Genomic DNA, 41,296 nt, shown 5'->3' on the forward strand with positions numbered 1-41,296 from the left:
CGAGGGGCCCTTCGTTCGGGGGAGGGGGACCGGCGTGGCCACCCACTGGGCCAACGAGCCATCTCGGAGCCGGTTATGGCCACAAAAGTCGCGAACGCCCCAAAGTTGTTCAGGGTTTGGCAAAGAGGGCACGCGTCCCCCTGACAAATGAGTTGTCATGGGGCGCATGGTGCGGGGCGTTGCCATGCGGCCTGCGCCCATTGCAGGGGGCGCCTGGTTCGCTGGTTACACCGCCGGTCAGGCAGCGTGCGTCGGTCATGTCGCCGAACATGATCTCGGCGCCGCAGCGTACGCGATTCGCGCGGTGCAGGAAGCGAGCAGCGGGAACCTTCAGCTCACCCGTCGTGAGCGGGACTGGCAGCGGAATCAGCTGCCACAACCGGTGAAATGCCTGTGCTCGAAGATCAGGCGAGGCGCATCAACATCTGTTGGAACGTCTTCAGCATCTGACAAGAGCGACAGGCGTCAGCGAGTCCTGAGCCCGGCCTTGAGTGTGGTCGCCGCCTGCATCGAAGAATCGACAATCGGCCCTCGGCTGCGGGCGCGTCCGGCTACAAGACGCTCTGCCGCATGCGAGCGGACTGCGGTATCGGGTGTCACCGCCCCGGCCGGCGTGCGCTTCACCAGGCGCAGTACGAACCGGGCAAACCAGCGACGCGACGCGCTTTGGCGATGCCTCCACTGCGACGCGCAATGGGTCTAGCCCGCTGACGTCGCGGTCGTGACTTCCCACGGCGCGACCGCCCATCGTGGTCGCGAAGCACCCCGACGCGACTCCACCCATGATGCTAACTCCGGCCAAGCCCATCCCTGAGGGGGTGTACTTGCACCCCAGCGTCCGCGATCGGGGCGTGGGCCGGGTCGGTTCGCAAGGCGCTCTGGAGGTGGTGGGCGTTGACAGTCGATCGCTAGGGGGGTACCGGCAGCCGGCGGATAGACGCTTCCGGATCTGGCCACCTCGGTCTGTCCACGCGGCGCCCACTGTCAGTGGACGTCGGTGCCCTGGCTGCCGATGACCGCCGCAGAGGTGCGCGCCACAAGGCGAAATCTTGTGGCGCACACCCCTCGGCCTGCCTGTTTGGTCTGACCGGAATCGCTGGAACTCAGCAGCCGGTCGCCGGCTGGCGGAATCCTGGGAAGGGGTTGAGGTCGCCCATGAGGGTGTAGCGGCCACCGGTGCCGCTCTGGTTCGCCTCGGAGCCCGTCGCGTTGGACGGAGACCGCATGAACCAGGGCAGGAGCGCCTCGTCCTCGGGGTGGTAGAAGCCGTCGGCGCTCTGTGTGCCGTTGGGGTTTGGTCCCTGGAAGTACGGGTTGGTTCCCTTGGCAAAGCCGATGCCGACCACTGGGTCACCCGTCTCGAGCACGCTCGTGCAGCCGTACTGCGGGGCCGTGGGGGTGAGCCAGGGCTCCACGTAGTTGTTGACGAACGGGTCGTCAGCCCACTCGGCGATCTCGTGAGTGATCGCGTGGATGTCCTGGAGCGCCCAGACGGTTCCGCCATCGGGCCGGGCATAGACGCCAGGCTGGAGGTACGAGGCCCACGCGAAGGTCTGCACCACGCCGTTGCCCTGTGTCTTGCCATAGCCCTTCTTCAGGCCGGCGGCCCCGGTGCCGTGGTACCCGATGACGCCGGTGGTACTGAGATCGTTGCCGGTGTAGAGCAGGACGTCATTGGTCAGGTAGAGCGGCAGGTGGGTCGGGTCAGCGCTGTTCTCGAGGTGGTTGATCTGCCCTGACCACCAGCCGTAGTCGATTGCCGGGAAGACCACGCCGCGGCCGCTTCGCAACAGCGTGCCTTGCTGCTGGGGGACGGTGATGGTCACAGCGGGCAGGACGTTCGCGTGCAGGCGCAGGTGGTACGGGCTGGCACCGGTACGGTTGAACTGCGCCCGCATCGTGGCATCCTGGAGCTGCAGGGGCACGCCGGCGTCCTGCTGTGACAGGGCTCCGCCTGGACCCCGGATCTGCTGCGGCAGGCCCGGGAAGTTGCCTGCTGCGGTCGCGGCCGGAGTCGAGCCGTAGTCGTTGTTCTGGAACAACGGCGAAGCAAGAGTCGGCTGGACCACGTCGTTGCCGTCGAAGGTGCGGCCGGCGATGTTGACGACGATGGGGGTGATGTCGACCTGGACGGTCGTGTCGCAGCCGGCCCCTGAGCAGGTGTTCGGGTCTGCACCGACCATGTTGTAGTGGTAGTTGACGCCATTGTTCGGGTCGATCGTTTGGCCGTACCAGTGCGCGACCGTCCGCGTGGTCGGGAGCACCTTCGCGCCGCCGTCGACCACCGTCGTTCGGGCCGAGAGCGAGTCGTCGCTGATGACCTGCGGCTCGCCAGGAGCGGGCGAGGCCGCAGCCGACACCGCTGGTAGGAAGGCCACGGCCAAGGCGGCCCCTGCAGCCCGGAACATGAATGACTTGCCGGTCGAACTCTTCATCTTTCCCCCGATCTGGCCCGCCGCGGCACCATTGCCACAGCGATTTCCCAAGATTTGACCACGGGAATGCGTCGAGCGCCACATATGTCGGGAGGGTCAGATCGTGCGTCCATCTGGGCGGTAGGACGCATCCCATTGAGTGGCTGGACGTCCCCGGGAGCAGTCCAGCCGTGGTCGGGGAGAATCGGCCCCACCGAGCGGGCGTGCCCCTGGTGCTTCCACGCGCAGGTGGCGAACCTCGCGCCACATTGCGGGTGAATTTCGCGAACACCACTCGGTCGCGGGCGGAGCCGGTGACGAGAATCGAACTCGCGTGTCCAGCTTGGGAAGCTGGCGCTCTACCATTGAGCTACACCGGCAGGCACCGCCCGCAGGCGGTGCGGCAGGCAGTCTAACCGAACGCGCAGGCGAGACTCACCGCCCCCGGCATACCCCTCGCGTTAGTCTCTCCCCGTGCTGCTGAGCGACCGTGACATCAAGGCCGAGATCGACGCCGGACGGGTCATCCTCGACCCCTGGGACCCCGACATGGTCCAGCCGTCGAGCGTCGACGTGCGCCTCGACCGCTACTTCCGGCTCTTCGACAACCACAAGTACCCCTACATCGACCCTGCCGAGGACCAGCCCGACCTCACGAGGCTCGTCGAGGTCGAGCAGGGTGAGCCGTTCGTGCTGCACCCGGGTGAGTTCGTGCTCGGCTCCATCTACGAGACGGTCACCCTGCCCGATGACGTCGCCGCGCGAGTCGAGGGCAAGTCCAGCCTGGGCCGTCTCGGCCTGCTCACCCATGCGACGGCCGGGTTCGTGGACCCCGGGTTCACCGGTCACGTCACCCTCGAGCTGAGCAACGTCGCCACCCTGCCGATCAAGCTCTGGCCGGGGATGAAGATCGGCCAGCTCTGCTTCTTCCGTCTCTCGTCCCCTGTCGAGAACCCTTACGGCAGCAGCAAGTACGGCTCCCACTACCAGGGGCAGCGCGGCCCGACCGCGAGCCGTTCGTTCAAGAACTTCCACACGACCCCTCTCTGAGCCGGCAGCCGTCCGGCCGCGAACCAATCCGGAAGCCACCTGGCGCCGAACGAGCCACGACGAACCGTCCGACCCCGACCCCAACCCCAAACCCCAGGAGTGCTGTGGGAGCCGCCCGCCTGCTCTGGCCCGCCGAGCTGGAGCATCCGCGTGCTGTCGCGCTCGTCCTGCACGGCGGCAAGGCCCGCAGCCAGCAGGCGGTCCGCCCATGGCAGTCGGCCGTGTGGCGCATGGCGCCGTTCGCCCGCTCGGTGGCTCGCGCGGGCGACGGTGACGTGGCCGTGGCGTCCTTGAGGTATGCCGTGCGCGGCTGGAACGCCTCAGCCGCCAGTCCGGTGGCCGATGCGCGGCTCGCGCTGGAGCAGATAGGCGCGAGGTACCCCGGCGTGCCGATCGGCCTGCTCGGCCACTCCATGGGCGGCCGCGTCGCCCTGCACCTCGGCGACGACGAGCGCATCCGGGCCATCGCCGCCCTGGCACCCTGGGTCGAGGGACAGGACACTCCTAGGTGGCACCCGGGTCTGCACGTGCTGGTCATGCACGGCACGCGCGACCGAATGACCTCGCCTCGACAGTCGCGGGCGATGGCCGACACCCTGACTCGCGAGGGGGCCGACGTCACCTACGTCGCCGTCCAGGGTGACGGGCACGCGATGCTGCGGCAGGCGGAGCGCTGGCACGAGGAGTCGGCGCGTTACCTCGTCACCCACCTGCTCGGCGAGACCGGCTAGCGCCTCTAACGCTCCTCGGGCGTCGACACGGCATACCCCTCGACGATGCGCTCGGCCGCCGCGAGCTCCGGTGACAGGTCGCGGTCCTCGACACCTGCCGGAAGCGTCGCGCACCGCGCGAGCGCATCACCCAGCTCACCCACAGGAGTCACCCCGCGCATCCGCAGCGCCCGCACCGTGCACACCAGCTCGACCGCCAGCATCCGCCGGTAGGCGACCGTCGCCTCACCGAGCCGCAGCGCAGCCTGTCCGGCGAAGCTCGCGTCGTCCTCGATACCCGCCGACACCCCAGCAGTCTGCACACTGGATGGCGCCGAGGCAGCGCTGCGGATCGTCGAAAGGGCTGATGCTGCAACGTATTCCGCGATCAGCACCCCGGACGACCCTGGTGTCGAGTCGGACAGGAACCGTGGTAGCCCGCTGTCGGCGTCAGTGAGGGTGTGGCTGATGCGCGACTGCACGGCCTGCGCTGACCGCGTGAGTGCGAGCAGCGCCGTGTCCACCGCCAACACGAGGTATGCCGCGTGGAACCCGCCATGATGCGTCGCGACCGGTCCGGACTCGCCGCTGCCGAACAGCGGGTTCTCCGAGGCGGTGTTCGCCGTGGCCTCGACCACCGCCTTGAGCTCGGTCACGGTGTCGAGGACCGGCCCGTGCACCTGAGGCCAGGTGCGGAGACCGAAGAAGTCCTGGATGTGGGCCGGCTCGCCGTCCTGGTCGGCCAGCAGCTCACGCAGGACCCGGGCGACCTCCTGGGCCCCTCGGAACGGCGTGGCAGCGGCGGCTCGACCGGTGAGCGCCTCCGGATTTCCCTGCAGTGCAACAAAACTCAACGCGCAGACGGTGTCTGCCGCGCGGGCCAGGGCATGGAGCGAGGCAGCGTGCAGACCCGTCTCGGCGATGGCGAAGGCGTTGGACGACATCAGCGGCAGCGCGTCGGCAGAGGTCAGCGACAGCGACGCGTGCTGCCGCCCGCCAGCACGCGGTCGCTCGCCGATCAGCGTCAGCCCGACCTCGGCCAAGGCCGTGAGGTCGCCCGTGCCCAAGGACCCGTACCGATGGACCACGGGCAGCTCGTCCGCTGGTGCGCAGGCCAGCTCGGCCAGTGTCAGGGCCACCTCTGGGCTCGCACCCGACCCGCCGGCCAGCAGCTGGTTCGCCCGCACCGCGAGCGCCGCACGCACGACCCGTTCGGGGATGGCCTCCCCCCACCCCGCGGCGTGCGAGCGCAGCAGGCGCAGCCCGTGGTCGACGGTCGAGGTCGTCGTCTCGTCGCGGGCAGCCCCGACGCCAGTGGTCCGGCCGTAGACAGGCCGGATGGCGCTCACTGCGGCGGCGTTGCGATGCGACTGGGCAGCCGTGGCGAGGGCGTCGGGATCGACCTCGACGCTGTCGCCGCGGGCAGCCCGGTCGAGGCCGTCGAGGTCGAGATGGGCTCCGTCGAGGATCAGGGGAGGACGCACGCGGCCCAGTATCGGGGCTGTTCCGTGACTTTCGGGCGCAGACGCACGTCATGTGTCTGGGTTAGGTTGTGGCGCATGATCGCTTTCGACGGAGTGACCAAGCGATATCCCGATGGCACTGTCGCCGTCGACAACCTGAGCTTCGAGGCACCCAGCGGCAAGATCACCGTGCTCGTCGGGCCGTCCGGCTGCGGCAAGACCACGAGCCTGCGGATGATCAACCGCATGATCAAGCCGACCTCCGGAGCGATCATGCTCGACGGTCGCGACACCGCCCGGATGAAGGAGACCGAGCTGCGCCGGGGCATCGGCTACGTCATCCAGCACGCGGGCCTGTTCCCCCACCGCACGGTCCTCGACAACGTCGGCACAGTGCCTCGGCTGCTCGGCTGGGACAAGCAGAAGACGCAGTCCCGCTCGATGGAGCTCCTCGAACGCGTCGGCCTCAACCCGGCCTTCGCCAAGCGCTACCCCGCTCAGCTGTCCGGCGGCCAGCAGCAGCGCGTGGGCGTGGCACGTGCACTGGCGGCCGACCCGCCGGTGATGCTGATGGACGAGCCGTTCAGCGCTGTCGACCCGGTGGTCCGCGAGCAGCTCCAGGATGAGTTCCTACGGCTCCAGGAGGACCTCGGCAAGACCATCGTGTTCGTCACCCACGACATCGACGAGGCCATCAAGCTCGGCGACAAGGTCGCCGTCCTGCGCGTGGGCGGCCACCTCGCCCAGCTGGCCGACCCGGCATACCTGCTGGCCCACCCCGTCGACGACTTCGTGGCCGACTTCGTCGGGCGCGACCGCGGCTACCGCGCGTTGTCGTTCCAGCCCACCCCACGCCTGCCCCTCGCGTCCGAGCGCACCCTGTCGCTCGGCGAGAGCGTCGACGGTCGAGCCGGCGCCCTCGATCCTTGGGTCCTGGTCGTCGACGGCGACAACCATCCCCTCGGCTGGGTCGAGCCGCACCGGTTGAGCGGACCCGTGGCCTCCGAGATGCTGCACCGCGGCGGCACGGTGGCCCTCGCCAACGGTCCCCTGCGTTCCGCGCTCGACGCCGCCCTGTCCAGCCCGAGCCGCCGAGGTGTCATCGTCGATGACTCGGGCGCCCTCGTCGGCACCGTGCGAGCCCACGAGGTGCTCACCGCCATCGAGCAGGCTCAGCGACCAGAGCTCGAGGACCCGGCGACCCCCGGGGCGGCGTCAGCCCCATGACCTGGTTCCTCGACCACCTCGACGACGTGATGTCTCGCACCGAGCAGCACGTCTACCTCGCGGGTCTGCCGCTGGTCCTCGGGCTGATCATCGCGCTGCCGCTCGGGTGGCTCGCCCGTCGCTACCGCCCGCTCTACGCGCCCCTGACCGCCGGGTTCGGCCTGCTCTACACGATCCCGAGCCTCGCGCTGTTCGTCCTACTGCCCTCGGTCATCCACCGGCAGATCCTCGACCCGGTCAACGTGCTGGTCGCCATGACCCTCTACACCGTGGCCCTGCTGGTGCGCACGGTCGCCGACGGCCTCGGGGCCGTCCCCGAGCACGTCCAGCAGTCGGCCAGCGCGATGGGATTCGGGCGCGTCAAGCGGTTCTTCGCCGTCGAGCTGCCCCTGGCCGTGCCGGTCATCTCCGCCGGTATGCGGGTGGCGGCCGTCAGCAACGTCAGCATCGTCAGCGTGGCTGCCATCATCGGCATCCCCCAGCTGGGCCTGTTCTTCACCGACGGCTTCGACCGCAGCTTCTACGACCCGATCGTCGTCGGCATCCTCGCCTGCGTCATCCTGGCCCTCCTTTTCGACGTCGTGATCATCCTGCTCACACGCCTGCTCACGCCGTGGCTTCGAGTGACGGGGGCCCGGGCATGATCGCCACCATCCTCGCCTGGCTGAGCGACCCGGCCCACTGGACCGGGGGCGACGGCATACCGAACCGCCTGTGGGAGCACCTCTGGTACTCCGCCATCGCCCTGGTCATCGCCGCGGTCATCGCCATCCCGATCGGCCTGGCGATCGGCCACACCGGCCGCGGGCGCTTCTTCGTCGTGAACCTCGCGGGCGCCGCCCGGGCCATCCCCAGCCTGGGCCTCCTCTACGTCATGGTGCTCTGGCTCTTCCCCAAGCTCTCGGGCGACACGGCCTTCCTCGTCCCGAGCCTCATCGTGCTCATCGTGCTGGCCATCCCCCCGATGATGAGCGGCGCCTATGCCGGCGTCGACGAGGTCGACCCCGGCGCCCGTGACGCCGCCAAGGGCATGGGCATGACCGGCCTCGAGGTCCTGCGCAAGGTCGAGGTCCCCTGCGCGCTGCCGCTCGTCTTCTCGGGGGTCCGCTCGGCCGCCCTGCAGGTCGTGGCCACGACGACGATCGCCGCGGTGGCCGGCCTCGGCGGCCTCGGGCGCCTGCTCATCGACGGCCAGAAGGTGCGTGACTTCCCCCAGATGGCCAGCGGTGCGGTGCTAGTGGCCGTGCTGGCGCTCGCCGTCGACCTCGTCCTCGCCCTCGTGCAGAGGTATGCCGTGTCGCCCGGTCTGACCGGTCGGGTCCCGCGTCGAGGGAATACCCACAACGATGTAGAGATTGACACCAAGACCCGTACGTTAGAGACCACCCGCGGCTGACCTGAGCCGACGGACCAGTATTGGAGAAGCACGTGAAGATGCCCAAGATCGCGCTCGCCGTCTCCGTGTCGGCGGCCTTGTTGTCGATGGCAGCCTGTGGCAGCTCGGGGGGCAACCCCCTGTCCACCGGCAGCAGCAGCTCCGGCGGTGGCGCCGGCTCCGGCGGGATCACTGTCGGATCGGCCGACTTCCCCGAGAGCGCTCTCCTGGCCGAGATCTACGCCGGCGCGCTCGAGGCCAAGGGGATCAAGGTGAGCAAGAAGCTCAACATCGGTGCCCGCGAGGCCTACATCCCCGCGCTCCAGGACGGCTCCATCGACCTGATCCCCGAGTACACCGGCGTGCTGACGCAGTACTTCAACAAGAACGCCTCCGCGAAGGACGCGGACGGGGTCTACACCGAGCTGAAGGCAGCGCTCCCCGCGACCCTCATGGTGCTGGACAAGTCGGCGGCCGAGGACAAGGACGCCCTGGTCATGAAGAAGGCGCGGGCCGACCAGCTGGGCGTCAAGTCCATCGCCGACCTCGCGGGCAAGTCCCAGCAGCTGACCGTGGGTGGGCCGCCCGAGTGGAAGACGCGCCCGACCGGCCTCCCGGGCTTCAAGGCGATCTACGGGCTGACGTTCAAGGAGTTCCGCCCGCTCGACGCCGGTGGCCCGCTGACGCTCAACGCGCTCAAGAGCGGCCAGATCGACGCCGGTGACCTGTTCACGACCGACCCGAACATCGCCGCAAACAACCTGGTCGCCCTGGACGACCCCAAGCACATGTATGCCGCGCAGAACGTCGTGCCGCTCATCACCAAGTCCAAGAGCACCCCGACTATCGACAGCGCTCTCAACGCCGTGTCGGCCAAGCTCGACACGACCACCCTCGCAGCCCTCCTGACCGAGGTCGTCACGGACAAGAAGGACCCCTCCGCGGTGGCCAAGGAGTTCCTCACCAAGAACAACCTCGGCTGAGCAGCTGACCAGCTGACCAGCACGACGAGGGCCGGGTGCAGTCTCCCCCAAGGACTGGACCCGGCCCTTGTCATGGCGACCGGTGCCGCCGACCGGACCATCGCCCTGGGTGGCGCCCCTCCACGTCACCCAACACGCTGTGTCACGTGGTGATGGCCTCCACCATGACGGACGGCGGCCGTGCTCGCATCCGTGAAAACCCTGAGGTACTGGGTCCCCCTCGATAGCCTGAGCAGATGCTCACCCCGTGCGTCGGCCGCGAGGAGACCCTCGCGCGGCTGCGTCAGCTGCTCGGGGGGAACCGGTGGGTGACCCTGACCGGACCCCCCGGCTGTGGCAAGACGCTGGTGGCACGCCATCTGGCGGCGGGGGCCGATCGGCACGTGTGGGTCCCGGGCTCGACGCACGTCACCGTCGACCGGCTGGTCAGCGCCTGCCTCGACGCGCTGCAGGTCAGGCTGGTGCCGGGGGACAGTCCGACCCAGGCGCTGAGCCGCACCCTCGACGGCAGTGACCTTCTGCTGGTCTTCGACGGCGTCGACCGGATCGACGGACTGGGAGCGCTGGTCAACGAGCTGGTGGAGGAGGCCTCCACCTTCCGGCTGCTGTGCACCGCGACCACGGTGGCGGCGATGCCGCAGGAGACGGTCCTGCGACTGTCGCCCCTGCCCGTCCCCCGCGACGACGAGCCCCTCGAGGGTCCGCTGATCGAGCTGCTGCTCGCGAGGGTGAGTGCGGCGGGCGGTCGCAGCGTGAACCTGTCCGAGCACGAGACCACCCTGCGCCGCCTGCTGGCCGCCAGCGGTGGTCTGCCCCTGGTCGTCGAGCAGCTGGCCGTCCAGATCGCGCTGATCGGGGTGCGTGACGTCGTGGCGACCGGCTCCCTGGCCGACGTCGCACGCGGCTCCTACGACCTGCTCGACCCCGACCAGCAGCGCTGTTTCCGGCGGCTCGCGGTCATCGGGCGGCCCGTGAGCCTCGACGTGCTGCTGGACCTGTGGGAGGTGTCCCGGCCCGAGGCGGTCCAGCTCGCTGCGGCGCTGGCGCGACGCAGTCTGGTCGAGGTGCTTTCGGACGGGCGGTTCGACATCCTTGCTCCGCTGCGGGAGTGCGGGCAGCTGCTCGCCGCCGAATGTGGTGACGACGAGGCTGCTCACGCCGGCCTGCTGCGCTGGGCGGACCGCGTCCTCCCACCCGACGTCAACGCCGGGGCATCGGACGAGCCGTGGCTGTGCGAGCTCGAGCTCTTACAGGCCGCCATCGCTCATGCCTGCGAGCGGCGCGACTCCCGCGCGGTCGGCTACGCCCTGGCGAACCGGGCCTTCTCCTCGCTCTACACGGCCATGCGAGCGCGCGAGGCGGTCGACCTGCTGGAGGCGGTCCTCGACAGTGGCGACGGGCCGCCAGGAGTCGGGTCACAGCTGGCTCGCCGGGCAGGCATCTGTGCCTCCGAGGTGCGGGGGACCTATGAGGGTCTGCGACTGCTGGAGCGCGCCGAGCAGCACGCCGCGGCGCTGGCCAGTGGGCCGCGAGAGCTCGAGCTCGCCCGGACCCTGGCCATCCGCGCCGAGATGCACCTCGACGCCGGTCACCTCGGAGCCGCCCGGTCGGCCGCCCAGCGGGCGCTGACCCTGGGTGACGGCGACGCCTACCTCGTCCGGCAGGTGCGCCGAACCCTCATGGACGTCTACGTCTCTCGAGGTGACCTCGTCCAGGCGGAGAGGCTCGCCCCGAGCATCCTCGAGGCTCCTCCGCCTGAGGAGATGTGGATCGCGCTGTCGGCCCGCACGCTGCAGGCCAAGGTGGCCTGGGAGCAGGGCCGGATGGTCGAGGCTGCCTCGCTCGCGGCCTACGCCCGCGACCAGGCCGACCTGCTCCACGAGGACCGCATCGCTCTCCTCGCCGAGGTGGTGCATCGGATGGTCACCGGGGCCAGTGGCACGGACGGCGGTATGAAGCATGCCGAGGCCGAGACCGACGCCCTCCCCTGGGCGGTGCGGCTCGTCGTCCAGCTCCAGGAGGCGCGTGAGCTACTGGCAGCCGGGGAGGTCCAGTGCGCCGCCGGGCGCGCCGCCGACCTCGTGGTCCTGGCCGACAGCAGTGCCCTGGGACGCGACGCACTGGAGGCTCTGCTGCTCGGGGGTGACGCGCTGTTGACCTCAGGTGAGCCTGAGCAGGCCATGGCGGCATACCTCTCGGCACTCCGCCGCGCGGCGGACGTGCCCATGCCCCTGCGCGCGGCTGACGCCCTCGACGGGCTGGCCGCGATCCTGCGCAGCTCCGGTTCGGCGGGGTACCGTCATCCAGCTGCAGCCGCAGCGGCCCTGCGCTCGCGACGCCATGCCGTCGCCCATGACCGACCCGGCGTCGAGCCCGTGAAGGACCCCGGGGACGACTTCCCTGCGGGCTGGGTGGTGGGCGGCCAGCTCTCGCTCACCGGCGTGGCTGCCGTGGCCGCCCTGTGCGGCGGCCCGGACCCGACCGATGTCGTCGCCAACCCCTTGGGCGACCTGACCAGGGCCGAGCTTCGGGTGGCCAAGCTCGTGGCCCGGGGCCTGACGAACCGGGAGATCGCCGAGCTGCTGTTCCTGTCCTCGCGCACGGTGGAGGCTCACCTGAGCCATGTCTTCCGCAAGCTCGACATCAGCTCGCGGGCCAAGCTCGCGGCTCTCATGGCCGAGGTGGGCTGAGCTCCGGCCCATCTGCCCAACCGGTCGGCGAGGTCGCTCCGAACAACCAGAGTGAGCGACCTGACCTATCGTCTGGTGATCCGTGGCTGCCGGGCCGTGATGCGCGCCCTTGGGCTGCGGATCGAGGTGCGCGGCGCCGACCTCCTGCCCGAACACGGGCCGGTCGTGCTCGTCGCGAACCACCACGGCTACCTCGACTTCATGCTGGTCGGTCTGGTCGGGACGGCGCGCGGTCGGTATGTGCGGTTCCTCGCCAAGCAGGCGGTGTTCCAGGTGCCCGTGGTGGCGCGGGCGATGCGGTCCATGGGTCATGTCTCCGTCGACCGTGACCACGGCGCGGCGTCGGCGCGAGGAGCCCTGCGCTGCCTGCAGGAGGGTGAGGTTGTCGGCATCTTCCCCGAGGCCACCATCGGGCGCTCGTTCACCGTTCGCGAGCGGGGCTGCTGGCGGCGCGGCGCGGCCTACCTGGCGATGGCCACCGGCGCGCCCCTGGTCCCTGTGGCGCACTGGGGAGGGCATCGGGTGGCGACCATCGGCGGACGCTTCAGCCTGCGGCGAGGCGCCGCCGTGCGGGTCTGGGTGGGAGAGCCGCTGGTACCGGGCAACGCGGAGACGGCCGAGGAGCTCACCACCCGCCTTCGCGAGCGGATCGCCGCGATGGTGGCTGAGCTCGCCGCGGCATACCCACAACCGCCTCGGTATCCGGCGACGGCGTGGTGGTGGCCCGCTCACCTGGGCGGCGCGGCCCCGACCGAGGCAGAGATGCCCGTCGGTATGCCGGCCAGCCGAGTGGGCGCCGCCCAGCTCCGGTAGCCGTCAGCCGACCGGAGCGGGCTCCGGGTCGGGAGTGGGGTCGGCCGCCTCGGGCTCGACCGGGTGACCGCCGTCGCCGCGCTTGACCGCCGCGAGGAGCATCTGGGCGACGTCGACGACCTCGACGTCCTCGCCGACGCCCTCGGACTGCTTGGCGGTCAGGCCGTCGGAGATCATGACCCGGCAGAACGGGCAGCCGATGGCGATCCGCTCTGCGCCCGTGCCGAGGGCCTCCTCGGTGCGGTTGGTGTTGATCCGGGTGCCGAGCTTCTCCTCCATCCACATGCGGGCGCCCCCGGCGCCGCAGCAGAAGGACTTCTCCTTGGTGCGCTCCATCTCTTTGAGCTCGACACCGGGCAGGGCACCGATGAGCTCACGGGGCGGGGCGTAGACGTCGTTATGACGGCCGAGGTAGCAAGGGTCGTGGTAGGTGACCGTCTCGGCCGTGGAGGCGACGTTCTTGGCGGTGGACTTGCCGGGGGCGTCGGCGGGGCGGGCCACCGGGACCAGCTTCTTCTCGCGCACGAGGCGGTTGAGCAGCTGGGTGTGGTGGACCACCTCGTACTTGCCGCCGAGCTGGGGGTACTCGTTCTTGATGGTGTTGAAGCAGTGTGCGCAGGTGACGACGATCTTGGTCGCGCCCGCCTCGTTGAGGGTCTCGACGTTCTGCTGGGCGAGCATCTGGAAGAGGAACTCGTTGCCGGCGCGACGGGCCGAGTCGCCGGTGCAGGTCTCGCCGTCGCCGAGGATCGCGAAGGTCACGCCGGCCTGGTCGAGCAGCTCGGCCACCGCGCGGGTGGTCTTCTTCGCGCGGTCCTCGTAGGCACCGGCGCAACCCACCCAGAACAGGTAGTCGACGTCCTCGGCGGACTCGACGTCCTGCCCGAGGATCTTGACGTCGAACGGGAGGTCCTTGGCCCAGTCGAGGCGCGCGCGGGCGGCCATTCCCCAGGGGTTGCCCTTGTTCTCGAGGTTCTTGAACAGGCCACCGAGCTCGTTGGGGAACGCCGACTCGATGAGGTTCTGGTAGCGGCGCATGTCGACGATCGCGTCGACGTGCTCGATGTCGACAGGGCACTGCTCGACGCAGGCGCCGCACGTGGTGCACGACCACAGGACATCCTGGTCGATGACCGCGTCGGGACCGTGCGGGTTGTAGGCCGACAGGGGGTGGTCGGCGTCGTAGCCCGTGCTCCCGATGAGGGGCAGCTCGCCCAGGGCGCTGACAGCCTCGGGCAGCTCACCGCGGGCGTCCTCGGCGGCCAGCAGCCAGGGGGCCTTGGCGTGCGCGTGGTCCCGAAGGGTCATCACCAGCAGCTTGGGCGACAGCGGCTTGTCGGTGTTCCAGGCCGGGCACTGGGACTGGCAGCGGCCGCACTCCGTGCAGGTGGTGAAGTCCAGCAGGCCCTTCCAGGTGAAGTCCTCGACCTTGCCGACCCCGAGCGCGGCGTCCTCGTCGAGCTCCTCGATGTTCTCGAAGTCCAGCGGTTCCCCGCCCACGAGCATCGGCTGGAGGGCGCCGAGCGAGGTTCGGCCGTCGGCGTGCCGCTTGAGGAAGATGTTGAAGAACGCCAGGAACCGGTGCCAGGCGACGCCCATCGTCGGCTGCAGGGAGATGGTGATCATCCACGCGAACGAGATAAGGATCTTGACCGCGGCCACGGCCACGATGGCGTTCTCGAGGGCCCCGGACCCTGCGCCACCGAACAGCCCACCGAGCCAGCCGGTGAGCGGGAAGTGCAGCGCGGTGGCGTGACCGCCGCCGGACATCTTCTCCAGGTCGTACTCGAGCGCGCGCAGCGTGAGGATGCAGATCGTCACGCCGAGGATGGTCAGCTCGACGTAGTAGGCCTGCCAGAACGTCGAGCCGAAGAAGCGGCTGCGGCGCCCTTCCTCACCGGCGGCGCTGCGCGGGTGGTTCTTCTGGCGGATGGCCATCAGCAGCACGATGCCGACCAGACCGGTCCACGCGAAGAACTCGGTCACCCACTCGTACGGCGGGAAGTGACCGATCAGCGGCAGCGTCCACGACGGCGAGACGAGCTGGCCGAAGGCGTTGACGAGGGTGAAGAACAGCACCCCGAAGCTGATCATCGTGAACCAGTGCGCCGCCGCCACGACGGGCAGCCTCGACATCCGGGTGTGGCCCAGGAACTCGCGCAGCAAGGTCACGGTGCGGGTGCCCTTGTCGCCGGTGCGGGTGGTGTCGGGCTGGCCGAGCCGGAAGACACTGAGGAAATGGTTGACGACGCGGGCGAACAGGGCGATGGCCACGACGGTGACCACCCCACAGACCACGAGCGCGACGACCTGGAGCGCAGACATGCGCGTCACTCTAGTGGCGGGTAAGCGCTTGCTCACCAGTCTGTGACCCGTGCCGCACTGCGCATTCTGCGGACATGCGTTGCCAATCCGCATAACGGTCTGTTGGAATATTTATAACGTCAGGTTCGCTGACGTCTGCGACTGCAGCCCGCGGCGGAGCAGGCCCCGCGGCATACCGATCCAAGGAAGCGCGCATGCCCATCTATGACGACGTCACCAAGCTCATCGGCAACACGCCCCTGGTGCGGATCAACCGCCTCATCGACAGCGATGCGACGGTGGTGGCCAAGCTCGAGTTCTACAACCCAGCGTCGTCGGTGAAGGACCGCATCGGCGTCTCGATCATCGACGCGGCCGAGGCCTCGGGGCGGCTCAAGCCCGGCGGCACGATCGTGGAGGCGACCTCCGGCAACACCGGTATCGCGCTGGCGATGGTCGGCGCTGCCCGCGGCTACAACGTCGTCCTCACCATGCCCGAGACGATGTCCAAGGAGCGCCGCGCCCTCCTGCGCGCCTACGGCGCCGAGCTCATCCTCACCGAGGGCGCCCTGGGCATGAAGGGCGCGGTCGCCAAGTCGGAGGAGATCGCAGCAGAGCGCGGGGGTGTGCTGGCGCGACAGTTCGCGAACGAGGCGAACCCCGAGATCCACCGCAAGACCACGGCCGAGGAGATCTGGAAGGACACCGACGGCCAGGTCGACATCGTCGTGGCCGGCATCGGCACGGGCGGCACCATCACGGGTGTGGGTCAGGTGCTCAAGGCGCGCAAGCCCGGGGTGCAGATGATCGCCGTGGAGCCCGCCGAGTCGCCGATCCTCAATGGCGGCCAGCCCGGACCCCACAAGATCCAGGGCCTCGGCGCGAACTTCATCCCCGACATCCTCGACCGTGACATCTACGACGAGGTCATCGACATCAACGCCGAGACCTCGGTCGAGTGGGCCCGTCGGGCAGCCAAGGAGGAGGGCCTGCTGGTCGGCATCTCCTCCGGCGCGGCGCTCGCGGCGGCCAACGAGGTGGCCCGGCGCCCCGAGAACGCCGGCAAGACGATCGTCGTCGTCATCCCCAGCTTCGGCGAGCGCTACCTGTCCACCATCCTCTTCTCCGACCTGCTCGACTGACGGCGGCGCTTCCCCAGTGTCCCCAGCCCTCTACGCCCGGCACGCGCGCAGCCGCATCGTCGACGACCTCGACGCGGCGATCGAGCGTGACCCGGCAGCGTCGTCTCGAGCCGACGTCCTGCTGAACTCTCCCGGTCTGCATGCCATCTGGGCCTATCGCCTCGCGCACCGGCTCTGGGTTCGCGGCGGTCTTGGCAAGCCGGCCGCACGCCTGCTGATGACGTTCGTCCGCTCGGTCACCGGTGTGGAGATCCACCCGGGTGCCGTCATCGGGCGCCGCTTCTTCATCGACCACGGCATGGGTGTGGTGATCGGCGAGACCGCGGAGGTCGGCGACGACGTGATGCTCTATCACGGTGTGACGCTCGGCGGCCGCTCGTTGCAGCGGGTCAAGCGCCATCCCACGGTCGGCAGCCGTGTGACCGTCGGGGCGGGAGCGCGCATCCTCGGCCCTGTCTACATCGGGGACGACGTGCAGATCGGCGCGAACTCCGTGGTCGTCAAGGACGTGCCGACGGGGGCCATCGCGACCGGCATACCGGCGGTGATCCGGTTCCCGCACGGGCGCGAGGACCCCTACGAGGCGATGTTCAAGGACCCGGCTCTCTGGATCTGAGCGCAGGGCCCTGACGCACGACCGCCCGGCGCGGCATACCAACGGGCATGTCGCGCCGGGCGGCGTGCGCCCAGGGTCAGGGGAGCCTCTCGCCGCCCGGACCGTAGCCGGTGGTGTCGGCGTGGAGGTGACCGTCGGTGCCGCGATGCAGGCTCGGCGGGAGGTCCTCGCCCGTGACGCGGTCCATCGCGGACGCCCCGGCAGACTTCGCCGCGTCACCGAGCTTGGCGGCGACGACCGGAGCCTGCTCCTTGACCGTCTGCTTCACCGTGTCGACGCGCGACTGCACGGGCCCGCTGGACCACACCCGGTCGGCCTGGGTGCGGATCTGGTTGTAGCGCTTCTGGCCGGCCTTGGCGCCGAGCACGTAGCCGACACCGAGCCCAGCGAGGAATGACAGCTTGGACATGGTTCGTATCCTTTGGTCGGGGGTTCGACCCTAACAAAACCCCTGCTCAGCGCCCATGTGAGCGCAGCGGCGGTACTGAACATGTCCTTGGACACGGCCCTGGCGTAGCCGAGCCCGTTGGCGGTCACCACGCCAGCCGAAACATCCGGCCGGGTTCTATAGGGTGCTCGCCATGAGCCATGCGTGGATCGCTTCCGGCCGACGTGCCTTCAGCCGGGTCCTGCCACGGGCGGACCGCCCCACCCGTAAGGAGCCCCTCGCCGCGGGTCAGGGGGGCGCAGTGGCCCGGCGCATGCGGGGCGGCTTCACGTCCGACAGCGCGGTGGCCGTCGCCACCTGGGTGGTGGGGACGGCGTTGGCTGTGGTGCTCGTTCGCTGGTTCGACCTCGATCCCTACACCGTCGGCGGCGTGGTCATGCCGATGGGCGTGGGTGCGGTGGCCGGCGCGGTCGTCCTCGCCCTGTTCCTCCTGCGGCGCTCTGACCAGCTCATCGGCGTCGGGATCGGTGTCTACTCCGCCTGGATGGCGCTCGTCCTGGCCACCACACTGCACGGTTCCCCTTATGGCTTCGGGCTCCTGAGCGGCGACGCCGGCCGCTTCGTGGCGATGGCCATGAAGTTCATGGACACCTCGGCGTCCGCGGACCCGTTCATCAAGGGTATGCCGAGCGAGTACCCGCCGCTGTACCCGTGGATCGTCGGTCACGTGGCCCGCGTGGTCGACCGGCCGGCATGGCAGCTGTTCGGCGACATGCAGATCGTCGTGATGACGGGCGCCGTGGTGCTCAGCTACGTGCTGTGGAGGCGACTGGTCAGCCCAGGCGTGGCTTTCGCGATCGCCGGGCTGTCGCCGGCCGTCTTCGCAGGGCCCAGCAAGGACTACGAGTTCATCGCGCTCCTGGTGTTCACCCCATGGATCCTCGCCACCTGCCTGCGCCTGCCGCGCGAGCGTGGCGGCCTGCACTGGCTGTCCTCCGGCATCATCGGTGGCCTGCTGGTGCTGACCTACGAGGCGTGGATCTTCTACGCCGCTGCGGGCATCGTGGCGCTGCTGATCCTGAACTTCCGCGCCGCGGCGGCGCGCGGTCGCTACCTCCTGCACCTGCTGGGCGTCGCCGTCACTGCCCTGGTCGTCGCATCCTGGTACCTGGTGCCGTTCGGGTGGGACGTGCTGACCCAGCCCAGCGAGCGCGTGAGCGACCTCTGGATGTCGGCTGCGATCTCCGACCACCCCTTGTACCTGCCGTTCCTGCAGGTCACTCCCCTCGCCGCGATCCAGCTCGTCGGGCTGCTCGGGATGCTGTGGTACCGGCGCACCACCTGGTGGGCGCAGCCGCTGCTGCTGCTCGTGCTGGGCAGCTATGCGTACCGCGTGGCGTTCCTGCTGCGGACCGCGTACGACAACCACACGGGGTACCTGCAGTACACCGAGACCCTCATCAGCATGCTGTTCATGGTCGGCGGCGTGCTCACCGTCGCCGAGGCCGTCCCCCAGCTCTGGCGGCGCCTGTCCATCGCGTCGGTCGGCAGGGTTCCACGTGAGCGAGTCGTGGCCGTGACCGTCGTCGTCGTCCTCGTCGTGTGGGCGTTCGTGCAGGGCTGGCCGCAGTGGGTCGCCGGGCCGCGCGGCCTGCGCGACTCCGTCACGGCGGTCGGCGACGTGAACCGCGGCAGCGACGCGCATGCCGAGCCGCTGCCCGACGGCTCACTGGTGCGGTTCGCGCCCCCGGCCGGCTACATCTACCCGCGCTTCCCCACGAGCGACATCGAGCGGGTGGTGACCTCCCAGCTCGGCGCCAAGGCGCGGCCGGTGGTCCTGGTGTATGACCAGCGGCTGTTCGCCTTCACCACGTACTACGGCTACACGGCGGTCGACCGCCTTTCCGCCAACACGCTCACGCTGTGGGACGCCCGGACGGCCGAGATCAAGAAGCTGGCCAAGATCACCGATCCGGCGCAGTTCGCGGCTGCTGCCGACAAGACGCCGTACGGTCCCATCGACGTGTTCGTGCTGCACGTGGCCAACGAGACCAAGTGGCAGTGGCTGAACGTGCCGTTCTCGCCACAGTCGTTCGACGCTGCGCACTTCCACATCGAGCGTCTGCCGGACAACGCGGTGATCGCGGTCCGGAAGCACTGAGCCCTCGCGCTGACCTGTATCTTGTCGGTGCGGCGGTCTCATCTGGAACCGGACATCAGCCCGTCGCTGGCTGGGGTCCGTCAACGGGGCGCTCAGCCTTGGAGGGCTCGCATAGTGGCCTAGTGCGGCGGTCTTGAAAACCGCTATGGCGGCAACGTCATCGTGGGTTCGAATCCCACGCCCTCCGCCGAGTGTGACCGTGACGCCCGACGGCGGGCTGCTGAGGCCCCGACGACCGTCCGCGTGGGCGCCGTAGCCGCGCTGGGGCCGCCTCACCAGTGTGATCTGACGTAGGCGAGGCTCATCGATCCGGACGATCTTCCCCCTGCCAGAGGTCGACTACGTTGCCTGATGCGGGTGAACGACCAGGCTGGGGAGTGTGGGCTGAGCGCGGGGCATCGGAGACTTTCATCCGGCGAACAACGGGGGGAATCACTAGCAATCCTGGGTGAACTGAACGACACTCGTGAGGGATGACGCCCTGACGATGTGGCGTCGGACCTCAGGACACAAGGACGTCTGCTTTCGGGCAGCGGGCCGGAGGCCGGGCAACCCTGCAGCCCGGCCTTCGCGCCGTCCAGTTCGCTCACCGGGCCCGGGCGCTGCGGCTGGTCGTCCGTGCGGCCGCGGCCACCGCGTCGGCCAGCTCGTCGAAGCCGTCGCGCGCCAGCCCCACCGTCAGTCGGATATGCCCTCCGCCCCCAGGGGCATGGCCCACCCGGAACGGCGCGCCGTGGGCCACGCCGATCCCCTGGCTGGCCAGGCGCACCACCGCCGCTGTCTCGTCGTGCACGGGGACCCAGACGTTGAGCCCCTCGGTACCGCCGACCTCCACGCCGCGGGCCGCCAGCGCGGTGACGAGGACACTTCTGCGAGCGGCATACGTCTCCCTCGCGGCGTCGATGCTCGCCCGCGTCCCCGCATCGGTGAGCAGGCTGAGCAGCACCTGCTGCAGCAGCCGGCTCGACCACCCCTGCCCCAGCTGGCGGCGAGCCGAGACGGACCGCATCAGCTCAGGGGGTGCCGACAGTGCGGCCAGGCGCAGGTCGGGGCCGTGGGACTTCGAGAACGACCGCACGTATGCCGTGTGCTCCGGGCGCCAGCGGCCCAGGCTCACGGCTGGTGCGGGGGACAGGCCCGCGGCCGAGTCGTCCTCGACCACGAGGGTCGCAGTGCCGTGGAGCAACCCGGTGATGGCCCGCGCCCGGCGGGCCGTCATCGTCACCCCCGTCGGGTTCTGGGCGCGCGGCTGGAGGAAGACCGCAGCCACGGGCTCGCTCAGGGCGGCGGCGAGCGGCTCCAGTGCCAGCCCCTCGGCGTCGAGGGGGACGCCCACGAGCTGCGCCCCCATGGACTCCAGCAGGTCCACGAGCGGTGGGAAGCAGGGGTCCTCCACGACGACACGGTCCCCGAAGCGCAGGGCGGTCCGGACGACCAGGTCGAGGGCATCCATGGCGCCGTCGACCACCGCGAGCTCGGCCACGGCATACGGCCAGTCGTCCAGGAGCACGTCGGCGAGCCCCGGCAGGACCGGATCGTCGAGATAGGAGCCCGTCGTCGCCGTTGCTGTGGCGGTCAGGGAGGCGAGGGCAGGGGCAAGGCTGGGCAGCAGGTCGGGGTCGGGCACCCCCGTCGACAGGTCGAGGGCGAAACCGTCCTGATGCTCGAGGGCCTGCTGGTAGCGACCGGCAGGCGCGAGCGGGCCCAGCACGGTCGTCCCGCGGCGCCCGTCGGTGCTGACCGTGCCCGCTCGGGACAACAGGCCCCACGCCGAGCTGACGGTCGTCGGTGAGAGGGCGAGCTGGGTGGCGACCGTGCGGATGGGCGGCAGCCGGTCGCCGGCAGAGAGTGCGCCGTCGCGGATGGCCGCCGAGACGGCGTGGGCCAGGCCCTTGGCGGTGGACTGGTCGAGGTGTCCCTCGATGGCGGTCAGAACCCGGTCCGTCATCTTTGTACCATAGCAATGACTCTATTGTGTGACCAGAGCCAGGCCGTTAGCGTGGGCGGCATGAGCAGCACCATCACGCACTGGATCGACGGCCGCGCCCGGGCGGGTGTCTCGGGACGCGAGGCGCCCGTCTACAACCCCGCCACCGGCCAGGTGAGCGCCCACGTCGACCTGGCGTCGGCGGAGGAGATCGACGCTGCTGTGGCCAGTGCCGCCGCTGCCGCGCGCGAGTGGCGCAACGCGTCGCTGAGCCGTCGCTCGGCGGTGCTCTTCGCCTTTAGGGAGCTGCTGCACCAGCGGACGCCGGACCTCGCCGCCATCATCACGGCCGAGCACGGCAAGGTGCTCTCCGACGCCGAAGGCGAGATCGCCCGTGGCCTCGAGAACGTCGAGTTCGCCGCAGGCGTCCCGAACCTGCTCAAGGGTGGCTTCACCGAGCAGGCGGCCTCGGGGGTGGACGTCTACAGCATCCGTCAGCCACTGGGTGTCGTCGCCGGCGTCACGCCCTTCAACTTCCCCGCGATGGTGCCGCTGTGGATGTGCGCCAACGCCATCGCCTGCGGCAACGCGTTCATCCTCAAGCCCAGCGAGAAGGACCCGTCGGCGGCGCTGTTCATCGCGCAGCTGTGGCAGGAGGCCGGTCTGCCCGACGGCGTCTTCACCGTCGTGCAGGGCGACAAGGTCGCCGTCGACGCCATCCTCGACCACCCGGGCATCAGCGCGGTGAGCTTCGTCGGGTCGACGCCCATCGCCAGGTCCATCTACGAGCGTGGCACCGCCGCCGGAAAGCGGGTCCAGGCCCTGGGCGGCGCCAAGAACCACGCTCTGGTCCTGCCCGACGCCGACCTCGACCTGGCCGCCGACGCCGTCGTCTCCGCGGCATACGGCGCGGCAGGTGAACGGTGCATGGCCCTCTCGGTCGCGGTCGCGGTCGGGGACATCGCCCAGCCGCTCGTCGACGCGATCGCCGTGCGCCTGCCCAAGCTCACCATCGGCGACGGAGCCGAGCCGGGCACGGACATGGGTCCGCTCATCACGGCCGAGCATCGAGACAAGGTCGCGGGCTACGTCGACGCGGGGGAGGCGGCCGGGGCGGAGGTGGTCGTGGACGGCCGGTCCGGTGAGCTCCCGTCCGAAGGCTTCTTCCTCGGCACGACGCTGCTCGACCACGTCACGCCCCAGATGACGGTCTACACCGACGAGATCTTCGGGCCCGTGCTCTCGGTCGTCCGGGTGGACACCTACGAGGAGGGCCTGGCACTCATCAACGCCAACCCCTACGCCAACGGGACCGCCATCTTCACGCGCGACGGCGGCGCGGCGCGCCAGTTCCAGTACGACGTGCAGGTCGGCATGGTCGGCATCAACGTGCCCATCCCCGTGCCGGTCGCCTACTACTCCTTCGGGGGGTGGAAGGACTCGCTGTTCGGAGACACGCACATGTACGGGCCCGAGGGCATCAGCTTCTACACCCGCGGCAAGGTCGTCACACAGCGCTGGCCCGACCCGGCCACGTCGTCGGTCGACCTCGGCTTCCCGAGGACCCGCTGATGAGCGCTCACGAGTCGACCCTCCAGAACGCGCCGGCCCTCGCGACCGAGGAGCAGGTCCGGCGCGACGACCGGGCGCACGTCTTCCACTCCTGGTCCGCCCAGGGCCTCATCGACCCACTGCCCATCGCCTCGGCCCAGGGGTCTCATTTCACCGACTACGAGGGGCGGCGCTACCTCGACTTCTCCAGCCAGCTCGTCAACGTCAACATCGGCTACCAGCACCCCAGGCTGGTGGCGGCGATCCAGGAGCAGGCGGCCCGGCTGACCACCATCAGCCCGGCCTTCGCCAACGACGCCCGCTCAGAGGCGGCGCGGCTCATCGCCGAGCTGGCCCCCGGCGACCTCGACCGCGTCTTCTTCACCAACGGGGGCGCCGAGGCGACCGAGAACGCCCTGCGCATGGCCCGCCTGCACACGGGACGCCACAAGGTGATGGCCGCGTACCGCAGCTACCACGGTGCCACCGCGGGTGCCATCGCGATGACCGGCGACCCTCGGCGTTGGCCCTCGGAGCCGGGTATGCCGGGCATCGTGCGGTACTGGGGTCCGTACCTCTACCGCTCGGCGTTCCACGCCGAGACCGAGCAGGAGGAGTCCGAGCGGGCCCTGCAGCACCTGCGCGACCTGGTCATGGTCGAGGGCCCGCAGACGATCGCGGCCATCATCCTGGAGACGGTCGTCGGCACCAACGGCATCCTCGTGCCACCACCGGGCTACCTCCAAGGTGTCCGCGACCTCTGCGACGAGCACGGGATCGTCATGATCGCGGACGAGGTGATGGCGGGGTTCGGTCGCTGTGGCGAGTGGTTCGCTGTCGACCACTGGGGCGTCGCCCCGGACCTCATCACCTTCGCCAAGGGGGTCAACAGCGGCTACGTGCCGCTGGGCGGGGTCGTGATCTCCGAGCGGATCGCGCAGAGCTTCGACCAGCGGCCCTACCCAGGTGGCCTGACCTACTCGGGCCATCCGCTGGCCTGCGCCTCGGCGGTCGCCTCGATCACGATCTTCAAGGAGGAGGGCATCATCGAGCACGCCCGCTCCCTGGGAGCGGACGTGATCGGCCCCGGCCTGCGAGCGATCGCCGACAGACACCCCAGCGTCGGTGAGGTGCGCGGGCTGGGGGTGTTCTGGGCCGTGGAGCTGGTGCGCGACCGGCATACCCGTGAGCCCCTCGTGCCGTTCAACGCCTCAGGTGCCGACGCCAAACCCATGAACGACTTCGCCGCGGCCTGCAAGGAGCGCGGGCTGTGGCCGTTCACCCACTTCAACCGCACTCACGTGGTGCCGCCGTGCACCACGACGGCAGAGGAGGTGCGCGAGGGCCTGGCCATCCTCGACGAGGCGCTCACCGTCGCCGACGGCTTCACCACGGGCAGCTAGCGAGCCGGGCGGGCTGCGGGAGCCGCGCCTGTCGCGGTCAGCGCGAACGGACCACCACGTCGACGTCGCCGGTCGATGTCTCGATGTCGTGGGCTGCCCGGGCCAGCAGGTCGTCGGCGAGGTGGCGCAGGGCGCGGGCGACCGCGACCTCGTCACCGATCCTCGGGTCGCCTCGGTCGCCGGCACTGCGGTGGGTGCTGCCGCGCCCGGTGAGGTGGTCGGGTGAGTTGGCGATGAGGGCGACCGTCGCCGTGGTGTCGTCACCTGCCTCGAAGATCGACACCTGCACGTCCCAGTGACGGATCACTCCGCTGGCCGGCGGTCCGGTGTACGCGTGGACATCGCTACCGCTGTCGGCGACCCGCAGGACCGACCCTGGTCCCGGGTAGAGCAGCCCGGTGTGCCCGTCGCGCCACTTCACCAGATAGGGCGGGGCGCCGTCATCGCCGCGGACCTCGAGCACCTCACCGTCGCGAGTCGGCCGGTCCACCTGCTCACCAGCGAGAACGATGTGGTCGCCCTTCTTCGCCTTCATGTCGGTGCACCTCCGAAGACGTCGGTCCGAGGTCTCCACTCTGCTCCTCCCCGCGTCGAGAGGGAAGGGGCTGGTGCGAGGATGACGGCGTGCCGCTGCCCGATCCGACGCCCCTGGGACTTCCGCGCGCCCCCGCTCTGCGCCTGCGAGGCCGCACCTTCGACGCGAGCCGGCCCGCCGTCATGGGCATCATCAACCGGACGCCGGACTCGTTCTTCGCCGGGAACAGGCACGCCGACATGGACTCGGCTCGCAGGGCGCTCGACGCGGCCGTGGACGCGGGTGCCGACATCGTCGACATCGGGGGTGTGCGGGCCGGCCAGGAGGGCTCCGCGGTGTCGGGGCAGGAGGAGCTGGAGCGCGTGATGCCGTTCCTCGAGCACGCGCGCGCGGCCTATCCCGACCTGGTGCTCAGCCTCGACACCTGGCGCTCGGAGGTGGCCGCCGAAGCGGGCGCGCACGGCCTCGACCTCGTCAACGACACCTGGGCGGGTCACGACCCCGAGCTCGTCACTGTCGCCGCGCGCATCGGTGCCGGGGTGGTGTGCTCGCACACCGGTGGACTGCCGCCGCGCACCGACCCCGTCAAGGTGACGTACGGACCGGACCCGCTCGATGTCGTGCGCGACGTGCTGCGCACGCTGGCCGAGGGCGCGCGGCTGGCCGAGGCGGCCGGCATACCGGCGGAGCGGATCCTCGTGGACCCCACACTGGACTTCGGCAAGACGACGCGGCACTCCCTGGAGGTGCTCCGGCACACGGCCGACGTGACGTCCTTGGGGTATCCGGTGCTGCAGGCGTTGTCGCGCAAGGACTTCGTGGGTGAGGCCCTGGGTCTGGACCCCGACGAGCGCCTGGAGGGCACCCTCGCGGCGACCGCCGTGGCCGCCTGGCTCGGCGCGACGGTGTTCCGCGCACACGACGTGAGAGCGACCCGTCGCGTCGTCGACATGGTCGCCGTGATCCGCGGCGACCGTGGGCCGGTGCGCGAGGTACGCGGGGTCTAGCGCGGGCGTACGAACAAGGGCCGCCCGCTCGACTGACCGCGGCGGAGAAATCCCGTCGTCAGGCAGCACGACCTGCGCCCTGCGTGCTAGCGTCTGTCGCGGTTGCAACAAGCAGTTCCTCGCAGGTCGACGAAGTGCCCGCCCTAGCACCATCAGAGCGGGCATTTGCCTTCTTAGGAGGGCAGGTCATCCGAGGCCGGGCATGGTCCCGTCCGTTGGGGTTGTGTGGGGCAGCCGGGGGCTTCGCAAGGTGCGTCGCTCCCAATGGCTACAAAAGAAAGAGTTACCCCATGGCACAGGGAACCGTTAAGTGGTTCAACGCTGAAAAGGGCTTCGGCTTCATCGCCCAGGACGGCGGCGGCCCGGACGTGTTCGTCCACTACTCGGCGATCGAGTCCTCGGGCTACCGCTCGCTGGACGAGGCACAGCGCGTGGAGTTCGAGGTCACCCAGGGGCCCAAGGGCCCCCAGGCTGACGCCGTTCGCCCGATCTGATCCGAGGACTGCTTAACCACCAGTCTTCAGACAAGGCCCCCACCATTGCGGTGGGGGCCTTGCTGTTTCCCGTATGCCGCGTCAGCGCGGACCGCTCGTGATGGTCACCCCTGCGCCAGGCGAGTGAGGAACGCCCGAGCCACGGGCGCCGCCACGGTCCCTCCGCTCTTGCCGACCTCGACGAGCACCGCGAAGGCGATGTCGCCCTGGAACCCGATGAACCAGGCATGGGTCTGCGGCGGGTTGCCGCTGCCGAACTCGGCGGTCCCGGTCTTGCCCCGCACGATGCCTCCGGGAGTGCCGACGAGCGCCTGGCCCGTGCCCTGCGCGACCACCGCCCCCATGAGTCCCTGCAGCTGGCTGACGACCGTCGCGTTCAGCGGTTTGGGCGTCCGGTCGGCCCCGGCGGGTGCCGGCGAGGTGACGAGGGCTGGTGGCACCACTGCCCCTCGCGCGACGTTGCCGGCGAGGACCGCGAGCGCGAGCGGGGAGACGACGTCGCGGCCCTGGCCGATGGCCCCTGCGGCCTTGTCGGTCTTGCCGTTGTTGACGGGGGCCTTGGCGTCGAAGGCGTGGGCGACGCCGAGGGTGTTGGCCCAGCCGGTCAGACCTAGTGCCGTGGCGGCGGTGGAGAGCGCGTCGTCGGTCAGCTTGGTCGACAGCTGCACGAACGCGGTGTTGCACGACTTCGCGAAGTCCGTGGTGAAAGTCGGTGACCCGAGCGCCTCACCCTCGTAGTTCTTGTAGGTGCGGCCGTCGACCACGAAGGTGGGAGGGCAGGTCACCGGGGTGGTGGGAGTGACCTGGCCCGAGGTGAGCAGGGCGTACGACGTGACGATCTTGAACGCCGAGCCAGGCGGGTAGTGCCCGGTCATCGCCCGGTCGAGCCCCAGGGCGGGGGAGTTGGCCGAGGCCATGATGTCGCCGGTCTTCACGTCGACCGCCACCAGGGCAGAGGGCACCGATCCCGTTGCCTGGAGCGCGGACTCCGCGGCGTCCTGCACCCTCGGGTCGAGGGTGGTCTTGACGTCGGTGCCGGCGACCGGCGGCTTGTCGAACAGCGCCTTCCCCGGCGCGGCGCTGGACGTCACCCGCACGCCCGGCGTCCCGCCGAGGACGGCGTCGTACTGTCCTTGGAGGCCACTGATGCCGGCGTAGTCGCCCACGGCATACCGCCCCTTGCTCTTGGCGATGAGCTCGGCACTGACGGGTCCGAACGAGCCCAGGAGTGGCTGGGCGAAGGTGCGGGTCTTGGCCAGGGGCTGCTCGCGGACGGGATAGATGACCCCCGCGAGGGCGTCGAGCTGCGAGCGCCGCGCGTCGAAGTCGGCCTGGCGGTAGGTGATCACCGGGATCGGTGCCTGGCTGCCGGACTTCTTGGCGCTCGCGAGCTTGGCCACCAGCGACCCGGCGGGTTCGTTGGTGATCTTCTCGAGCGCGGCGACGGACTGGGGCGTGGCCCTCACCGGGTCGATCTGCACCCCGTAGACCTTGCCGAGCGGGGCGAGGGGGGTGCCGGCGCTGTCGAGCAGGTTGCCCCGGGTTCCCCACGTGCGCGTCGCGGTGAGCCGGTCCTTGGGACCGAGCTGTGCGTTCCACGCCGAGCGTGTGGTCGGCAGCTGCACGGCCCAGCCTCCGGCGCCTTTGACGACGGTGACCGGCACGTCGTACGACCAGGGCACCGATCCCGACAGGCTCCACGTCACGTGCAGTGTGCTCGAGGCGCGGTCACCCTGCCGCTGCACGCCTCCCGCACGGACGCTGACCGGGCCCGGGCCCAGCCCTGAGGTCGCGCTACGGAACTGTGTCGCGACAGCCTGCGCCGTCGTCCCCGCGAACCGCAGTCCGGTGACGGTGAAGGAGCGCTTCTGCCACGCCTTGGCGAAGTCCTGCACCTGCACGCCAGCGGCCGTATCGTCGGCCCGTCCTGAGGCCGACTCGTGCCACCACACGCCCCCGGCGGCAGCCACCACCAGGACCGCTGCCGCGGTGACCGAACCCACCCACACGCGTCGTTCCATTGGCCCATCCAACCTCACGGCTCTCGTCGCCGTCGCAGTGGCGTGAGCACACGCACCAGAGGCGGCACAGCACACCCAGGTGGCGACCGTACACTCGCCGGAGGCGACGACCGTCGCCGCCGTCTTGTTCAGCGCCGCGGGAGCGGGTCAGTGAGGTATACGTGAGCGAGCCAACCCCAGGCTCTGCCCAGGGCGAGGACGCCACCGCGCGCGAGGACACCACCGCGCGCGAGGACACCGCGGCGACCACGCCCACCCGTCGAGCAGACCGGCATGCGAACGCCCACCGGCACCCGTGGCTGCGGCGCGTGGCCTTCGGCATCGCCGCCGTGCTCGTCGTGACCCTGGTCCTCGCGGTCGGCGTCTATCTCAAGCTCACCGGCAACATCAACCGTGTCGACATCTCGGGCGCTCTGGGCCGACGGCCGGCGCCGGCTGCCACCACCGACAAGGTCACCAACCTGGCCCCGCTCAACGTCATGGTGATGGGGTCCGACACCAGGCAGGGGCAGGGCTCGAGCTTCGGGTCGGTGTCAGGCGCCCGCTCCGACACCAACCTCCTGATCCACCTGTCCGCCGACCGCAAGAGGGCGATCGTGGTGTCGATCCCGCGCGACTCGATGACCAAGGCGCCTGCCGACTGCAAGAACAAGTCCGACACCGTGCAGGCGGGTGTCATCCGCCAGTGGAACGACAACTTCACCCTCGGCGGACCGGCCTGCACGATCAGGACGTTCGAAGGCCTGACCAACATCTACGTCAACCACTACATCGTGGTCGACTTCGGTGGGTTCAAGTCGATGGTGGACGCCCTCGGGGGTGTCACCGTCTGCACGCCCACCGCGATCAACGACCCGCTCAGCGGCCTCAAGCTGCCGCCAGGCCGCAGCAAGCTCGACGGTGTGCAGGCGCTGGGCTACGTTCGGGCCCGGTACACCATCGGCGACGGCTCGGACCTGAGCCGGATCGACCGCCAGCAGGCCTTCCTGTCCTCGGTGATCCAGGGCGCCACCCAGTCCTCCCTGCTGCTGCGGCCCGACCGGCTGTTCCGGTTCCTCGACGCGGCCACCCAGGCCACCACGACGGACATGGGCATCGGCGACATGAAGGACCTCGCCGAGAGTGTCCGCAACATCGGCCTCAGCCAGATCAAGTTCGTGCGCCTCCCGACCGAGCCGTATGTCGCCGACCCCAACCGCGTCCAGTGGACCTCGGCCGCGGATGTGCTGTGGGCCGCGATCCGCAACGACCAGCCCCTGCCGGGCACCACGCCACCCACGGCAACCCCGACCGCCTCTCCGACGTCTGACCAGCCGCTCACCGTGAGCCCGTCAGCCATCCAGGTCCGGGTCACCAACAGCTCGGGGGTGCCCGGCATCGCCAAGCAGGCGGCGGCCGCCCTTCAGGTGCAGGGCTTCACCGTGGTCTCGTACGTGACTGGCACCGGCCCGGTGACCAAGGGGGCGGTGGTCCGCTACGGGCCCGGCCGGAGCGAGGCGGCGCGCACCGTCGCAGCAGCCTTCCCCGGAGCGCAGCTGAAGGAGGACCCGTTGCTGGGGTCGACCATCGAGCTGAGCCTGGGAACAGGTTCCCCGAACGCCGTTGCCGTGAGCAACCGCCTCGGCACGCAGCCGCTGCCCAGCCCCAGCGTGACGGCGACCCAGGGACCGGCGGCGACGGCCGTCCCCACCATCAAGGCGCGCTCGGCCAACCAGGACATCTGCAGCTGAGGCCACGGCACGCAGCAAGCACAACGCCCGAAGCCTGTGGCTTCGGGCGTTGTCGATGCCGCTGGCATCTGGCGGAGGCGGAGGGATTTGAACCCTCGATGGGCGATAAACCCAAACCGCATTAGCAGTGCGGCGCCATAGACCGGACTAGGCGACGCCTCCACGCGCGGCCGACTGACGACCGAGCCCGCACAGGGTATCCGGAGCGCGGCGACTGGAGCAAAGCGGCACAGCCACTGACAACCTCAGCGAGTTCTGAGACCTCTGCACCGTGCTTGCGGCATCCTGTGCCGACGACCCGAAGGAGCATCTATGTCCGACCAGCTCACGCCCCCCGGTACCCAGCCGTTCCCGGCGGCTGGGTCGCAGTCCGGAGCTCCGGTGCCACCGGCGCCGAGCCATGGGCAGTACTGGGCGCCGCCTCCACCACCGGTGTCGCAGGGGTATGCCGCGCCACCGAAGCGTGGCAACGGGCTGGCCATCACGGCGGTCATCCTGAGCGCTCTGGCGCTGCTCGTGGCGGTCGGGGTCGCCATCATGATCGTAGGCAGCAGCGCCAGCGGCCCGGGCGGGGCGCTGTCGGGCCAGGTGACACCGGTCGACAAGGGCGTGGCCAGCAACGACCTGCAGGCCGAGCTGACCAAGATCATCACCGACGACGGCGGCTCGGTCGACACGATCACCTGCCCCGCCCGCTCAGAGATCGGGCAGGGTCTGGTGACCGTGTGCAAGGGGTCGGTGGACGGCTATGACTGGACCGGCATCGTGGTGTTCGAGGACGCCGAAGGCACGTTCGTGCTCAACGAGCTCTGAGTCCCGCGGAACATCCACGAGCGCATCGCCATGAACCGCACGACCGTGGAGGCGGCCGTGGCGACGGCTACCACCGTGGTGGCCAGGGCTGTGGAGGGAGCCGTGTCCAGACCGTGCAACAGGGCCAGCGCGCCGGCCGTCATCATCCAGGTGACGGCGAAGACGGCCAGCCCCTGGAGCTGGTGACGGGCAGCCCCGGCTCCCCGAACGCCGAACGTCCAGCGCCGGTTGAGAGCGGTGTTCACGAGCGCGGCGATCAGCAGGCCCACGAGGTTCGCCGACTGCGAGGACGTCCCCGCCGACCCTCGTAGGGTGGCGAAGAGACCGAGGTGGATGACCGTGGTGAGGCCACCGACCACCGCGAACCGCCCCATCTGGGCCCACGTGCCGGCCCCTGGACTGCGGCGCCCGATCCGGCCGGCGATGTCGTCGACCGGCAGCCGGTGCAACGCCAGAGACCGCTTGAGCCGCCACACTCCGCGCAGGTCGTCCAGGGCCGTGCGGACCACGTCGACCCGCGAGTCGGCGTCGTCGAAGCAGTCGACGGGCACCTCGTGGATGCGCAGCCCGGAGCGCTCCGCAAGCACCAGCAGCTCGGTGTCGAAGAACCAGCTGGTGTCCTCGACCAGAGGCAGCAGCTCGGCAGCCACGTCTGCCCGGACCGCCTTGAAGCCGCACTGGGCGTCGCTGAACCTCGCCCCCAGCGCTCCTCGCAACATCACGTTGTAGCACCGTGAGATGACCTCGCGCTTGAGCCCGCGAACCACCCTCGATCCCCGTGCGAGCCGCGAGCCGATGGCCACGTCGGAGTGGCCGGACATCAGGGGTGCGAGCAGGGGCCACAGGGCGTCGAGGTCGCTGGACAGGTCGACGTCCATGTACGCCAGGATGGGTGCGTCGGACGCGAGCCACGCCTGCTTGAGCGCCCGGCCGCGGCCCTTCTCCGCGAGCAGGACCACCTTCACTGCCGGCAGCGTGGCCGCCAGCTCCGACGCGACCAGGGGCGTCCCGTCGGAGCTGGCATTGTCGGCCACCGTGATCCTGAAGGGGTACGGGAACGTCGCCACGAGGTGAGCGTGCAGACGCAGCACACAGGCCGAAAGCGTGCCCTGCTCGTTGTGGACGGGGATCACGACATCGAGGACTGGAGCTCCCATGACCGGCCCTCAGGTGTTCTGGGTGGTGGAGGACGAGGTCGACGTGGTGCCGAGCGGCTTGGTGAGGTCGTAGAACGTCGACCCGCCGATCGTCACCTGCGCGAAGTGCGACGCCACCCAGGCCGAGATCTGGGATCCTGTGCCGGACTGGGCGCCCCCGGGTCCACCACCGGGCCCGCCACCCAGCCCACTACCTGCCACGAAGTAGTGGATCTGACCGCCCGCCACGTACTGCTCGAACTGTGCCAGCGTCGGCGAGGGGTCACTGCCGTTGAAGCCGCCGATGGGCATCACGGGCAGCCCGGTGCCAAGCTGCAGTGCGGCGGCGTTCTGCGACCCGATCGCCGCCGCAACCCAGCGGAACGATCTGGCGTTGGCCGCTAGGGCCGAGGTGACCTCGGTGTTGGGCGTCGTGGCGTCGAGCAGGCCGCCGAGCCCACCGCCGGTCGAGCCCTGTGGGGCAGTGCCGCCCCGAGGCGCCGCGCCCGTCAACCCCTGCGGGGGAGTGCCGTTAGCACCGGCCGCCAGACCACCCGCCGGACCACCCGGTATACCGCCCGGGAAGCCGCCACGCTGGCCGCCGAAGCCGCCTCCGGGGCCTCCTCGTCCCGTGGACGGGCCCGCGGTGACGATGGACCCGGTGTGCCCCGTGTTCACCGTCTGGAGGCTGTATGCCGCGGGGCCCGCGAGCGCGGCGACGAGTGCCGTCGCGACCACGGCCGGCACCCAGCGGCGCTCGAGGTGGGTGATGGCCAGCAGAAGCAGGGCGCTCGCGAGGCCGAGGGCAAGGACGGCGACGCGCAGCCAGCTCTGCCAGTCGGTGCGCGACAGGAGCATGAACGACCAGACGGCCGTCGCGCCCACCGCTGCAGCGAGAGTGATGGACCCCAGCCGCGAGGCGCGGTGCTTCCACGCCTCGGCGGCGCCCATGCCGACGACTGCCGCTACGGCCGGTGCGAGAGCGACGGTGTAGTACTCGTGGAAGATGCCTGCCATCAGGGAGAACGTCAGCATGGTGAGGATGAGCCAGCCGCCCCAGACGACGTATGCCGCGCGGCGCAGGTCGGTCCGCGGCGCCCGTCCGCGCAGGACCAGGCCCACGGCGAGCAGGATCGCGGCGGCGGGGAGGAGCCACGAGATCTGGCCACCCACCGACGAGGAGAACATGCGCAGCAGGCCCGGGGTTCCCCAGCCGTTGCCGCCGCCGACGGATCCGGTCTCGTTGCCGCTGATGCGGCCCAGGCCGTTGTAGCCGAAGGTGACCGACAGGAAGGAGTTGTCCTGTGAACCGCCGATGTAGGGGCGCATGCTCGCCGGGACGAGCTGGACGATGGCTACCCACCACCCGGCGCTGAGCACCATCGAGGCGGCCCCGGTCAGCGCGCCGGTGATGCGCCGCCGGAGAGTCGTGTCAGCGAACAGGAGGTAGGCCAGCCCGAACGCGGGCACGACGAGGAGGACCTGCAGGGCCTTGGTGAGGAATCCCAGACCGACGAAGACGCCGACGATGGCGAACCAGCGGGGGCTGCCCTGCTCGATCGACTTCATGGTCGCCCAGGCGCCGAGAGCCATGAGCAGCACGAGCAGTGCGTCAGGGTTGTTGAAGCGGAACATCAGGACCGCCACCGGTGTCAGTGCCAGCACCAGGCCGGCCAGGAGGCCCGCCGCTGCGCCGAACTGCCGCTTCACCGTCGCGTAGACAACGCCGACGGTCGCCACCCCCATCAGCACCTCGGGCATCAGGATGCTCAACGAGCTGAGCCCGAAGGTCCGCACCGACAGGGCCATGACCCAGAGCGCCGCCGGGGGCTTGTCCACGGTGATGGAGCTGCCAGCGTCCGAGGAGCCGTAGAGGAACGCCTTCCAGCTCACGCTGCCGGCTTGGACGGCTGCGGAGTAGAAGGAGTTCGCGTACCCGCTGGCGGTCAGGTTGTAGAGGTAGAGGAGAGCCGTGGCGACGAGCAGCCCCAGCAGGGCGGGGCGCGCCCATGACGGGTCCTGCTCCGGGCCGCGCCACAGGCGCTGCAGGCGGGTGGTCGTCGCCTTGCCGAGGTCACCCGGGGAGGTTCGGTCTTCGAAGGCGGGGGCGTCCAGGGCGCCTGGCGCCGCGTTGCGGTGGAGGGTCGTGGTGTCCATATCCACCACGGTCGGGCTCCGGGCTATGGGGTGGCTGTGACACCCCTGGGGTCCCCTGATGAGCCTGACGGCACGTCAGGTGGTGGGCAGTAACACCGTGAACGTGGTGTCTCCCGGAGCACTCGCCAGCTCTACGGTGCCGCCATGGGACCGCGCGACGGCGTCGACGATGCTCAGGCCGAGCCCGGTCGAGCCGGCAGCGCGGTTGCGGGAGTCGTCGCCGCGGGTGAACCTCTGGAAGACGTTGCGCTGCAACGACTTCGGCACGCCGGGACCGTCATCGGACACGCTGACCCGGACCCATGACCCCTCGGGCTTGACGACGGTCGTGACGCGGGTGCCGGGCGGCGTGTGGGTGCGGGCGTTGGCCAGGAGGTTGGCGACGACCTGGTGGAGCCGGGCGTGGTCGCCGGGGACCTCGACGGGCTCCGCGGGCAGGTCGAGCTCCCACCGGTGGTCCGGTGCGGCGGCATGGGCGTCGCTGACGGCGTCCATGGCGAGCAGTGACAGGTCGACCGGCTCTCGCTCCAGGGGGCGCCCCGCATCCAGCCTGGCCAGCAGGAGGAGGTCCTCGACCAGCCCCTGCATGCGCAAGGCTTCAGACTCCACTCGAGTCAGGGCATGGGTGATCGAGGCGGGCACAGGCTCGCGCTCGCGCCGGGACAGCTCGGCATACCCGCGGATGGAGGCGAGGGGCGTCCGGAGCTCGTGGGAGGCGTCCGCGACGAACTGGCGCACCCGCTGCTCCGACTCGTGTCGTGACTGCAGAGCGCCCTCGACGTTGTCGAGCAGGTTGTTGAGGGCGAGACCGACCTGGCCGACTTCGGTATGCGGGTCGGCATCGGCCGGCGCGACACGCTGTGCCAGGGCGACGTCACCGGTGTCCAGCTGGAGCCGGGACACCTGCGTGGCGGTGTGGGCGACCCGCTGCAGGGGAGCGAGGTTACGGCGCACCAGCCAGAGCCCACCGACGGTGACGAGGACGAAGCCGATGATGGTGCCCCCCGTCACCAGGGTGATCGTCTGGTCGAGCGTCTCGGTGACGCCCGCCATCGGAAGTCCGGCGATCACGATGTCGCCGTCCGCCTCACGCATGGCGGCGACGCGGTAGGGGCCAAGCCCCTTGACATCGACTGTTTTGGGGGTCTGGCCGATGCCCGCTGCGTCGAGCTGCGCGATCTGGGCGGAGCTCAGGGTGGTGAGTGCCTGCTGGTGCTCGACATGGCTGGTCGTGGTGCCGTCAGCAGAGATGATCAGCCGCAGCGACTCCCCGAGGCCACCCGGTGGTGTCACGCCGCCACCACCTGGCCCACCCCCGTCGCCGGGCCCACGGGGCCCACCGCCACCGCCACCGGCTCGGGACACGGTGGCCTGGACGTCCTGGTCGAGCTGCTGCTCCAGATGCTGGTGCAGCAGGACAACGGTCAGCGAGGCGGTGGCCACGGTGACGGTGAGGAAGAGGCCCACCACGGCGGCGACGAGCTTGCCGGTCAGGGACCAGCGCGAGGGCCGGAGCGTGTCGCGGACCCGCTGGGCGGTACCGCCTGTGCTCATGACGCCGGCTTGAGGACGTACCCCACGCCGCGCATCGTGTGGATCATCGGGTCGCGTCCCGCGTCGACCTTCTTGCGCAGGTAGGAGATGTAGAGCTCGACGACGTTGGCCTGACCGCCGAAGTCGTAGTTCCAGACGCGGTCGAGGATCTGGGCCTTCGACAGCACGCGGCGCGGGTTGCGCATGAGGTACCGCAGCAGCTCGAACTCGGTCGCGGTGAGCTGGATCAGCTGGCCGCTGCGGGTGACCTCGTGGCTGTCCTCGTCCATGGTGAGGTCGCCGACGACGAGCATCGAGGAGGACTCGTCGGTCACCACGGCAGTGCGGCGCATGAGGGCGCGGAGTCTGGCGACCACCTCCTCCAGGCTGAACGGCTTGGTGACGTAGTCGTCACCGCCGGCCGTGAGGCCCGCCACTCGGTCCTCGACAGCATCCTTGGCGGTGAGGAACAGGACGGGGACATTGGGGTTGTCACCACGCATCCGGCGTAGCACCTCCATGCCGTCGAAGTCCGGAAGCATCATGTCGAGCGCCACCGCGTCGGGCTGGAAGTCACGCGCTGCGCGCACGGCCGACGCGCCGGTGCTGGCCGTCCTGACCTCCCAGCCCTCATAGCGCAGGGCCATGCTCAACAGCTCGGTCAGGTTGGTCTCGTCATCGACGACGAGCACTCGCACAGGGGAGCCATCGAGGCGCTGGAGCTTGGCGGAGGTGGACGGCTGCGTGCTCATGTCCTCAAGGAAACACCGCAACCTTGTGTGCCGCCCACCGAACGGCTGTGTGAACCCTGTGAGCCCCCTGTGACCGATCCTCAGCGGTCCGATGGGCCTGTCACAGCCCGTCCACAGGGCGCCGTCCGAACCTCGCACCATCACCTCGTCGTCCGACCGGAGGCATCCGATGAGCACCCCCCCAACCACCGCTGAGCAGGCGGCCGGCATCAGCTGGGCCAACGAGGTCACCCACGCCGCCGAAGCGACAGTGCCGCTGCCTCCCGCCGGATCCGCGGAAGCCGATGCAGGAGGAACGGCTCCCGCGTTGAAACCGCCCGCCTGGTCCGGTCGCAAGACAGCGATCGCGGCAGCTCTGGCGGTCGGCCTGTCCACCGCCGGCGCGCTGGGTGCTGCAGCCGCTGACCGACCGGGCTCGGTCGCCACGGACCAGGGACAGTTCCAGCCGGGTGGCTTCGGGCGCGGGCAGCGCGGTCCTGGCGGCTTCGGCGGACAGCTGCCCGCGAGCACGACATGACCCGCCGCAGCGTGGTGCGCGCGCTGGGCGCCGTCCGCAGGGGCGGGGGCGGGGGCCGTCCGGCATACGGTCAGAGCGAGACCCATGCCGTGGGCAAGGACTTCAGCGCCGTCCCCGTCTGTGGCGCGGTGCGCCCGCTGGCCGACCAGCGGGTGCGGCGCCGCAGCGTGAGCTAGGCGCGTCGCCTCAGCCGCGTGCGCCGCCCAGCCCGATGACGACGGCCAGACCCAGAGCGCTGCGCGGTGCGTATGCCGTGCGCCACAGCCCTCCGTGGACGGCCCCCTCCGCCTCCTCGCGCCAGGGGGCGCTCAGGGGGCGCGGTCGGGTCCGCAGGTCGTGGACCAGGAGCGCGGCCATCAGCGTGTTGCTCGTGGCGGGCTCGAAGACCTCGATCCCGAAGCGGTGGGCCCCGGCATACGCACTGGCGAGCGCGCGGTTCTTGAGCACCGAACGGGTGCGGGTCGGCGGGGCGACGTGCAGCGACACAGGCACGCCGTCACGTCGAGCTGTCGTGGCCCGCCAGCGCTGGAGGCGTTTGGCCAGTGCGTAGTTCGGCCCCTGTTGAGCCACGAGACTGTCGTTGATGCCTGGGTCGGACCCGGGAGCGTAGTTCCGCCGCAGCACCCGCCCGCCGGTCAGCGTCCGCAGGGCGGGCCGGGCCAGTCGCATTGCTCGAGTCGGTCCCCGGTAGCTGCTGGTGGAGTGGTCCACGGCCTCGGCGGGGACGGCGAAGACATCGGTCGGGGTGGCCAGGAACGCCAGCGAGACGTCGTCGCGCCTGCGCAGCAGCTCGGCGCTCAGGACGTCGACGGCCGTCGAGACGCGGACGTTCGTCGCGCCGTCGGCATACACATAGTTGCCCAGCACGAGGGGACCGTTCAGATCGCTGAGCCAGGCGGCCACGGCCGGCAAGGAGTGGAGCAGGTCTGCTCCCGCGTGGGCGGCGAGGTCACCGGCGGACCACGACGACCCGGCAGCCACCGGCAGGTGAAGCGTGCCCGCAGAGGCGTCTGCCACCTCGAGTACCCGCTTCCAGAGGTCGGGGCGCGGGAGGTCGAGCGCCACCACGTCGCCACCCCAGGCGAGCACGGCGCGCAACGGTCCCATCTCGGCACCCGCGCCCAGCACCACCAGCCGGTGGTCGGACAGGTCGAGCCAGTCCGGGTTCGCCATGACGAGGCGCACCGCCTCCGCGGCCGACGGCTCCATGACCCCGCGAGCCGTCCAGTCGTCGAGCTGGCGGTGCAGCTCGTCGCCGCTGAGGCGGTGGCCGTGCAGCGGCACGCTCAGCTCGGTGGCCCGGCGCCCTGTGCCCCGGATCGTTGCCGTCTCCAGGGTCGGGCCGCCGGCCGCGCCGAAGATCTCGCCGACGGGGACCTCGCCGCCTCCGGGGATGGTGGCGCGCATCCGGGTATGCAGTGAGGTGAGGCCCGCACGGGCGATGTCGACTGCCGCCTCACCGTCGCGCAGCAGGCCGGCCTCGACCAAGCGCCGGTAGTGGGTGAGATAGCCCTGACGCCAGGTGGTCTCGCGTTCCGCCGCCTGGGCGCCGACCGGGTCGACGTCCCGCAGGGCGTCGGCGACCACCGCGCGGCCAAGGGCGGAGGTGCTGCGCTTGCCGTCGACCTCGGGAAAGACCACGCCACTGTGTGCCGCGCCGGTGTGTGCCATGCAGCGAGTATGCCGAAAGGCCCGGAACCTCATCGGTTCCGGGCCTTTCCAGTGGTGGCTTCAGGCGACAGACAGGTGGGTCACTCGACGCCGAGGCGCGCCTTCAGTCCGTCGAGCTCGATGCGCAGCTGGGTCGGCAGGGTCTCGCCGAACTTGGCGAACCACTCCTCGATCTGCGGGATCTCGGCCTTCCACTCCTCGGGGTTCACGGCCAGCGCCTGCTCGAGCTCGGCGTCGCTCATGTCGAGGCCGTCTGTGTCGAGGGACTCCGGCGTGGGCACGTGGCCGATCGGGGTCTCGATGGCGGCGGCCTTGCCCTCGATGCGCTCGATGGCCCACTTGAGGACACGGCTGTTCTCACCGAACCCCGGCCACAGGAACCCGCCGTCCTCGTCGCGGCGGAACCAGTTGACGTAGAAGATCTTCGGGAGCTTGGTCGCGTCCGCGTCCTTGCCGATGTTGATCCAGTGCTGGAAGTAGTCGCCCGCGTTGTAGCCGATGAACGGCAGCATCGCCATCGGGTCGCGGCGCACGACACCGACGGCACCGGTCGCAGCGGCTGTCGTCTCGGAGGAGAGCGTGGCACCCATGAACGTGCCGTGCACCCAGTCGCGGGACTCGGTCACCAGCGGCACCGTCGTCTTGCGGCGCCCGCCGAAGAAGATCGCCGAGATCGGCACACCCTGCGGGTCGTCGTACTCGTCGGCCAGGATCGGGCACTGCTCGATCGGGGTGCAGTAGCGGCTGTTGGGGTGGCTCGACAGCTCGGCCGAGTCCGGGGTCCAGTCCAGGCCCTTCCAGCTCGTCGCGTGGGCAGGCTCGTTCTCCAGGCCCTCCCACCAGACGTCGCCGTCGTCGGTCAGGGCGACGTTGGTGAAGACGGAGTTGCCCTTCTCGATGGTGCGCATCGCGTTGGGGTTGGTCTTCTCGTTCGTGCCGGGGGCGACACCGAAGAACCCGAACTCGGGGTTCACGGCATACAGGCGGCCGTCCTCACCGAAGCGCATCCAGGCGATGTCGTCGCCGAGGGTCTCGACCTTCCAGCCCGGGATGGTCGGGGCGAGCATGGCGAGGTTGGTCTTCCCGCACGCGCTGGGGAACGCGGCCGCGACGTAGTAGACCTGCTGCTCGGGAGAGATCAGCTTGAGGATGAGCATGTGCTCCGCGAGCCAGCCCTCGTCACGCGCCATGGCGCTGGCGATGCGCAGGGAGTAGCACTTCTTGCCGAGCAGGGCGTTGCCGCCGTAGCCGGAGCCGAACGACCAGATCATCCGCTCCTCGGGGAACTGGACGATGTACTTCTCGGGGTTGCACGGCCACTTCACGTCCTTCTGGCCGGGCTCGAGCGGGGCGCCGACGGAGTGCAGCGCGGGGACGTACTTCGCGTCCTCACCCAGCTCCTCGATGCGACGCAGGACGTTGACACCGGTGCGAGCCATGACCCGCATCGAGACCACGACGTACTCGGAGTCGGTGATCTCCACACCGAACATCGGGTTATCGGCGTTGAGGTGACCCATGACGAAGGGGATGACGTACATCGTCCGGCCCTTCATGCAGCCCTTGTACAGGCCACGCATGAGGTCCTTCATCTCCTCGGGGTCCATCCAGTTGTTGGTGGGCCCGCAGTCCTTCTCGTCGACCGAGCAGATGAAGGTGCGGTCCTCGACGCGCGCGACATCGGTCGGGTCGGAGGCGGCGTAGAAGCTGTTGGGCTTCTTCTTCTCGTCGAGCCGCACGAAGGTGCCGGCCTCGACGAGCTTGTCGGTCAGGCGCGTCCACTCCTGGTCGGACCCGGTGACCCACTCGACCTGGTCAGGGGTGGTCAGCGCCGCCACCTCGTCGACCCATGCCTGCAGGCGGGCGTGCGTCGTCCCCCCCACGCGCTGATCTGTCTGCTCTGTCGCCTCGGTCGTCATGTACTCGGCCGTCCCTTTCGTCCGGATGTGACTCGTCCCCGGATCCATGAGGTGAAGCGCCCCCGCGAGACTCATGTCCGCATGATGAACGCTCTGATCTGGTCACCGTACGCCCGCGCCTGCGATGCGGTGTACCACAGGAGCCGTGGATCGCTCGTGAATCGGCTCACAACCTAGGAGTAGAGCGCTCGCCGCTGATGGCTTCTTGCGCCGCTTGCAAGAAGACGGCGAATCGCCGCGATTTTTCTTGCGATTCGCTTCCCCCGGGTATGCCGCGCCCGAGGGTCCGCGAGGGCACGCCCGGGCTGATTTCGTGCACGAGGGGGTCAACCGGTAGTCTTTCCCGTCGTTGCTCTGGGCGATCCCCGGGGCAGCATCCGCGCCCGTAGCTCAACGGATAGAGCATCTGACTACGGATCAGAAGGTTAGAGGTTCGAGTCCTCTTGGGCGCATCGGCGATACCTGGGTGAAGTTCGGCGGGGCGTAGCGTAGCCCGGTAGCGCGCCTGCTTCGGGAGCAGGAGGTCGCTGGTTCAAATCCAGTCGCCCCGACCATTTAAATAGAAGCCCCGCAACTACTTATTGTTGCGGGGCTTTTGCTTTGTACCGATCGAAGGGCAACGCAACTGCAGCAACGCGGATCTCGCGGATCGGACGCGGATCTTCACGGACAGCTCCTCGAAGTGGCGGTGCTCCTCGCTCCGGCATCGACTGATGCGATTGTGACTGCGCCTGACGAGTCAGTCTCGCCAGGCGCAGTCCCACAACATCCTGATGTTCCACGACGAAGCTCTT

The 41,296-nt window shown here is 69.9% G+C and carries 34 protein-coding genes and 5 tRNA genes; 23 read left to right on the forward strand and 16 right to left on the reverse strand.

The annotated features are described in order from the left end of the window. The first annotated feature begins 184 nt into the window (after window positions 1-184). Complete coding sequence (locus VGN50_RS10120; RefSeq protein ID WP_327444670.1) at window positions 185-703, forward strand: putative immunity protein; 519 nt, start codon at window positions 185-187, stop codon at window positions 701-703. A gap of 400 nt (window positions 704-1,103) precedes the next feature. Here the strand turns inward: VGN50_RS10120 and VGN50_RS10125 are convergent, their stop codons facing one another. Both VGN50_RS10125 and VGN50_RS10130 read right to left on the reverse strand, forming a co-directional pair. After that, complete coding sequence (locus VGN50_RS10125; RefSeq protein WP_327444637.1) at window positions 1,104-2,435, reverse strand: hypothetical protein; 1,332 nt, start codon at window positions 2,433-2,435, stop codon at window positions 1,104-1,106. A 288-nt stretch (window positions 2,436-2,723) separates the two neighbouring features. Then, a tRNA-Gly gene (locus VGN50_RS10130) sits at window positions 2,724-2,794 on the reverse strand. A gap of 94 nt (window positions 2,795-2,888) precedes the next feature. Between VGN50_RS10130 and dcd the strand changes: the two genes are divergently transcribed. Both dcd and VGN50_RS10140 read left to right on the forward strand, forming a co-directional pair. After that, window positions 2,889-3,464 (forward strand): dCTP deaminase, encoded by a 576-nt coding sequence (gene dcd / locus VGN50_RS10135; protein WP_327444638.1) that lies wholly within the window; start codon window positions 2,889-2,891, stop codon window positions 3,462-3,464. A gap of 104 nt (window positions 3,465-3,568) precedes the next feature. Further along, window positions 3,569-4,195 carry an alpha/beta hydrolase family protein gene (locus tag VGN50_RS10140; protein WP_327444639.1) on the forward strand — a complete coding sequence of 209 codons (627 nt, stop codon included), beginning with the start codon at window positions 3,569-3,571 and terminating at the stop codon, window positions 4,193-4,195. Between the two features lie 5 nt (window positions 4,196-4,200). Here the strand turns inward: VGN50_RS10140 and VGN50_RS10145 are convergent, their stop codons facing one another. Continuing rightward, on the reverse strand, window positions 4,201-5,658 hold the full coding sequence (locus tag VGN50_RS10145; RefSeq protein WP_327444640.1) for an aromatic amino acid ammonia-lyase: 1,458 nt from the start codon (window positions 5,656-5,658) through the stop codon (window positions 4,201-4,203). 75 nt (window positions 5,659-5,733) lie between these two features. Between VGN50_RS10145 and VGN50_RS10150 the strand changes: the two genes are divergently transcribed. The 6 genes from VGN50_RS10150 (at window position 5,734) to VGN50_RS10175 (ending at window position 12,725) form a co-directional block, all read left to right on the forward strand. After that, window positions 5,734-6,864: an ABC transporter ATP-binding protein gene (locus VGN50_RS10150; RefSeq protein ID WP_327444641.1), complete on the forward strand. Its 1,131-nt coding sequence runs from the start codon at window positions 5,734-5,736 to the stop codon at window positions 6,862-6,864. Then, window positions 6,861-7,508, forward strand: coding sequence for an ABC transporter permease (locus tag VGN50_RS10155; RefSeq protein ID WP_327444642.1), 648 nt, complete (start codon window positions 6,861-6,863; stop codon window positions 7,506-7,508). Before VGN50_RS10150 ends, VGN50_RS10155 begins: the two co-directional genes overlap by 4 nt. Further along, window positions 7,505-8,260 (forward strand): ABC transporter permease, encoded by a 756-nt coding sequence (locus VGN50_RS10160; protein WP_327444643.1) that lies wholly within the window; start codon window positions 7,505-7,507, stop codon window positions 8,258-8,260. The genes VGN50_RS10155 and VGN50_RS10160 overlap by 4 nt, the downstream gene beginning before the upstream one ends. 38 nt (window positions 8,261-8,298) lie before the next feature. Continuing rightward, complete coding sequence (locus VGN50_RS10165) at window positions 8,299-9,222, forward strand: ABC transporter substrate-binding protein (protein WP_327444671.1); 924 nt, start codon at window positions 8,299-8,301, stop codon at window positions 9,220-9,222. A gap of 236 nt (window positions 9,223-9,458) precedes the next feature. After that, on the forward strand, window positions 9,459-11,912 hold the full coding sequence (locus VGN50_RS10170) for a LuxR C-terminal-related transcriptional regulator (protein WP_327444644.1): 2,454 nt from the start codon (window positions 9,459-9,461) through the stop codon (window positions 11,910-11,912). A gap of 51 nt (window positions 11,913-11,963) precedes the next feature. After that, window positions 11,964-12,725, forward strand: a complete 762-nt coding sequence (locus tag VGN50_RS10175; protein WP_327444645.1) for a lysophospholipid acyltransferase family protein — start codon at window positions 11,964-11,966, stop codon at window positions 12,723-12,725. A 3-nt stretch (window positions 12,726-12,728) separates the two neighbouring features. Here VGN50_RS10175 and VGN50_RS10180 read toward each other — a convergent pair whose 3' ends face one another. Beyond that, window positions 12,729-15,050: a (Fe-S)-binding protein gene (locus tag VGN50_RS10180; protein WP_327444646.1), complete on the reverse strand. Its 2,322-nt coding sequence runs from the start codon at window positions 15,048-15,050 to the stop codon at window positions 12,729-12,731. Between the two features lie 194 nt (window positions 15,051-15,244). Here VGN50_RS10180 and cysK point away from each other — a divergent pair, with 194 nt between their 5' ends. Both cysK and cysE read left to right on the forward strand, forming a co-directional pair. After that, the gene (cysK, locus tag VGN50_RS10185) at window positions 15,245-16,171 is read left to right on the forward strand and encodes a cysteine synthase A (RefSeq protein WP_327444647.1); all 927 of its coding nucleotides are present in this window, start codon (window positions 15,245-15,247) and stop codon (window positions 16,169-16,171) included. Between the two features lie 16 nt (window positions 16,172-16,187). Further along, window positions 16,188-16,787, forward strand: a complete 600-nt coding sequence (gene cysE, locus VGN50_RS10190; RefSeq protein ID WP_327444648.1) for a serine O-acetyltransferase — start codon at window positions 16,188-16,190, stop codon at window positions 16,785-16,787. 76 nt (window positions 16,788-16,863) lie between these two features. On the opposite strand, the gene VGN50_RS10195 is transcribed toward cysE, so the two are convergent. Further along, window positions 16,864-17,196 (reverse strand): YtxH domain-containing protein, encoded by a 333-nt coding sequence (locus VGN50_RS10195; protein ID WP_327444649.1) that lies wholly within the window; start codon window positions 17,194-17,196, stop codon window positions 16,864-16,866. A gap of 172 nt (window positions 17,197-17,368) precedes the next feature. Here VGN50_RS10195 and VGN50_RS10200 point away from each other — a divergent pair, with 172 nt between their 5' ends. Continuing rightward, window positions 17,369-19,336 carry an arabinofuranosyltransferase gene (locus VGN50_RS10200; RefSeq protein ID WP_327444650.1) on the forward strand — a complete coding sequence of 656 codons (1,968 nt, stop codon included), beginning with the start codon at window positions 17,369-17,371 and terminating at the stop codon, window positions 19,334-19,336. 100 nt (window positions 19,337-19,436) lie between these two features. Then, window positions 19,437-19,523: transfer RNA gene (locus VGN50_RS10205), tRNA-Ser, on the forward strand. A 399-nt stretch (window positions 19,524-19,922) separates the two neighbouring features. On the opposite strand, the gene VGN50_RS10210 is transcribed toward VGN50_RS10205, so the two are convergent. After that, on the reverse strand, window positions 19,923-21,284 hold the full coding sequence (locus VGN50_RS10210; protein ID WP_327444652.1) for an aminotransferase class I/II-fold pyridoxal phosphate-dependent enzyme: 1,362 nt from the start codon (window positions 21,282-21,284) through the stop codon (window positions 19,923-19,925). 60 nt (window positions 21,285-21,344) lie between these two features. On the opposite strand from VGN50_RS10210, the gene VGN50_RS10215 reads away from it, so the two are divergent. Together VGN50_RS10215 and VGN50_RS10220 are read left to right on the forward strand one after the other, a co-directional pair. Then, window positions 21,345-22,835, forward strand: a complete 1,491-nt coding sequence (locus VGN50_RS10215; protein ID WP_327444653.1) for a CoA-acylating methylmalonate-semialdehyde dehydrogenase — start codon at window positions 21,345-21,347, stop codon at window positions 22,833-22,835. After that, complete coding sequence (locus VGN50_RS10220; protein ID WP_327444654.1) at window positions 22,835-24,217, forward strand: aspartate aminotransferase family protein; 1,383 nt, start codon at window positions 22,835-22,837, stop codon at window positions 24,215-24,217. Before VGN50_RS10215 ends, VGN50_RS10220 begins: the two co-directional genes overlap by 1 nt. A gap of 37 nt (window positions 24,218-24,254) precedes the next feature. On the opposite strand, the gene VGN50_RS10225 is transcribed toward VGN50_RS10220, so the two are convergent. Next, window positions 24,255-24,752: a dsRBD fold-containing protein gene (locus VGN50_RS10225; RefSeq protein WP_327444655.1), complete on the reverse strand. Its 498-nt coding sequence runs from the start codon at window positions 24,750-24,752 to the stop codon at window positions 24,255-24,257. An 89-nt stretch (window positions 24,753-24,841) separates the two neighbouring features. Between VGN50_RS10225 and folP the strand changes: the two genes are divergently transcribed. Next, the gene (gene folP, locus VGN50_RS10230; RefSeq protein WP_327444656.1) at window positions 24,842-25,759 is read left to right on the forward strand and encodes a dihydropteroate synthase; all 918 of its coding nucleotides are present in this window, start codon (window positions 24,842-24,844) and stop codon (window positions 25,757-25,759) included. A 290-nt stretch (window positions 25,760-26,049) separates the two neighbouring features. Then, window positions 26,050-26,253: a cold-shock protein gene (locus VGN50_RS10235; protein WP_056882965.1), complete on the forward strand. Its 204-nt coding sequence runs from the start codon at window positions 26,050-26,052 to the stop codon at window positions 26,251-26,253. Window positions 26,254-26,357: 104 nt separating this feature from the next. On the opposite strand, the gene VGN50_RS10240 is transcribed toward VGN50_RS10235, so the two are convergent. Beyond that, window positions 26,358-28,274 carry a penicillin-binding transpeptidase domain-containing protein gene (locus tag VGN50_RS10240; RefSeq protein ID WP_327444657.1) on the reverse strand — a complete coding sequence of 639 codons (1,917 nt, stop codon included), beginning with the start codon at window positions 28,272-28,274 and terminating at the stop codon, window positions 26,358-26,360. Between the two features lie 161 nt (window positions 28,275-28,435). Between VGN50_RS10240 and VGN50_RS10245 the strand changes: the two genes are divergently transcribed. After that, window positions 28,436-30,004, forward strand: a complete 1,569-nt coding sequence (locus VGN50_RS10245) for an LCP family protein (protein ID WP_327444658.1) — start codon at window positions 28,436-28,438, stop codon at window positions 30,002-30,004. A gap of 69 nt (window positions 30,005-30,073) precedes the next feature. On the opposite strand, the gene VGN50_RS10250 is transcribed toward VGN50_RS10245, so the two are convergent. Continuing rightward, window positions 30,074-30,166: transfer RNA gene (locus tag VGN50_RS10250), tRNA-Ser, on the reverse strand. 150 nt (window positions 30,167-30,316) lie between these two features. Here VGN50_RS10250 and VGN50_RS10255 point away from each other — a divergent pair. Then, a complete protein-coding gene (locus tag VGN50_RS10255; protein WP_327444660.1) occupies window positions 30,317-30,817 on the forward strand; it encodes a DUF4333 domain-containing protein in 501 nt (166 codons plus the stop codon). On the opposite strand, the gene VGN50_RS10260 is transcribed toward VGN50_RS10255, so the two are convergent. The 4 genes from VGN50_RS10260 to VGN50_RS10275 form a co-directional block, all read right to left on the reverse strand. After that, window positions 30,751-31,974 (reverse strand): bifunctional glycosyltransferase family 2/GtrA family protein, encoded by a 1,224-nt coding sequence (locus VGN50_RS10260; protein ID WP_327444661.1) that lies wholly within the window; start codon window positions 31,972-31,974, stop codon window positions 30,751-30,753. The genes VGN50_RS10255 and VGN50_RS10260 overlap by 67 nt on opposite strands. A gap of 9 nt (window positions 31,975-31,983) precedes the next feature. Then, a complete protein-coding gene (locus VGN50_RS10265) occupies window positions 31,984-34,110 on the reverse strand; it encodes a glycosyltransferase family 39 protein (protein ID WP_327444662.1) in 2,127 nt (708 codons plus the stop codon). A 75-nt stretch (window positions 34,111-34,185) separates the two neighbouring features. Further along, window positions 34,186-35,664 (reverse strand): HAMP domain-containing sensor histidine kinase, encoded by a 1,479-nt coding sequence (locus VGN50_RS10270; RefSeq protein WP_327444663.1) that lies wholly within the window; start codon window positions 35,662-35,664, stop codon window positions 34,186-34,188. Then, window positions 35,661-36,395 carry a response regulator transcription factor gene (locus tag VGN50_RS10275; RefSeq protein WP_327444664.1) on the reverse strand — a complete coding sequence of 245 codons (735 nt, stop codon included), beginning with the start codon at window positions 36,393-36,395 and terminating at the stop codon, window positions 35,661-35,663. The genes VGN50_RS10270 and VGN50_RS10275 overlap by 4 nt, the downstream gene beginning before the upstream one ends. Before the next feature lie 169 nt (window positions 36,396-36,564). Between VGN50_RS10275 and VGN50_RS10280 the strand changes: the two genes are divergently transcribed. Beyond that, window positions 36,565-36,912, forward strand: a complete 348-nt coding sequence (locus tag VGN50_RS10280) for a hypothetical protein (protein WP_327444665.1) — start codon at window positions 36,565-36,567, stop codon at window positions 36,910-36,912. After that, the gene (locus tag VGN50_RS10285) at window positions 36,909-37,088 is read left to right on the forward strand and encodes a hypothetical protein (RefSeq protein ID WP_327444666.1); all 180 of its coding nucleotides are present in this window, start codon (window positions 36,909-36,911) and stop codon (window positions 37,086-37,088) included. Before VGN50_RS10280 ends, VGN50_RS10285 begins: the two co-directional genes overlap by 4 nt. Window positions 37,089-37,098: 10 nt before the next feature. Here VGN50_RS10285 and VGN50_RS10290 read toward each other — a convergent pair whose 3' ends face one another. Beyond that, window positions 37,099-38,583 carry a hypothetical protein gene (locus tag VGN50_RS10290; RefSeq protein ID WP_327444667.1) on the reverse strand — a complete coding sequence of 495 codons (1,485 nt, stop codon included), beginning with the start codon at window positions 38,581-38,583 and terminating at the stop codon, window positions 37,099-37,101. 80 nt (window positions 38,584-38,663) lie between these two features. Then, window positions 38,664-40,502: a phosphoenolpyruvate carboxykinase (GTP) gene (locus VGN50_RS10295; RefSeq protein WP_327444672.1), complete on the reverse strand. Its 1,839-nt coding sequence runs from the start codon at window positions 40,500-40,502 to the stop codon at window positions 38,664-38,666. A gap of 379 nt (window positions 40,503-40,881) precedes the next feature. Between VGN50_RS10295 and VGN50_RS10300 the strand changes: the two genes are divergently transcribed. Then, window positions 40,882-40,954 (forward strand) — tRNA-Arg (locus VGN50_RS10300). 25 nt (window positions 40,955-40,979) lie between these two features. Next, window positions 40,980-41,056, forward strand: a tRNA-Pro gene (locus VGN50_RS10305). Window positions 41,057-41,080: 24 nt separating this feature from the next. Here VGN50_RS10305 and VGN50_RS10310 read toward each other — a convergent pair. After that, on the reverse strand, window positions 41,081-41,296 hold a 216-nt coding region (locus VGN50_RS10310; protein ID WP_327444668.1), incomplete at its 5' end, for a hypothetical protein.

The sequence above is a fragment of the Pedococcus sp. genome (assembly GCF_036000045.1).
Lineage (GTDB): Bacteria > Actinomycetota > Actinomycetes > Actinomycetales > Dermatophilaceae > Pedococcus.

Bases quoted from the DNA above. Each gene is read 5' to 3' on its own strand.
- VGN50_RS10150 (WP_327444641.1), top strand. From the start codon at position 5,734: ATGATCGCTTTCGACGGAGTGACCAAGCGATATCCCGATGGCACTGTC.
- VGN50_RS10290 (WP_327444667.1), bottom strand. From the start codon at position 38,583: ATGGCACACACCGGCGCGGCACACAGTGGCGTGGTCTTTCCCGAGGTC.
- VGN50_RS10165 (WP_327444671.1), top strand. From the start codon at position 8,299: ATGCCCAAGATCGCGCTCGCCGTCTCCGTGTCGGCGGCCTTGTTGTCG.
- VGN50_RS10280 (WP_327444665.1), top strand. From the start codon at position 36,565: ATGAGCACCCCCCCAACCACCGCTGAGCAGGCGGCCGGCATCAGCTGG.
- VGN50_RS10260 (WP_327444661.1), bottom strand. From the start codon at position 31,974: ATGGGAGCTCCAGTCCTCGATGTCGTGATCCCCGTCCACAACGAGCAG.
- VGN50_RS10220 (WP_327444654.1), top strand. From the start codon at position 22,835: ATGAGCGCTCACGAGTCGACCCTCCAGAACGCGCCGGCCCTCGCGACC.
- VGN50_RS10125 (WP_327444637.1), bottom strand. From the start codon at position 2,435: ATGAAGAGTTCGACCGGCAAGTCATTCATGTTCCGGGCTGCAGGGGCC.
- VGN50_RS10170 (WP_327444644.1), top strand. From the start codon at position 9,459: ATGCTCACCCCGTGCGTCGGCCGCGAGGAGACCCTCGCGCGGCTGCGT.
- VGN50_RS10240 (WP_327444657.1), bottom strand. From the start codon at position 28,274: ATGGAACGACGCGTGTGGGTGGGTTCGGTCACCGCGGCAGCGGTCCTG.
- VGN50_RS10215 (WP_327444653.1), top strand. From the start codon at position 21,345: ATGAGCAGCACCATCACGCACTGGATCGACGGCCGCGCCCGGGCGGGT.
- VGN50_RS10255 (WP_327444660.1), top strand. From the start codon at position 30,317: ATGTCCGACCAGCTCACGCCCCCCGGTACCCAGCCGTTCCCGGCGGCT.
- cysK (WP_327444647.1), top strand. From the start codon at position 15,245: ATGCCCATCTATGACGACGTCACCAAGCTCATCGGCAACACGCCCCTG.
- VGN50_RS10285 (WP_327444666.1), top strand. From the start codon at position 36,909: ATGACCCGCCGCAGCGTGGTGCGCGCGCTGGGCGCCGTCCGCAGGGGC.
- VGN50_RS10275 (WP_327444664.1), bottom strand. From the start codon at position 36,395: ATGAGCACGCAGCCGTCCACCTCCGCCAAGCTCCAGCGCCTCGATGGC.
- VGN50_RS10210 (WP_327444652.1), bottom strand. From the start codon at position 21,284: ATGACGGACCGGGTTCTGACCGCCATCGAGGGACACCTCGACCAGTCC.
- VGN50_RS10120 (WP_327444670.1), top strand. From the start codon at position 185: ATGCGGCCTGCGCCCATTGCAGGGGGCGCCTGGTTCGCTGGTTACACC.
- VGN50_RS10160 (WP_327444643.1), top strand. From the start codon at position 7,505: ATGATCGCCACCATCCTCGCCTGGCTGAGCGACCCGGCCCACTGGACC.
- VGN50_RS10200 (WP_327444650.1), top strand. From the start codon at position 17,369: ATGAGCCATGCGTGGATCGCTTCCGGCCGACGTGCCTTCAGCCGGGTC.
- VGN50_RS10155 (WP_327444642.1), top strand. From the start codon at position 6,861: ATGACCTGGTTCCTCGACCACCTCGACGACGTGATGTCTCGCACCGAG.
- VGN50_RS10195 (WP_327444649.1), bottom strand. From the start codon at position 17,196: ATGTCCAAGCTGTCATTCCTCGCTGGGCTCGGTGTCGGCTACGTGCTC.
- VGN50_RS10265 (WP_327444662.1), bottom strand. From the start codon at position 34,110: ATGGACACCACGACCCTCCACCGCAACGCGGCGCCAGGCGCCCTGGAC.
- VGN50_RS10180 (WP_327444646.1), bottom strand. From the start codon at position 15,050: ATGTCTGCGCTCCAGGTCGTCGCGCTCGTGGTCTGTGGGGTGGTCACC.
- VGN50_RS10225 (WP_327444655.1), bottom strand. From the start codon at position 24,752: ATGAAGGCGAAGAAGGGCGACCACATCGTTCTCGCTGGTGAGCAGGTG.
- VGN50_RS10235 (WP_056882965.1), top strand. From the start codon at position 26,050: ATGGCACAGGGAACCGTTAAGTGGTTCAACGCTGAAAAGGGCTTCGGC.
- VGN50_RS10270 (WP_327444663.1), bottom strand. From the start codon at position 35,664: ATGAGCACAGGCGGTACCGCCCAGCGGGTCCGCGACACGCTCCGGCCC.
- VGN50_RS10295 (WP_327444672.1), bottom strand. From the start codon at position 40,502: ATGACGACCGAGGCGACAGAGCAGACAGATCAGCGCGTGGGGGGGACG.